This is a genomic window from Streptomyces sp. NPDC043996, from assembly GCF_056435225.1.
The window spans coordinates 172,359-230,029 of record NZ_JBWKEY010000002.1 but is presented as its reverse complement, the minus strand read 5'-3'; the positions used below and the strand labels follow the sequence as shown (position 1 = coordinate 230,029).

43 protein-coding genes (2 of these 43 cut by a window edge) are annotated in these 57,671 nt (G+C 74.5%); 21 read left to right on the top strand and 22 right to left on the bottom strand.

Annotated features, from left to right (window positions below):
* The 3 genes from AC07A4_RS05605 to AC07A4_RS05595 form a co-directional block, all read right to left on the bottom strand.
* A protein-coding gene (locus tag AC07A4_RS05605) for an AraC family transcriptional regulator (protein WP_478593388.1) crosses the window boundary here: on the bottom strand, positions 1–249 show its 5' portion. The gene continues 618 nt to the left of window position 1, outside the view; only the first 249 of its 867 coding nucleotides appear in the window; it begins with the start codon at positions 247–249; its stop codon lies beyond the left edge, outside the window.
* 118 nt (positions 250–367) lie between these two features.
* The gene (locus AC07A4_RS05600) at positions 368–1,285 is read right to left on the bottom strand and encodes a glutaminase (protein ID WP_478593386.1); all 918 of its coding nucleotides are present in this window, start codon (positions 1,283–1,285) and stop codon (positions 368–370) included.
* Between the two features lie 214 nt (positions 1,286–1,499).
* Positions 1,500–1,958, bottom strand: a complete 459-nt coding sequence (locus AC07A4_RS05595; RefSeq protein ID WP_478593384.1) for a hypothetical protein — start codon at positions 1,956–1,958, stop codon at positions 1,500–1,502.
* Between the two features lie 336 nt (positions 1,959–2,294).
* Here AC07A4_RS05595 and AC07A4_RS05590 point away from each other — a divergent pair, with 336 nt between their 5' ends.
* On the top strand, positions 2,295–2,561 hold the full coding sequence (locus AC07A4_RS05590) for a DUF4235 domain-containing protein (RefSeq protein WP_478593380.1): 267 nt from the start codon (positions 2,295–2,297) through the stop codon (positions 2,559–2,561).
* Between the two features lie 60 nt (positions 2,562–2,621).
* Here the strand turns inward: AC07A4_RS05590 and sph are convergent, their stop codons facing one another.
* From sph to AC07A4_RS05575, 3 genes are all read right to left on the bottom strand, one after another.
* Complete coding sequence (sph, locus tag AC07A4_RS05585) at positions 2,622–3,554, bottom strand: sphingomyelin phosphodiesterase (protein ID WP_478594352.1); 933 nt, start codon at positions 3,552–3,554, stop codon at positions 2,622–2,624.
* Between the two features lie 393 nt (positions 3,555–3,947).
* Entirely contained in the window at positions 3,948–6,794 is a 2,847-nt protein-coding gene (locus tag AC07A4_RS05580) for an ATP-binding protein (RefSeq protein ID WP_478593377.1), read from the bottom strand.
* A 29-nt stretch (positions 6,795–6,823) separates the two neighbouring features.
* Positions 6,824–7,249: a hypothetical protein gene (locus AC07A4_RS05575; protein WP_478593374.1), complete on the bottom strand. Its 426-nt coding sequence runs from the start codon at positions 7,247–7,249 to the stop codon at positions 6,824–6,826.
* Positions 7,250–7,508: 259 nt separating this feature from the next.
* On the opposite strand from AC07A4_RS05575, the gene AC07A4_RS05570 reads away from it, so the two are divergent.
* Positions 7,509–7,967, top strand: coding sequence for a hypothetical protein (locus tag AC07A4_RS05570; RefSeq protein WP_478593371.1), 459 nt, complete (start codon positions 7,509–7,511; stop codon positions 7,965–7,967).
* A gap of 17 nt (positions 7,968–7,984) precedes the next feature.
* Here AC07A4_RS05570 and AC07A4_RS05565 read toward each other — a convergent pair whose 3' ends face one another.
* Positions 7,985–8,392: a RidA family protein gene (locus AC07A4_RS05565; RefSeq protein ID WP_478593368.1), complete on the bottom strand. Its 408-nt coding sequence runs from the start codon at positions 8,390–8,392 to the stop codon at positions 7,985–7,987.
* A gap of 273 nt (positions 8,393–8,665) precedes the next feature.
* Positions 8,666–10,882: a catalase/peroxidase HPI gene (katG, locus tag AC07A4_RS05560; protein ID WP_478593365.1), complete on the bottom strand. Its 2,217-nt coding sequence runs from the start codon at positions 10,880–10,882 to the stop codon at positions 8,666–8,668.
* A 469-nt stretch (positions 10,883–11,351) separates the two neighbouring features.
* On the opposite strand from katG, the gene AC07A4_RS05555 reads away from it, so the two are divergent.
* Positions 11,352–11,762 (top strand): Fur family transcriptional regulator, encoded by a 411-nt coding sequence (locus AC07A4_RS05555; protein ID WP_478593363.1) that lies wholly within the window; start codon positions 11,352–11,354, stop codon positions 11,760–11,762.
* Between the two features lie 33 nt (positions 11,763–11,795).
* Here the strand turns inward: AC07A4_RS05555 and AC07A4_RS05550 are convergent, their stop codons facing one another.
* Positions 11,796–12,833 carry a metallophosphoesterase family protein gene (locus tag AC07A4_RS05550; protein WP_478593361.1) on the bottom strand — a complete coding sequence of 346 codons (1,038 nt, stop codon included), beginning with the start codon at positions 12,831–12,833 and terminating at the stop codon, positions 11,796–11,798.
* A 277-nt stretch (positions 12,834–13,110) separates the two neighbouring features.
* On the opposite strand from AC07A4_RS05550, the gene AC07A4_RS05545 reads away from it, so the two are divergent.
* From AC07A4_RS05545 to AC07A4_RS05530, 4 genes are all read left to right on the top strand, one after another.
* The gene (locus tag AC07A4_RS05545) at positions 13,111–14,289 is read left to right on the top strand and encodes an abortive phage infection protein (protein WP_478593358.1); all 1,179 of its coding nucleotides are present in this window, start codon (positions 13,111–13,113) and stop codon (positions 14,287–14,289) included.
* A gap of 85 nt (positions 14,290–14,374) precedes the next feature.
* Positions 14,375–14,629: an EF-hand domain-containing protein gene (locus AC07A4_RS05540; RefSeq protein WP_478593355.1), complete on the top strand. Its 255-nt coding sequence runs from the start codon at positions 14,375–14,377 to the stop codon at positions 14,627–14,629.
* A 264-nt stretch (positions 14,630–14,893) separates the two neighbouring features.
* On the top strand, positions 14,894–16,285 hold the full coding sequence (locus AC07A4_RS05535; RefSeq protein ID WP_478593352.1) for an NADP-dependent succinic semialdehyde dehydrogenase: 1,392 nt from the start codon (positions 14,894–14,896) through the stop codon (positions 16,283–16,285).
* Positions 16,286–16,337: 52 nt separating this feature from the next.
* Complete coding sequence (locus AC07A4_RS05530; RefSeq protein ID WP_478593349.1) at positions 16,338–17,396, top strand: PHP domain-containing protein; 1,059 nt, start codon at positions 16,338–16,340, stop codon at positions 17,394–17,396.
* Positions 17,397–17,425: 29 nt separating this feature from the next.
* Here the strand turns inward: AC07A4_RS05530 and AC07A4_RS05525 are convergent, their stop codons facing one another.
* Positions 17,426–17,812 carry a hypothetical protein gene (locus AC07A4_RS05525; protein WP_478593347.1) on the bottom strand — a complete coding sequence of 129 codons (387 nt, stop codon included), beginning with the start codon at positions 17,810–17,812 and terminating at the stop codon, positions 17,426–17,428.
* A 77-nt stretch (positions 17,813–17,889) separates the two neighbouring features.
* Positions 17,890–18,636, bottom strand: coding sequence for a helix-turn-helix domain-containing protein (locus AC07A4_RS05520; RefSeq protein WP_478593346.1), 747 nt, complete (start codon positions 18,634–18,636; stop codon positions 17,890–17,892).
* A gap of 187 nt (positions 18,637–18,823) precedes the next feature.
* Here AC07A4_RS05520 and AC07A4_RS05515 point away from each other — a divergent pair, with 187 nt between their 5' ends.
* Positions 18,824–19,723 carry an aminoglycoside phosphotransferase family protein gene (locus AC07A4_RS05515; RefSeq protein WP_478593344.1) on the top strand — a complete coding sequence of 300 codons (900 nt, stop codon included), beginning with the start codon at positions 18,824–18,826 and terminating at the stop codon, positions 19,721–19,723.
* A gap of 89 nt (positions 19,724–19,812) precedes the next feature.
* On the opposite strand, the gene AC07A4_RS05510 is transcribed toward AC07A4_RS05515, so the two are convergent.
* The 3 genes from AC07A4_RS05510 to AC07A4_RS05500 are packed head-to-tail and all read right to left on the bottom strand — an operon-like array spanning position 19,813 to position 23,719.
* A complete protein-coding gene (locus AC07A4_RS05510) occupies positions 19,813–21,402 on the bottom strand; it encodes a S41 family peptidase (RefSeq protein ID WP_478593341.1) in 1,590 nt (529 codons plus the stop codon).
* Positions 21,399–22,952, bottom strand: coding sequence for an amidohydrolase family protein (locus AC07A4_RS05505; RefSeq protein WP_478593339.1), 1,554 nt, complete (start codon positions 22,950–22,952; stop codon positions 21,399–21,401). The genes AC07A4_RS05510 and AC07A4_RS05505 overlap by 4 nt, the downstream gene beginning before the upstream one ends.
* A complete protein-coding gene (locus AC07A4_RS05500) occupies positions 22,952–23,719 on the bottom strand; it encodes a uracil-DNA glycosylase family protein (protein WP_478593337.1) in 768 nt (255 codons plus the stop codon). Before AC07A4_RS05500 ends, AC07A4_RS05505 begins: the two co-directional genes overlap by 1 nt.
* 430 nt (positions 23,720–24,149) lie before the next feature.
* Here AC07A4_RS05500 and AC07A4_RS05495 point away from each other — a divergent pair, with 430 nt between their 5' ends.
* From AC07A4_RS05495 to AC07A4_RS05465, 7 genes are all read left to right on the top strand, one after another.
* On the top strand, positions 24,150–24,302 hold the full coding sequence (locus AC07A4_RS05495; protein ID WP_478593335.1) for a hypothetical protein: 153 nt from the start codon (positions 24,150–24,152) through the stop codon (positions 24,300–24,302).
* 98 nt (positions 24,303–24,400) lie between these two features.
* The gene (locus tag AC07A4_RS05490; protein ID WP_478593332.1) at positions 24,401–25,651 is read left to right on the top strand and encodes a hypothetical protein; all 1,251 of its coding nucleotides are present in this window, start codon (positions 24,401–24,403) and stop codon (positions 25,649–25,651) included.
* Between the two features lie 33 nt (positions 25,652–25,684).
* A complete protein-coding gene (locus AC07A4_RS05485) occupies positions 25,685–26,215 on the top strand; it encodes a glycine-rich domain-containing protein (RefSeq protein WP_478593330.1) in 531 nt (176 codons plus the stop codon).
* Complete coding sequence (locus AC07A4_RS05480; RefSeq protein ID WP_478593327.1) at positions 26,212–27,582, top strand: MFS transporter; 1,371 nt, start codon at positions 26,212–26,214, stop codon at positions 27,580–27,582. The genes AC07A4_RS05485 and AC07A4_RS05480 overlap by 4 nt, the downstream gene beginning before the upstream one ends.
* 5 nt (positions 27,583–27,587) lie before the next feature.
* The gene (locus AC07A4_RS05475) at positions 27,588–28,055 is read left to right on the top strand and encodes a hypothetical protein (RefSeq protein ID WP_478593324.1); all 468 of its coding nucleotides are present in this window, start codon (positions 27,588–27,590) and stop codon (positions 28,053–28,055) included.
* Positions 28,056–28,118: 63 nt separating this feature from the next.
* Positions 28,119–28,721 (top strand): carbonic anhydrase, encoded by a 603-nt coding sequence (locus AC07A4_RS05470; RefSeq protein WP_478593321.1) that lies wholly within the window; start codon positions 28,119–28,121, stop codon positions 28,719–28,721.
* Between the two features lie 49 nt (positions 28,722–28,770).
* Positions 28,771–30,309, top strand: coding sequence for a SulP family inorganic anion transporter (locus AC07A4_RS05465; RefSeq protein WP_478593318.1), 1,539 nt, complete (start codon positions 28,771–28,773; stop codon positions 30,307–30,309).
* A gap of 61 nt (positions 30,310–30,370) precedes the next feature.
* Here AC07A4_RS05465 and AC07A4_RS05460 read toward each other — a convergent pair whose 3' ends face one another.
* The gene (locus AC07A4_RS05460; RefSeq protein ID WP_478594350.1) at positions 30,371–30,913 is read right to left on the bottom strand and encodes a MarR family winged helix-turn-helix transcriptional regulator; all 543 of its coding nucleotides are present in this window, start codon (positions 30,911–30,913) and stop codon (positions 30,371–30,373) included.
* Positions 30,914–31,044: 131 nt separating this feature from the next.
* On the opposite strand from AC07A4_RS05460, the gene AC07A4_RS05455 reads away from it, so the two are divergent.
* Both AC07A4_RS05455 and AC07A4_RS05450 read left to right on the top strand, forming a co-directional pair.
* Complete coding sequence (locus AC07A4_RS05455) at positions 31,045–31,764, top strand: SDR family NAD(P)-dependent oxidoreductase (RefSeq protein ID WP_478593316.1); 720 nt, start codon at positions 31,045–31,047, stop codon at positions 31,762–31,764.
* Positions 31,765–31,828: 64 nt separating this feature from the next.
* Complete coding sequence (locus AC07A4_RS05450) at positions 31,829–33,340, top strand: hypothetical protein (RefSeq protein WP_478593313.1); 1,512 nt, start codon at positions 31,829–31,831, stop codon at positions 33,338–33,340.
* On the opposite strand, the gene AC07A4_RS05445 is transcribed toward AC07A4_RS05450, so the two are convergent.
* The 7 genes from AC07A4_RS05445 to AC07A4_RS05415 form a co-directional block, all read right to left on the bottom strand.
* Positions 33,337–34,086, bottom strand: a complete 750-nt coding sequence (locus tag AC07A4_RS05445) for a hypothetical protein (RefSeq protein WP_478593311.1) — start codon at positions 34,084–34,086, stop codon at positions 33,337–33,339. The genes AC07A4_RS05450 and AC07A4_RS05445 overlap by 4 nt on opposite strands.
* Positions 34,083–34,322, bottom strand: coding sequence for a hypothetical protein (locus AC07A4_RS05440; protein WP_478593308.1), 240 nt, complete (start codon positions 34,320–34,322; stop codon positions 34,083–34,085). The genes AC07A4_RS05445 and AC07A4_RS05440 overlap by 4 nt, the downstream gene beginning before the upstream one ends.
* A gap of 166 nt (positions 34,323–34,488) precedes the next feature.
* Entirely contained in the window at positions 34,489–35,838 is a 1,350-nt protein-coding gene (dctA, locus tag AC07A4_RS05435; RefSeq protein ID WP_478593305.1) for a C4-dicarboxylate transporter DctA, read from the bottom strand.
* A 123-nt stretch (positions 35,839–35,961) separates the two neighbouring features.
* Positions 35,962–37,020 (bottom strand): tartrate dehydrogenase, encoded by a 1,059-nt coding sequence (locus tag AC07A4_RS05430; RefSeq protein ID WP_478593302.1) that lies wholly within the window; start codon positions 37,018–37,020, stop codon positions 35,962–35,964.
* A 73-nt stretch (positions 37,021–37,093) separates the two neighbouring features.
* A complete protein-coding gene (locus AC07A4_RS05425; protein ID WP_478593300.1) occupies positions 37,094–37,978 on the bottom strand; it encodes a LysR family transcriptional regulator in 885 nt (294 codons plus the stop codon).
* A gap of 48 nt (positions 37,979–38,026) precedes the next feature.
* Positions 38,027–38,710, bottom strand: coding sequence for a ribonuclease H family protein (locus tag AC07A4_RS05420; RefSeq protein WP_478593297.1), 684 nt, complete (start codon positions 38,708–38,710; stop codon positions 38,027–38,029).
* A gap of 35 nt (positions 38,711–38,745) precedes the next feature.
* The gene (locus tag AC07A4_RS05415; protein WP_478593295.1) at positions 38,746–40,575 is read right to left on the bottom strand and encodes an alpha/beta hydrolase; all 1,830 of its coding nucleotides are present in this window, start codon (positions 40,573–40,575) and stop codon (positions 38,746–38,748) included.
* Positions 40,576–40,729: 154 nt separating this feature from the next.
* On the opposite strand from AC07A4_RS05415, the gene AC07A4_RS05410 reads away from it, so the two are divergent.
* The 4 genes from AC07A4_RS05410 to AC07A4_RS05395 form a co-directional block, all read left to right on the top strand.
* Positions 40,730–41,860, top strand: coding sequence for a sensor histidine kinase (locus tag AC07A4_RS05410; RefSeq protein WP_478593292.1), 1,131 nt, complete (start codon positions 40,730–40,732; stop codon positions 41,858–41,860).
* Between the two features lie 5 nt (positions 41,861–41,865).
* Positions 41,866–42,567 carry a response regulator gene (locus AC07A4_RS05405; RefSeq protein WP_478593290.1) on the top strand — a complete coding sequence of 234 codons (702 nt, stop codon included), beginning with the start codon at positions 41,866–41,868 and terminating at the stop codon, positions 42,565–42,567.
* 314 nt (positions 42,568–42,881) lie between these two features.
* Complete coding sequence (locus tag AC07A4_RS05400) at positions 42,882–56,609, top strand: non-ribosomal peptide synthetase (RefSeq protein WP_478593288.1); 13,728 nt, start codon at positions 42,882–42,884, stop codon at positions 56,607–56,609.
* A protein-coding gene (locus AC07A4_RS05395) for an amino acid adenylation domain-containing protein (protein ID WP_478593285.1) crosses the window boundary here: on the top strand, positions 56,606–57,671 show its 5' end (the start). It continues 6,158 nt past the right edge of the window; 1,066 of the gene's 7,224 nt are visible here — the first part of the coding sequence; it begins with the start codon at positions 56,606–56,608; its stop codon lies off the right edge, out of view. The genes AC07A4_RS05400 and AC07A4_RS05395 overlap by 4 nt, the downstream gene beginning before the upstream one ends.

The window sequence follows — 57,671 nt, the reverse complement described above, 5'->3', positions numbered from 1 at the left end:
GCCCGAGCCGTAGCCGTAGCGCACCGCGATCTCCAGGAGCGACGGGCTCCCGCCGAGCACCTCGGCCCCCGCAACGGTCAGCCGCCTGCGCCGGACGTACTCCGACAGCGGCATGCCCGCGAGCGCCGAGAACATCCGGCGCAGGTGGTACTCCGACGTCGCCGCGCGGCGCGCGAGCTCCGCCACGTCGACCGGCTGATCGAGGTGGCGCTCGATGTGCTCCATGGTCTGGTTGAGCCGTTCCAGCACGCCCGGTTCCCTTCCTTCGTTGCGCTCACCACGCTAGGGAGCGGGCCACCCGCGGGACCCGACCATCGGTGCCCGATCGGGTCGGGTGGGCGCGGCCGCCGCGGCAGAGCGTCGCGACTCAGAACACCGAGAGCCCCGTCAGCGTGGTGAAGCGGTCCAGGGCGGCGACGCCCGCCACCGAGTTGCCGCGCTGGTCGAGCCCGGGGCTCCACACGCACAGGGTGCAGCGGCCGGGGACGACGGCGATGATGCCGCCGCCGACGCCGCTCTTGCCGGGCAGCCCCACGCGGTGGGCGAAGTCGCCGGCGGCGTCATAGGTGCCGCAGGTCAGCATGACCGCGTTGACCTGCTTGGCCTGGCTGCGGGTGAGCAGGCTGGAGCCGTCGGCCCTTATGCCGTGGCGGGCGAGGAACCCCGCGGCAAGGGCGAGGTCACCGCAGGAGGCCTCGACGGAGCACTGGCGGAAGTACTGGTGGAGCAGGTCGGGCACGGGGTTGGCGATGTTGCCGTACGACGCCATGAAGTGGCCGAGGGCGGCGTTGCGGTCGCCGTGCGCGGTCTCGGAGTCGGCGACGTTCACGTCGAAGTCGAGGGCGGCGTTGCCGGACTCGGCGCGCAGGAAGGCCAGCAGCGTTCCGGCCGCGTCCCCGGTCAGGGTGTGGAGGCGGTCGGTGACGACGAGGGCACCGGCGTTGATGAAGGGATTGCGGGGAATCCCGTGCTCGTACTCCAGCTGCACCAGCGAGTTGAACGGGTTGCCGGACGGCTCGCGCCCCACGTGCTCCCACAAGAGCTCGCCCTCCAGGGAGAGGTCGAGGGCGAGCGTGAAGACCTTGGTGATCGACTGGGTGGAGAAGGGCCGCTGCCAGTCCCCGACGCCGTACACCGTGCCGTCGAGCTCGGCGACGGCCATCCCGAAGCGCCGGGGGTCGGCCGAGGCCAGGGCCGGGATGTAGTCGGCGGGACGGCCCCGCCCTGGCAGGGCCTGGATCTCGTCGGCGATGCGGTCCAGGACCGGCTGGAGGGACGGGGCCACGTGGACTTGCTCCGGATTCGTGCGGTATTGCGGGTGGACGACCGCAGTACTTTACGACAGAACCCCAGGCGACAGGCCCTTCCGCCCGGGTGCCCCGGCCCGCGTGACCAAGGGGGCCGGGCCCTCGCGGGCCCGGCCCTTCGTGCGGTGTGCCGTCGTGCGGTGTGCCCTCGTGCGGTGCGTCAGTGACGTCGCCGCGCCGTGGCGCCGGGCGTCAGTGGTTGGTGCCGGACGCCCACACGGCGCGGCTGCCGTCGTAGATCACGACGTTGCCGTCGTCCTGGACGACGAGGCGGGAGCCGGGGTGACCGGCGGTGTTCGAGGCCCAGACCGCGCGCCCGTTGCGGGTGTAGACGACGAGGTTGCCGTCTTCCTGGAAGCGGGTGGTCCAGCCCTGGCCCACGGTGCGCGAGGCCCACCGGGCCCTGTTGAACTCGTCGTAGATGACGAGGTTGCCGTCGGACTGCATCACGAGTCTGGCCGTGTTGGAGCTCACGGACTCGTTGTGGCTGAGGGTGAAGGGGGCGTGGCGCACCTGGTCGGACGCGGCCCCCGGCTTCGCCGCGGCCGAGGTGGCGCCGGTGTGCTCGGCGGGGGCCGCGCTGGCCTGGCCGATCAGGGTGACGGAGACGAGTGCGACAGATGAGAGAAGCGTGCAGACTTTCTTCCCCACGAAAGAACTCCTCGTGTCAGGCAGTTCATCCACGGGCGCCCTGTTGGGCGCCGCACCCGGACTCTGGCATCGGCCGGATATCGGAAGGGTTCATTCCGTTCGAGGTGGCAGTATGAAGACCATTCTTGACCGGAACATATGGATGGCAGTCGCACGCATGCGGAGGGCGGGCGGGTGATGGATCGGGGCGCCAGTGGGGTAGCAGACCGGCATGCCAGCAAGGCGAAGAGATCCACAGGCCCGCACGGCGACCAGAGGAGAGCTCCCCATGACCCGACCCGCACAGCCGTCAACACCCGCCCCTGATGGGCCTTACCCGCACCTCGGGCAGGGGCGATGAACAAGACGAAGCTCGCCTACAAGCCGGTGGGCTTCGCGCTCGGCGTCGTCGGCGGCATGCTCGCGACCGCCGCGTTCAACCGGGCGTGGCAGGCCCTCGGCCACGAAGGGGAGGCCCCCGAGGCCACCGACGAACACCGCACCTGGCCGGAGGTGCTCACCGCCGCCGTGCTCCAGGGGGCGATCTTCGCCGGGGTCAAGGCCGCGGTCGACCGCGGCGGCGCCGCGGCCACGCGCCGCATCACCGGCGTCTGGCCGCGCTGAGAGCGAGCCCCCGCCGCCGTCCGGCGGCAGGGGCTCGCGAGCGTGCGCCCCGCGGGCTCGTTAACCGCCGACCACCGGGTAGTGGTCCGACAGGTTGGTGTACGTGTACTCCTTGCCCCAACTGGACACCGTCCACGGGCTGCTCTGCTCCTTGACCACGTCGTTCTTCCAGTCCGCGGGCCGGGCGTGGCCCTTGCGGTGCAGGACGTAGTCGAGGTCCTCGCGGGGGTCGTCGGGGTAGCGCTCGGCGGCGATCGAGTTGTCCCTCGTGTCGAAGGAGTACGGGTGCCCCGTGCGCGCGTCCGCCGGGGCGAGGCCCGCGTCGTCGAGCATCGAGGCGTACTCGGAGCTGTGCGAGTCCACGTTGAAGTCGCCCGCCACCAGGACCTGTTCGCCCGCCGGTATGCGCTTGGCGGCCAGGAACGCGTCCAGCTCCTTGAACTGCTTGGCGCGCGTGGCGGCCGCCTCGCCCGCCGCGCAGCCGGGGTCCGTGGACTGGGCGTGCGTGCCGACGACGTGCGTCCGGGCGCCGTTGACGTCGAGGACGGCGTAGACGAAGCCCTTGTTGGAGTAGGAGTCCGCGCCGCAGGCGTCCTTGTAGACGTACTGCTCCTTGCGCACGATCGGCCACTTGCTGAGGACCGTCACCCCGCCGTCCTCGGGCGTGAGCGCGGAGTAGGCGCCACCGGTGGCGTCCCAGCCGGACTTGCTGCGGCCCATCACCGGCGTCTGGTGCGGATACTGGGCCTTCGCGTTGCCCTGCAGAGCCGCGGAGGCCGAGTTGTCGAACGCCTCCTGCAGGACGACGACGTCGTTGCCCCGGAAGAAGCCGGCCGTGGGGATCTCCTTGGCGCGGTGGTCCTGCCCCCAGTTCGGGTACAGCGTCTTGCTGAAGAGGAAGGCGTTGTACGTGAGCACCTTCAGACGGGGCGTCTCCGCGGCCGTCGCGGCCGGGGCCGTCGCGGTGATGGCCGCCGTCGTGGCGAGCGTCATGGCGACGACACCGCCCAGGTACGTACGCGGCGTGGGGTGGGGCACGGGGTCTCTCCCTGTGGGCCTGTGGGGGTGGGGACGGGGCCGGTCGTTCGCGCCGGCGCCGCCGTCATCCAAAGCGCCGTTGGTTACGAAAGGCTGACGCGTAGGTGAGGGCGAGACGAAGTGACTCACGAGTAGGGCGACGCGGCCACGCGGCGCGCCGCACGCGGTCCCACCGCGCGCCCGCCATCCCCGGCTCACGTCCCTTCGGCCCCCGCGCCGGGGGCGGGCGCGGGAGCCCACCGGTCGCCAAGGGGGGCGGACGACCGGCTCCCCCAGGCTAGGTCCAATCCGGCGCCACGGACCCCCACTGGTCCACACCAATTTTCGGAACCCGCGGACCGCGCCGCCTCAGTCGGCGGCCCCTGTCTGACGGCCGGACCCGCCGTCGCCGTCGCCGCCTTCCAAGACGCGCAGGCGCGCGGCCGCGGGGGCGGCCTCGGCGACGCCGATGCGCTGGTAGACGGCCAGGGCCTGCCGTAACTCGCCGAGGGCGAGGCCGTGTTCGGCGGGCAGGGCGCGACAGCGGGACATCCCCTCCAGCGCGCGGGCCTCGCCCAGCGGGAAGTGGATCTCCCGGGCGAGGGCGAGGGCCTCGGTGTGGGCCGCGAGGGACTCCCGGGGCCCCGCGGACGCCAGGAACAGGGCTCCCTTGTTGTTCCAGGCGTCCACCTGCCCCTCCCGGTCGCCGATCTCCGCATAGAGGTCCAGGGCGCGCCCGATCAGTTCCGCCGCCCGCTCGTATCCATGGGTCAGGTGCTCCAGGCGGCCCGAGTTATTGAGGGCGTTGGCCTGGCCGAGCCGGTCCCCGAAGCGCTCGTACAGGTCGAGTGCCCGCTTCAGGAGCGTGGCCGCCTCGTCGTACTCCTGGGTCGCGGTCCGCACGATGCCCAGGAGCAGCAGGGCGTTGGCCTGCCCCGGGAGGTTGTCGAGTTCCTGGGCCAGAGTGAGGGAGCGCTGCTCGAGGCGGACCGCCGTCGCGTAGTCCCCGGTCAGATAGCGGATGTAGCCGAGGATCATGAGGGACATGGCTTGTCCCGGCCGGTCGCCGAGGCCTTCGGAGAGGGCGAGGGCCCGCTGGTGGAGCTCACCCGCCCGCTCGTAGTCGCCGACGGCCTGGCGGGTGCGGCCCATGTTGTTGAGGGTGTTGGCCTGTCCCTGGCGGCTGCCGAGGTCCTCGTACAGGGCCAGGGCGCGTTCCTGGGACGCGGCGGCTTCGTCGTAGTCCCCGGTCAGGAGGAGCACGTTGCCGAGCGAGTGGAGCGTGTTGGCCTGTCCGTGGCGGCTGCCGAGGTCCTCGTACAGGGCGAGGGCGCGCCGCTGGTAGGCGGCGGCTTCCTCATAGTCACCGGTCAGGCCCCGTACGTTGCCGAGCGAGTTGAGGGCGTTGGCCTGGCCGAGCCGGTCGCCGACGGCTTCGAAGGCGGCCAGGGCGCGCAGGTCGACGCTTCTGGCCTCCTCGTAGTCGCCTCCGGCCTCCAGCATGTTGCCGAGCGCGCTGAGGGCGTGGGCCCGCCCGAGGCCGTTGCCGAGGTCCTCATAGAGGGCGAGCGAGCGGTGCTGGACGCGTTTCGCCTTCTCGTAGTCGCCGTGGAGCAGCAGGGTGGGGGCGAGGTCGCACAGGGCGTTGGCCTGGCCGAGCCGGTCACCTAGGTCCTCGTACAGGGTCAGGGCGCGCTGCTGTGCCTCCCGCGCCGCCGCGATGTCTCCGATGACCCCCCAGGCCAGCCCCAGGGCGTTGAGAGCGGCGGCCTGTCCCAAGCGGTCGCCGAGGCGCTCGGCGGCCGCCGCGGCCCGCTCGTGCAGCGGGGGAGCCTGCTGCCAGGGCCCGTCGTGGCGCAGGAACGCCGCGAGGGCCGCGGTCAGCGCGACCACGCGGGGCGCCCGCTCGCCCGCCGCCTGGACACAGGCCAGCAGGTTGAGGTGCTCGGCGCGCAGCCACTCCAGGGCCTCGGCCCGGCCGGGCAGCGCGGGCAGGGCCAGGCCGGGCGGCGCGGACGGCGGGGTGGCCGGGCGGGGGATGCGGTTCAGATGGCGGTCGGCGCGCTCGGCGGCGTACAGGTAGTAGTCCAAGAGCCGGTCGAGGGCCCGCTCGCGCTCGTGCGGCGGGTCCTCGTCGACGGCCAGGGCGTGGGCGAACTGGCGGAGCAGGTCGTGGGGCTGGTAGCGGCCCGGCACGGGCTCGTCCAGGAGGTGGCCGGTGTACAGGACGTCCAGGTCGTGGCGGGCGGCCGTCAGGGAGGTGTCGTCCAGGGCGGCCGCGGCGTGGACGTCGAGGGCCGTGCCGGGGTGCAGGCTGACGCGGCGGAAGAGGCGCCGCTGGCTGGGCGTCAGATCGCGGTAGGACAGGGCGAAGGCGGCACGGACCGCGCGGTCGCCCGCGGCGAGTTCGTCGAGGCGGTCCTTGGCGGCGGCGAAGTCGGCGGCGAACCGCGCGAGGGACCAGGCGTCCTTGTGGCGCAGCCGCCCGGCGAGCAGGACGATCGCCAGCGGCAGGTACCCGCACAGGCGTACCGTCTCGGCGACGGCCTCCCGCTCGTCGGCGACGGGCGTGCGCCGGGCGAGTCGCAGGAACAGCCGTACGGCCTCCTCGGGTTCCAGCGGCCGGAGGGCCAGCGGGTCCGCGTTGTCCAGGGCCCGCAGCCGGTCCCTGCTGGTGATGAGCGTCAGACAGCCGCTGGAGCCCGGAAGGAGCGGGTGGATCTGGGCGGGGTCGTGCGCGTCGTCCAGGACCAGCAGCACGCGCTTGCCGCTGAGCCGGTCCCGCCACAGGGCGGAGCGCCCCTCCAGGGTGGGCGGCACATTGCTCGGGTCGATGCCCAGGCCGGTCAGGAGCATGCCCAGGACCTCGGCGGGCGGCGCGGGCGGCCGGCCCGGCGTGTGGGCGTACAGGTCGACGAAGTACTGACCGTCGGGGTACCGCTCGGTGAGCAGGTGCGCGGCGCGCGTGACCAGGGCGGTCTTGCCCACCCCCGGCATGCCGTCGACGGTGTGCACGGCCACCACGCGGCCGGGCGCGGCGGCGTCGAGCAACCGCTGGAGCTCCGTGCCGCGGCCGGTGAACTCCGCGACGTCCTGCCGCAGTCCATGCGTCACCACCGGACGCGCCGGTGGCGGCGGCGCTTGCGTGGTGGACACGTTGACGTTCTCCCCCGCCAGGACGGCCGTCCCGCCGTACAGCGTGACCTCCTGGTCCACGCGCGCCGTGGCCGGCCCGGCGGGGGAGGTCAGGCTTTTGGGGGCGGCGTCTGCCCGTGCCAGTCGCGTCCGACCTGGACGTTGGTGCCGCCGTGGACGGTGGCGTGCTGGACGACCGAGTACGCCTGGGCGCGCTCGGCCGGGGGCAGCAGGGGCGCCAGGCGCTCGTCGAGGAGGCGCCGCAGTTCGGCGGCGGCCTCGGGGGACGAGCGCACCAGCGCGTCCAACTGGAGCCCCCACACCCCTTCCAGCGCCTGTTCGACCCCGGAGGCGTCGGACTGGCGGGCGTCGAGGACCTGGCTGTGCAGCGCCTCCAGCTCCTGGCCGACCGTCCGGGCCCGCTCGGGGCGCAGCCGCTTCCAGAGGTCCACCACGCCGTCGCGGGCCTTCTCCCACCCGTCCGTGGCCATCGCCCCTATCAGCGCCGTCGCCACCGCCATCGATATCGGGTCCATCCCCGCCCCCCCGGGCCAGTCACGTCGTGGACTGACCAGGGTCGCCCCGCCGAACTCCGCACGCCATAGGCCGAAAGGCATCGAACACGGCCCGAACGGCTCCCGTGCCGTTCGGCGGGAAAAGGACGGTTCTCGGACATCGCCGGATCGGGCCGTTGCTCCGCCCGCACCCCCGTGTGAAGGTCGGCTGGCACCTACGGCCGCATACGGCCCAACGGCACGAGAACTCACGAGAATTCACGAGAACAAGGGGGCAAGAATGAGGAAGACGCAGCGCACCCGCCTGATTCCGGCGGTGGCGGTCCTGGTCGTCGGAGGTCTGTTCGGCACCGCGGCCATCGGCACGGCCCACGCCGTGGAGTCCGGCGCGACGGCTCAGGGCGCCGTGCCCGGCACCCTGCCCCCGGAGGAGCAGGAGCAGTTGCGGCAGATCGCCGCCGCCATCTGGCCCGACCAGGCCGCGGGCTGGGACATGAACACCGACGTCGCCGACGTCCTTTCCCAGGCGACCGGCGAGATCCTGCGCTGCTCCGAGGCGTTCGCCCTTGTGCCCAGACCCCCGGCGTTCCTTCCGGGGCTGAGCTATCTGCGCAACTACTGGAAGCAGCTCCGCGACTATTTCCTGGTCGTCAAGGAGAACCGCACCTACAAGATCTGCGTGGTGAACGTGGCGCGGAACTACCGCACCGCCATGGAGATGGCCTCGATGGGCATCTGACGTAACGTCAGCTGGCCTCAGGCGGGGCGCACCGCGACCGCGTCGACCTCGAAGAGCATCCCGGGCAGGGCGAGGGCGGCGACACCGCTCAGCGTCTGGGCCGGAAGGCGGTCCCCGAAGCGGGCGTGGATCGCCTTGCCCAGGGCCACCAGCTTGTCGTGGTCGTGGTCGACGATGTACGAGCCGAGCCGGACGACGTGTTCGAAGCCGAGGCCCACGCCCTCCAGGGCCAACCGCAGCCGGTCGAAGGAGAGTTCCACCTGTGCGGCGAAGTCGCCGGGGACCGGGGATCCTTCGGCGTCCGAGGCGTACTGGCCCCCGATGAAGACGAGTTCCCCGGGCGCCGAGGCGGCGTGGCTGTAGCCGAACGGCGTCGGGTCGTGGAGCGTGGCCGGGTTGGTGATCGTGCGCTGGTCGCGCGTCATGCCGCGAGCCTTTCCAGGAGTGGGGCCGCCGCGCCGCAGGGCGGGACGACACCGGGAGCGGGAGCCCGATCGGGCCCCTCACCCGTCTCCAACACCCCTTGCGGCGCTTCCATTCCGCAGGTCGGGGCGCGTGCGGCGAAGATCAGGGCGCCGGGCACGACCTCCGGAACGACGTCTGGGCCGACCGACGGTGGTCGGTCGGCCCGGACGGGAGGGCACCTCAGTGCGTCTCAGTCACCGCGGAGCGCCTCGCGGTACGTCACGGCATCGCGGTCACGCGACGTCGAACCGGTCCAGGTCCATCACCTTGGCCCACGCCGCGACGAAGTCGCGCACGAACTTGTCCTTCGCGTCGTCGCTCGCGTACACCTCGGCCAGCGCCCGCAGCTCGGAGTTCGAGCCGAAGACCAGGTCGGCACGGGTGCCGGTCCACTTGACCGCGCCGCTCGCGTCGCGGGCCTCGAACGCGTCCTGCGCCTCGGACGTCGACTTCCACGTCGTGTCCAGGTCGAGCAGGTTGACGAAGAAGTCGTTCGTCAGCGTGCCCGGCCGGTCGGTGAGGACACCGTGCTTGGACTGGCCGTGGTTGGCGCCGAGGACGCGCAGACCGCCGACGAGGACCGTCAGCTCGGGCGCGCTCAGGGTGAGCAGGTTCGCCTTGTCGAGCAGCAGGTACTCGGCGGGCAGCCGGTTGCCCTTGCCGACGTAGTTGCGGAAGCCGTCGGCGGTGGGCTCCAGGGCGGCGAACGACTCGACGTCCGTCTGCTCCTGCGTGGCGTCGACGCGGCCCGGCGTGAACGGCACCTGGACGTCGTGACCGGCGTCCTTGGCCGCCTTCTCGACGGCCGCGCCGCCCGCGAGCACGATCAGGTCGGCCAGCGAGACCTGCTTGCCGCCCGCGGAGTTGAAGGACTCCTGGACGCCCTCGAGCGTCCGAAGCACCTGCGCGAGCTCGTCCGGGTTGTTGACCTCCCAGTTGCGCTGCGGCTCCAGGCGGACGCGGGCGCCGTTGGCGCCGCCGCGCTTGTCGCTGCCGCGGAAGGAGGACGCCGAGGCCCAGGCGGCGGACACGAGCTGGGAGACCGTGAGGCCCGAGGCCAGCACCCGCTCCTTGAGCGCGGCGACGTCCGCGGCGTCGAGCGCCTCGCCGGTGCGCTCCGGCAGCGGGTCCTGCCACAGCAGCACCTCGGAGGGGACCTCCGGGCCGAGGTAGCGGACGACCGGGCCCATGTCGCGGTGCGTCAGCTTGTACCAGGCGCGGGCGAACGCGTCCGCGAATTCCTGGGGGTTCTCGTAGAAGCGGCGCGCGATCGGCTCGTAGATGGGGTCGAAGCGCAGCGAGAGGTCCGTGGTGAGCATCGTCGGGCGGTGCTTCTTGGCGGAGTCGAAGGCGTCCGGGATGATCTCCGGGGCGTCCTTCGCCACCCACTGGTGGGCGCCCGCCGGGCTCTGCGTGAGCTCGTACTCGTACCCGAAGAGGTTCGTGAAGAACCCGTTGCCCCACTGGGTGGGCGTGGTGGTCCAGGTGACCTCCAGGCCGCTGGTGATCGCGTCCTTGCCGACACCCGTGTTGTACGAGCTCTTCCAGCCGAGGCCCAGCTGCTCCATGGGGGCGGCCTCGGGGTCGTTGGCGACGTGGTCCGCGGGGCCCGCGCCGTGGGTCTTGCCGAAGGTGTGGCCACCGGCGATGAGGGCGACCGTCTCCTCGTCGTTCATCGCCATGCGGCGGAACGTCTCGCGGATGTCACGGGCCGCGGCGATCGGGTCCGGGTTGCCGTTGGGGCCCTCGGGGTTGACGTAGATGAGGCCCATCTGGACGGCGCCGAGCGGGTTCTCCAGCTCGCGGTCGCCGGTGTAGCGCTCGTCGTCGAGCCAGGTGGTCTCGGGACCCCAGTAGACGTCCTCCTCCGGCTCCCACACGTCCTCGCGGCCACCGGCGAAGCCGAAGGTCTCGAAGCCCATCGTCTCCAGGGCGACGTTGCCGGTCAGGACCATGAGGTCGGCCCAGGAGATGTTCTTGCCGTACTTCTTCTTGACCGGCCACAGCAGTCGGCGCGCCTTGTCGAGGCTCGCGTTGTCCGGCCAGCTGTTGAGCGGCGCGAAGCGCTGCTGACCGGCACCGGCGCCGCCGCGGCCGTCGCTGATGCGGTAGGTGCCCGCGCTGTGCCAGGCCATGCGGATCATCAGCGGGCCGTAGTTGCCGAAGTCGGCGGGCCACCAGTCCTGCGACGTGGTCAGGACCTCGGCGATGTCACGTTTCACGGCCGGCAGGTCGAGGGAGTTGAACGCCTCGGCGTAGTCGAACTCCTCGCCCATCGGGTTCGCCACGGCGGGGTTCTTCGCGAGGATCTTCAGGTTCAGCCGGTCCGGCCACCACTGGCGGTTGCCGCCGCCCTGGGTGGGGTGCGGGGCACGCCCGTGCGCGACGGGGCAGCCGCCCGTCTCCTCCGTCTTGGGGTCGGTGACGATTGCGTCGGGGTTCTCAGCCATGGGAATCCTCTCGGACTAACTCGGACTCAGCGGATCGTGGTGCTCGGAGAACTGCTGCTGGTGTGACGGGCGGAGCGCCGCCCCCGGCGCGCGGGGGACAGGGCGTGGTGGTGATTGTCCCCGCCGCACCCCTCGAACTGCGGGAGGCCGAGGGTCGGTTCGGCGCGGCGGGCGCGTCGCGGGGGCGGCCGCCTCGGCGCCGGCCCGGCCGGGGGCGCGCGGTGACCGGGAGTGCGAGGCGGGCGGCCGTCATCCGGGGGCCCGCACCGCGCGGCACGCCCGCGGTGGTCCCGTCATGTCTCAGTCTCCTGCCGTACCGGACTTCCCGCTCCCTTGGTCCTCGTCGGGAACCGATCCTACGATGGACACAGTCCAGGTCAAGAAGCTCACCTGATCGATATCGAATCGGACCCCGTACAGCCACCGGTAAACTCCGCGTACAACACCGAGCCGGAATAGGTGAACCGATATGAGTGACCTGCTGGAGCGACTGCGAGGCCGGGGCTGGCGGGTGACGTCCCAGCGGCGTGTCGTCGCCGAGGTCCTCGACGGCGACCACGTGCACCTCACCGCCGACGAGGTGCACGCCCGCGCGGCCGAGCGGCTGCCCGAGATCTCCCGTGCGACGGTCTACAACACCCTGGGCGAGATGGTGACCCTCGGGGAGGTCATGGAGGTCTCCACCGACGGCCGCGCCAAGCGCTACGACCCGAACGCCCACCGCCCCCACCAGCACCTGATCTGCTCCCGCTGCGGCGCGATCCGCGACGTCCACCCGACCGGCAACCCGCTGGCCGACCTGCCGCAGGAGCAGCGCTTCGGGTTCACGGTGTCCGAGGCCGAGGTGACATACCGGGGCGTGTGCCCGTCCTGCGCCTAGGGTCCGCCCGTGCGGCACGGGCGGACCCGTGCCTCAGCGGGCCAGCGGCACCGTGATCTCCTTCAGCCAGGCGCGGCGGGCGAAGTCCCGGGCCTTGATGACGACGGCGTCGTGGCGCACCTCGACCTGGAGCCCCTGGTTGAAGGCGCCGCCGACGGCGACCTCGCCGCCCTTGCCGTCGTCGCGGTAGCCGGTCTGCACGGCTCCGGTGTTGACCACCGTGAAGCCGCTGAGGTTGCCGGTGCCGGGGACGACGCGCCGCACCACCCAGTCGGAGAGGTCCAGGTCCCAGTGGGTGTGGCCGGAGAAGAGGAAGACGTCGGGGTGGCGGCCGAGCAGGCCGAGGAGGCGGTCGGCCTGGAGGTAGTCGCTCGCGTAGAGCTTGTTGCGGGTGCCTGAGACGGTGTTCGGCAGCGGGTGGTGGGTCACGACCATGACCGGCCTGCGCCGCCGCGACCAGTGCCAGAGCCGCTCCTCCAGCCACGCGAACTGCGCGTCGCTGAGCCAGACCTCGTCCCAGAGCTTGGGGTCGTGGAAGTGAGAGTACCGCTCGGTGCCGAGGGTGAGCACCGGAATCCCGCCGAACGAGGTCTCGGCCTGGACGGTGCTCCGCTTGGCGAAGCGGTAGAAGCTGCGGAAGAGGGAGTCCTCGGTGGTGCCGTTGGGCCAGGTGTCCTGGGCCAGCGTGTCGGGATCGCGCCACTTCGGGACGTAGAACTCGTGGTTCCCGATCGCCCAGGCCACGTTCCGCGCGGGGGAGTGGCGGCGCATCTCGGCGGCGACCTGCGCGTACTCGAAGTCGTAGCCGCGCGGTGTGATGTCGCCCGCGACGGCGAGGCCCGCGCTGCGCGGGTTGACCGCCGCCATGTCGTCCAGGGCCTGGCCGAAGTCGCGCAGGTCGCCCTGGATGTCGCTGATGACGTTGAACCGTACGACGCCCCGGCCGTGGCCCCGGGCCCGGCCCTCGGCCCGGGCGGCGTCGGCCTCGGCCCCGGCGGCGTGGGCCTGCGGTGCGACGGCGGCGGTCGCCAGGGCGGCGCCGCTCGCGCCGAGGAGAGTTCTGCGGTCCATGGTGGCTCCGTTGTCCGTGAGGTGGGTGTGGTCCGGTGTGCGACGGTGACCCTCATGGGGCCGGGTGCCCTCAGGCGCACCGGCACCGGGCGGATACGTGTATGGCGCATGAACATCTCGGGGAGCGGAGCGCGGCGGGCCCGGCGCGGCGGGCCATCGACCTCCGGCGCGCGCGGCGTCGACTTTCGATACGGCCGCGGGGACCAAAGGCCGAAGAGCCGCACGCTGCCGAGGGCCGAGGCTGAGGGCGATCCGAAGACGACGGCGGGAGCACACGATGACCAACGCGGGCATGACCAGGAGCGGCTTCCTCAGCGGGGCGGCGGCGGTGGGCGCCGCCGCGGTGGTGGGCACGGCCCTGTCCGGGGGCCCTGCGGCGGCTCTGTCCGGGGGACCGGCGGCCGCGACGCCCCCGGCGGCAGACCGGGCGGGCACCCGGCGCGGCCTCACCTACCGGGGCGTGATGTACGAGTGCGAGGACGGCGAGTTCCCGCACACCGGCTGGGACCGCACCCGGATGCGCGCCGACGTCCGCACCATCCGGCGCGCCCTGCACGCGAACTCGATGGTCGCCTACGGCACCGGCGTCGAGCGTCTTACCGCTACCGCCGAGGAGGCGGCCGGGCACGGGATGCACGTGTGGCTCCAGCCGCGCCTGGCCGACGTACCCGAGCGCGACATCCTGGACCACTTGGCCGAGACCGGGCGGCGGGCCGAGCGCCTTCGCCGCCAAGGGGCGCGCGTGTGCCTGAGCGTGGGCTGCGAGTTCGTGCTGTTCGTGCCCGGCATCGTGCCCGGAGACAACGCGCTCGAACGGGTCGAGAACATGCTCAAGGGCAACTGGGACCCGGCGGCGGCCCAGCGCAAGCTCGACCGGCTGATCCCGCTGGCCGCCCGGACCGCCCGGCGGGTCTTCCAGGGCCCGGTGACCTATGGCGCGGCACACGGCGACGAGGTCGACTGGCGCCTGTTCGACGTCGTCAGCGTCAACTACTACTCGTCCTTCGCCGACCCGCGCGGCTACGCCAAGGAGCTCAGGCCCTACCGGCGGTGGGGCAAGCCCGTGGCGATCACCGAGTCCGGCGCCTGCACCTTCAGGGGGGCCTCGGGGGAGGGCGGCATGGGCTGGAACATCGTCGACTACAGCAAGCCCAAGCCGGAGATCCGCCCGGGCTACGTGCGCAGCGAGCGCGCGCAGGCCCGGTATCTGACCCAGGTCCTGCACGTGTTCGAACAGCTCGACCTGTACGCGGCCATGGTGTACGAGTTCGTCACCCCCGACGCGCCGCACCGCCGCGAGCGCCGCTATGACCTGGACATGGCCAGCTACAGCCTCACCAAGGCCCTCTGGAAGACCGAGGACGCCCCCACCGCGCGCTGGCACTGGGAGCCGAAGGAGTCCTTCCACGCCGTGGCCCGGCACTTCGCCCGGGCGGGAACCGGCGCGGTGCGCTAGGCGTTGTCGTTCGTGACCACGGCGGGCCCGCCCGCCGACCACCGGCGCGGACCCGCCCGCCGGCCACAGACATGGGGGAAACACGATGAGTGAGAAGGCCCGAAAACTGTTCGAGGCGCTCGACCTCGACAGGAACGGCACCTTGACCCGCGAGGAGGTGATCACGGCCCTGCGCACCAAGGGCCCGTCCCTCGCCGCGTCCGGGGACCTGCCGTTCTGGGGCCTGGGCGACGCCGACGCCTCCTCGGCGCTGTTCGACGCCGCCGACCAGAACGGGGACGCGGTGCTGACCCTGGAGGAGTTCTCGGCGGTCGTGGACCGGCGCTTCGGCTGGCGCTGAGGACGGCCCACGGGTCAGGGAAGCACAGGGCGGCAGGGGCGGGGCCACCGGAGGGGTTCAAGGCGCCGGAAGGGCTCGTGGAACCGGACGTCCCGTGGCTGACCACGGCCGACATCACCGGCGTACCGACCCGTACGTACGCCCGGTGGGCCCGCGACCACGCCGCCGACTTCCGCTGAGTCCGGTGTCCGCGTTGCGCCCCGGCCGGGGAGCGGGCAGGGTCGAGAAAGGCGCACGACATCGATGCGCAAGGAGGCCAGAGGGATGCCCATCGCGACGGTGAACCCGGCGACCGGCGAGACCGAGCGGACCTTCGCGCCGCTCGGCGCCGACGAGATCGAGGAGCGCATCGGCCGCGCCGCGGCCGCCTTCGAGCGCCATCGCACCACCCCCTTCGGCGACCGCGCTCAGGCGCTGCGGCGCGCGGCCGACCTCCTCGACCGGGACGCGCCCGACGTCGCGCGCACCCTCACCACCGAGATGGGCAAGCCGGTGGCGGCCGCCCGCGCGGAAGCCGCCAAGTGCGCCAAGACCATGCGCTGGTACGCCGACCACGCCGAGGGCCTGCTCGCCGACGAGCACCCCGACGACGCCGACGTGCGTGACTCCGGAGGCGTGCGGGCCTTCGTCCGCTACCGCCCGCTCGGCGTGGTCCTCGCCGTGATGCCGTGGAACTTCCCGCTCTGGCAGGTGGTGCGGTTCGCCGCGCCCGCGCTGATGGCGGGCAACGTCGGGCTCCTGAAGCACGCGTCCAACGTGCCGCAGACCGCCCTGTATCTGGAGGACCTGTTCCAGCGCGCGGGGTTCGACGCGGGCTGCTTCCAGACCCTGCTCGTCGGCTCGGACGCCGTGGCGGACATCCTGCGCGACCCGAGGGTCGCCGCCGCCACGCTCACCGGCAGCGAGGGCGCGGGCCGCTCGGTCGCCGCCGTCGCGGGCGACGAGATCAAGAAGACCGTCCTCGAACTCGGCGGCAGCGACCCGTTCGTGGTGATGCCGTCGGCCGACGTGGACGCGGCGGCCCGCACCGCCGTGACGGCACGCGCGCAGAACGCCGGGCAGTCCTGCATCGCCGCCAAGCGCTTCCTCGCGCACACCGACGTGTACGACGCGTTCCTGGAGCGGTTCGCGGCGGGCATGCGGGAGCTCACCGTCGGCGACCCCCTGGCGGAGGGCACCGACGTGGGCCCGCTCGCCAGCGAACAGGGCCGTGCGGACCTGGAGGAACTCGTCGAGGACGCCGTGCGCCAGGGCGCCACAGCCGTCTGCGGCGGCCAGCGGCCCAAAGGACTGGAACGAGGGTTCTACTACGAGCCGACGGTCCTGACCGGCGTCACGCCCCGGATGCGGGTCCACCGGGAGGAGACCTTCGGGCCGGTCGCCACCGTGTACCGGGTGGCGGACGTGGACGAGGCCGTCGCCCTGGCCAACGACACCTCGTTCGGACTGAGTTCCAACGTATGGACCACGGACCCGGCCGAACAGGAGCGCTTCGTACGCGATCTGGAGGCGGGCGGTGTCTTCTTCAACGGCATGACCGCCTCGCACCCGGCGTTCCCCTTCGGCGGCGTCAAGCGCTCCGGATACGGCAGGGAGCTGTCGGGCCACGGCATCAAGGAGTTCTGCAACACCACCACCGTGTGGCACGGCGCCTGAGCACGTCCTCGAACGGAAGCCTGACCGCGTCCCGGAACGGAAGGCGGCACGGATGGAGCCCGTCGCGGCGCTGAACCGCATCGCCTTCCTGCTGGAGCGCTCCCAGGCCCCCGCCTACCGCGTGCGCGCCTTCCGCGCCGCCTCCGCCGTGATCGCCGCCCTGCCGCCCGAGGAACTCGCCGAGCGGGCCCGGGCGGGCACCCTGGAGGCGCTGAAGGGCATCGGCCCCACGACGGGCCAGGTGGTGCGCGAGGCGCTGGAGGGCCACGTCCCGGCGTACCTGGCCCAGTTGGAGGAGGCGACACAGCCGCCCCCGGTGTCCGGCGGTGAGCGGCTGCGCGCCCTGCTGCGCGGCGACTGCCATCTGCACTCCGACTGGTCCGACGGCAGCAGCACCATCGAGGAGATGGGCCGCGCCGCCCGCGCCCTCGGCCACGAGTGGGCGGTCCTCACCGATCACTCGCCGCGCCTCACCGTCGCCCGGGGCCTGTCGCCGGACCGGCTGCGGGAGCAGCTGCGCGTGGTGGCCCGGCTCAACGAGACCTGGGCCCCCTTCAGGCTGCTCACCGGCATCGAGTGCGACATCCTCGACGACGGCGGCCTCGACCAGGAGCCGGACCTGCTCGCCGCGCTCGACGTCGTGGTCGTCTCCGTGCACTCCAAGCTGCGCATGGACGCGGCCGCCATGACCCGCCGCATGGTCGCCGCCGTGCGCCATCCGCACGCGGACGTCCTCGGCCACTGCACCGGCCGCCTCGTCACCGGACGGGGCAGGCCCGAGTCCGCCTTCGACGCCGACGCCGTGTTCACCGCCTGCGCCGAGTCCGGCACCTCCGTGGAGATCAACAGCAGGCCCGAGCGCCTGGACCCGCCGCGGCGGCTGCTGCGGCGGGCCGTCGACGCGGGCGTCCTGTTCGCCATCGACACCGACGCCCACGCGCCCGGCCAGCTCGACTGGAGTCACGTCGGCTGCGCCCGCGCCGAGGAGTGCGGGGTGCCCGCCGAACGCGTCGTCACCACCTGGAGCGCCGAGGACGTGCTCGCGTGGACGGGCCGGTCGGGAGCCGCCCCTGGCGCGCGTGCGCCCCGCCGCCCTCGGACGGAGGGCTGACGGGGCGCACCGGCGCGGTGGGCGGTCGGTCAGTTCGTGATCGTGACGCAGGGCAGGCCCACGCTGGCGCCGCCGCGGAAGCCCTCCGCGCACAGCCGGGTGCCCGCGGGGAAGTGCCGCTGCGGGTAGGCCTGGTCGCGGTAGGTGCGGAACGCGGCGACGTCCTCCACCTTGGTGCGGGCGCTCCAGCCGTTCGTGGTCCACACGCGTGCGCTGATGCGGTGCGGCTGGTTGGTGTTGGTGACGGAGACCTCGACCCGGCCCAGGTACGTCCCCGAGTCATAGGTCTCGATGCAGACCGAGTGGTTGCACCACTTGCCGTCGGCGACCGCCGATGGCCCGGTGGCGACGACGCAGCCGAGCGCCGCGGCCGCCACCGCGATCCCCGCGGCGAGCTTCTTGGTGATGTCGAGCATGGTGGGCCGCCCTCATATGTTCCTCAGGCCCGTGACCAGGCGTCACGGGCGTCCGGGCGGACCAACGCCGGGCAAGATCATTGGTTACGCGGCGCGCGCCGCATTCGCGTGCCCAGCATCCGCGCGCTGCGCTGGGCGGCCTCGAGGGTGGCGGAAAGGCGCCCGGTGTCGACGACGGCCACGCCGACGGCCGCGACGACCGCGCCGGACGGGGCGCGCACGGGCACCGCGAGACAGGACCGCTCGCCGCCCCACTCGTACTGGTGGACGTCGGCGCCGCGCTCCCGTGCCGCGCGCAGCCTGCGGCCCCACTGGGCGGCCGAGTGGCCGTCGGGCGGGTCCGCCTCGCGCCCGGACGCGGCGAAGACGACGTCGGCCGCGCTGTCGGGCGGCAGGAACTGCCCCGGCAGGTGCGGGAAGACGTCGCTGGCCGCCGCGGCCACCCCGCTGACGACCGTCATGCGGCCGCCGGACGGCAGCACCACGCAGACGGTCGCCCCCGTCGCCGCGACCAGCTGCCGCAGCGGCACGGCGGCGGTCCGCTCCAGCGCGCGGTACGTCGACCACGACCGGCCCAGGCGGGCCACGGTCGCTCCGATGCGATAGCGCCCGGCGTGGCGTTCCACCGCGCCGAGGGCGAGGAGCTGGTCGAGGAGCCGGTGCGCGGTCGACTTCGGCAGCCCCGTGCCGCGGGCGAGCTCGGTGACTCCGGCCTCGCCCACGCGGGCCAGCTCTTCCAGGAGCAGGAACGCCCCTTCCAGTACGGCCCTGCCCGCAGGAGGGCCCGCCCCGCCGTCCGCGGCCGGCGCCTTCCCGATGTCCATGGTGTCTCCCCCTCGCCCCGGACCCTCGTGGGCCCCGGACCGCCCGGTGTGCGAAACCGGACCACGATAGGCACGGCGAGGGACGGCGGTGGAGGGCCGGACCGGCCGAATGGGGCGGGCGCGGACACCTCGCGTACGGCGGAAAAGTGATGGACGCGCGGCCGTATCCGCAGGTCGGATGGCGCCCATGAGCACAGGGCAGATGCATCCGGGGGAGCACCCCCTCGACGACGGCCTCGTACGGCGCCTGGTGGCCCGGCAGTTCCCGGCCTGGGCGGGGCTGCCGGTGCGGCGGTTCCCGTCGGGCGGCACGGTCAACGCCATGTACCGCCTCGGCGAGGACATGGTCGTACGCCTTCCGCTGGTCGCGGGCGGCGCCTCGGACGTGGCCCTGGAGCGGGAGTGGCTGCCGCGCCTCGGCCCGCTGCTGCCCGTCGCCGTCCCCGAGGTGCTCGGGGCGGGGGAGCCCGCCGAGGGGTATCCGTGGCCGTGGTCGGTGTACCGCTGGCAGGAGGGCGCGAATCCCGAGGCGGGGGCGCTGGCCGAGCCCGGGCTCCTGGCCGGGGACCTGGCCGCGTTCGTGGCGCGGATGCGGGCCGTGACCCTGCCGGGCGGCCCCCTCGCCCACCGCGGCGGCCCCCTGTCCGCGCAGGACGCGGAGACCCGGAAGGCCATCGAGGAGCTGCGCGGCATCCCCGAGGAGGGCGTCGACTGCGACGCCGTGGCCGCCGCCTGGCAGGACGCGCTGGACACGCCCGCCTGGGCGGGGCCGCCGGTGTGGCTGCACGCCGACCTGATGCCGGGCAACCTCCTGGTGGCGGGCGGCAGGCTGACCGCCGTCATCGACTTCGGCTGTACGGGCGTGGGCGACCCGGCCTGCGACCTGTTCCCGGCGTGGAACCTGCTGCCGCCGGGCGCCCGGCGGACCTTCCGCGCGGCGCTCGACGTCGACGAGGCGACCTGGCGGCGCGGCCGGGGGCGGGCACTGTCGCAGGCGGTGATCGCGCTGCCGTACTACCGCGAGACGAACCCGGCGATGGCGGCCAACGCGCGCCAGGTGATCCGGGCCGTGCTCGACGAGGCCTGAGCCACCCTGACGGTGCGTCAAAGGCGGCGTGCCGGTGCGCTGAAGACGACCGGAAGGCGTCCGGCGCGGGGCGCCCTCGCGGGGGCGCCTCAGCCGAGCAGCGCGGCGGCGGCCGCCAGCAGGTCCCGGTTGTGCGCGGTGACGTCGCGCTCGGTGAGGCGGTGCAGCTCGTCGGCCTGCACGCCGAGGTCCTCAAGCGGCACGCCGACGCTGTCGCGGGCCCGCGTGGCCCGGCGCAGGGCCACCCGGAACCCGGCGCCGCGCGGCAGCTCGCCGAGCAGCTCGGGCAGCCACACGCGCAGCAGTTCGTGCGTCCACACGTTGGCGCCGCCCGCGCCGGTGCGCCGCGCGGTCCCGAGGACGGGGCCGAGGCCGTTGTCCTGGAAGCCCGCGGCGAAGATGTCGGCGGCGGAGTAGGACAGCGCGTCGGTGATCAGGACCTTCGGACCGGTGTGGCGCGGAAGCCCGGCGGCGATCGCCTCGGGGTCGGTGAGCGGGAAGGCCTGCGAGTACGCCTCGCCGGTCTCCAGGGCGGCGCGGATCGAGCTCGCCCAGGTGCGGAAGGCCGGGTTGGCCCGGGTCAGGGCGAGCGCGGCGGACGCGGTGGACAGCGAGAAGCTCACCGGAGTGACCGGGTGGTCGCTCAGGACCTGCAGCGCCGACTCCGCGGCCGGGACGAGCCCGCCCGGATTGCCGCGGACGTCGACGATGAGCCCGGCCGCCGGGGCGCCCGCCGCGATCCGCGCCAGCCGCTCGGCGAAGGGGCGCGCGCCCGCCACGTTGAACGAGAACACCCGCACGTACCCGTACGAGCGGCCGCGGATGCGCAGCGTGCGGTGGTCGACGGCGCTGCGCAGGGCCCGGGCGGCCGAGCGCCGGGCCCGGGGCGGCGCGAACAGCGACCGCTTGACCTGGCGCACGGCCTCGCCGCCGAGGTCGATGCCGAGGCCCGTGGCCAGCGTGGGGACGGGGTCCTGCGCCCGCCCCGCGCGCTGCTCGACGGCCCGCACCCGCCACGGCACCCGGGTCTCGCGGCGGCGTCCGGTCCTGGTGCGGTACGTCAGGAGCACCCGGTGCTCGTCGGGCGGGGGAGTGGTCCGCAGCGGGCGCAGCGTCAGGGACTCCAGGCCGCGCGCGAGGCGGGCGTCGGCGTGGGAGCCCGCCTGCGCGGCGGCGTGGCGCTCGACGGCCCGCTCGATGGGAACGCCGTTCCAGGCCTCGAGCTCGGCGCCGACGTCGAGGCCCGCGTGCACGAGCGAGGGGTCGATCTTGGAGACGATGTGGTGCGGGGTGCCGTCCGGGTCGCTGTAGCGCTCCACGAGGAAGCCCAGCGTGGCCACGTGGCCGCGGTAGGGGTCGGGCAGCTGGTAGCCGGTGTGCAGATCGCGCAGGGACCGGAAGACGTCCGTGAGCTCGGCGTGGAACTGCAGCTCGCTCAGGGGCGCGAGGCGGCGTTCGAGCAGGCGAAGGCGCTGTACGGGGTCGGTGGCGTGCATCGCCCGCTTGAGCGGCAGGTGCACGTACAGCTCTTCGAGGAGCACGCGGGCGGCGGCCACGAGGCGGTGGCGGTCGGCGAGCGGCAGCGGGTCGGCCTCGACGGACGCGAGGAACTCCGCGAGCCCGACGGAGTCCGGCAGCGCGCGCGACGGCTCCGCGACCGTGGTGCTCGTGGCTCTCATGGGTAGTAGTCCGCGAGGTGCTGGAGCTGGGGGACCCGGCTGCGGGCCACGGCGGCGAAGTAGGCGGCGTCGTGGGCGAGCGGGTCCAGGCGCGGCACGACCAGGTCGAGGGGGATCTCGCCCGCGGCGGCGAACGCCCCGAGGTCGCCTTCCGGCATGTCGCCGAACAGGGCGAGCGGCGCCTCGGGGTCGTCGAGCGGCCCGCCCCAGTCGGCGAGCGCGTCCTGCGCGGCGCGCCAGGCGGCCACCGGGTCCTCGCGCACCTTCTCCAGGGCCCGTTTGACGCCGGGCCAGTCGAGCAGCGCGTCGGGCCTGCCGGCCTGGCGCACCGCCACGCGGCGCTTGTGGCCCGCCACGGTGAGGACGTTGGTGTCGGTTGCCCCGGCGGCCGTCATCAGCGCCTGCGTGCCGTAGTAGGGCCGCCCGCGCACCAGGACCAGGCGTATGTGCCGTTCGGTGGCGTCGATGAGGTTGCGGTAGGGGTCGGCGGCCGGGGCGTGGCGTTCGAGGACGAGCAGGTCCGCGGCGCCGCCCCGCTGTATGCGCCCCACCTGCGGCCCCCAGGCGGTCGCGAGGGCGTCGCCCGGGTTGGCGGTGACCATGTCGCACAGCTCCCGGTCGGTGAAGCGGCCGCCGAGTTCATGGCGGTTGACGGCGTCGGCGACCTTGAGTTCGCCCAGGACGTTCTTGGTGCCCGAGGGCGACCAGTCGGAGCCGAGGGCTATCCGCAGCCCCTTCTTGTCGGCCTCGACCACGTCCGTCGTCTCGTGGTACAGCCAGTAGTTGGAGAACGGCGACCACACCACGGTCGGCTTCTCCTCGGCGTTGACGGCCGCCACCGCATCGCGCCACTTCTTGAAGTCGGCCGCGGTCAGGGCGGTGGCGTGGACACCGATCAAGCCCGGCTTCAGACACGGTTCGAGGTCGTCGAACTCGCGGTGGACGATCGATCCGGCCCGGCCCTCCGCGACGTGGTAGATCAGTACCCGGGTGCCGTCCAGCTTCGGCGCCCGGTCCTCGCGCAGCTCCTCGGCGTCCAGTTGGAGCGCCGCGGTCATCACCATGTCCCTGCCCGCGGGCAGCTTCTCGGTGTCGATGATCCGCAGCAGCCAGCCGTTGACGGGACGCGTCGATGGGGGTGCGCCCTGGATGGCCGTGACCCCGCCGACCAGCGCTTTGACCTCGACGTATTTGAGCAGTGCCTCGGGGGCGGCCTGCCCGAGCACCCGCGCGGGCCAGCTGACCGACGTCGAGTAGTCGGGCGGGTCCTTCTCCTTGACCCAGATGTCGTGGTGTTCATAGGGGACGCCGACGGCCTCCCACAGCGGCAGCGTGTTGTACAGCAGGTGGTTGTGCAGGTCGATGAGGCCGGGCAGGATCAGCGCGCCCGTGTCGATCCGCGGGGCGCCGGAGAAGCCCGCGGGCGGCGCCTGTCCGGCCTCCCGCACCGCGGCGACGCGGCCGTCGTCGCCGACGTAGACGGCGCCGGGGTCGAGGACGCGGTGCTCGTCGTCGCAGGTGACCACCGTGCCGAGCAGGACGAGGGCCATCAGGTGGGCGCCTTCCAGATCAGGGTGTGCTTGTCGTCCGGGGACGGCCGGGTGACGGAGTTGCGCGGGCCGCCGCCCTGGGCGCGCACCCAGGCGTCGTCGCCGAGGAAGTGCGGCACGCCGAAGGGCAGGTCGCGGTGGGGGATCGCGCCGTAGTCGGACTCCAGGAACTCGGTGCCGTAGGTGGGCCCTGTGTTGTCGCCGTCGTCGTCCGGCGTCACGACCGCGCGCAGCTCGGCGATCGCGTCGCGCCAGGCGTCCAGGAGCGCCACCGGGTCGGGGCTTGAGGGGTGCGGGACCTCGACGAGCGTGGACGGCGGCCGCGTGGTCCACTGCCGCACCGCCTCCTGCGCCATGAACCCCATGGCGACGACGGCCTCCAGCGTCGTGTCGGTGGCCCGGTCGTAGACGGCGTTGCGCCAGGCCGCCTGCTCGGGGTCGGCGAGCCGGTCCTTCATGGCGAAGGACCGGCTGGGGTGGACGGCGTACGCCCACGCGTTGAGGCATACGTAACTGCGGGTCAGGCCGAGTTTGCTGAGGAAGCCCTGCACGCGCTGGCCCGCGTTGCCGACGAGGCTGCGCCCGGCGATCCGCTCGGTCGGCCCGGGGTCGGAGGCCACGATGAGCACCCGGGCCGAGCCGTCGAGACGGCCGCGGTAGAAGATCGGGCCCCAGTCGAACCAGAACGCCTCTTTGACGGGCGGATCCGGCACTTGGGACAACAACGCGGCGAACTGGGCCGTGGGCCCGCGGTCGAACTCCGGCATGGGACAACGCCTCCTCACCGGTCGGACCTCGCGGGGCCCGGCGCGGTCGCGGGCCGTCGGAGCGCGGGCCACGGGGCGTGGCCTGGGCTCTGTGGCCGAAACCGGTGTCCGCTTCAGTGGAGCACTCCCCTCAGGCCCCCGCAAACGCTGGTGCCTCTCGGACACGGGGAGCGCTGACCAACACCGCGGACACCACCGCGAAGCCCCCGCGCTTTCCCGTGCGCCTCTGATGGCGTAATGGTGAAGAAAAGGAGAACAGCACGCTGCGGGCAGCGAAGGATCAAGCCAAAGTGCACGTGTCAGGCGGCTTTTGAGTCATTACGGCATTGCCTGGCTTTGACTTTCACTTGGGCTCGCTTTTACCTTCAATTGCGGCGGTGAACGCGTCCGCGTCCCACCGCGCACCCTCACTCTTCCCAGGAGGTACGACGTGGAAAAGCTGATCGCGAAGATGGCCCAGGACGACGTCTGGAACCAGTGGACCGCCCTGAACTCGCCGAAGGCATCCGGCAAGGACGGCTGCATCAGCGCCGACAAGGCGGGGTGCGTCAGCGCGTCGGCGAAGTCCGGCTGTATTTCCTGAGTATCCGTTAGTTGCCCTTGCTACGGCTGGCCCGGCGCGCCCCCACGGCGTGCCGGGCCAGCCGCCCCCCCACGTACCGAAAGACCCGAAGGGTGGTCATGAGCGGTCAGCCCAGCGCCGATGTCGTCGACCAGGTCAAGGACATTCCGATCTACCGGCCGTCCGTCGAACGCGGCCACTTCCCCATCCTGGAGAAGCCGGAGATCGCCCGGGGCTTTCCTGACAACTGGATGACACCCACCCTCGCCGCGGCCCTGGAAGCCGGTGAGGCGGAGTTCGTGCTCTCCACAGGCACCAACCACGCCCGCATGCAGATCATCCGGCCCCCCTACTTCCTGCTCAACTCCTACTACCGGCTGTGGAGCGAGCACCCCGACATCGCCGGCACCTGGCACCAGGGCTGCCCGCGGATCTCCCTCACCACGGTCCTCGCCACCGAGCACGTCGCCCGGGTCAACGCCCGCAAGCACGGCGGACCCGACGCCGAACCGGACCCGCTGCCCGACCTGGAGCAACGGCGCCTGGACGAGCGGACGTGCTACGTCAACCTCCGCCGCGACCCGGCCCTGTGGGACCGCGACGACGTGGTCCGCATGATCGACGAGATCCGCGCCGCGGCGGCCGCCCACCCGCGCGGCCGCTACCACCTGGACTGCTCGGGACCCCACCTCGCGCACCTGGTGCGCAAGGCGGTCGACTGGGGTCTGTGGAGCTCCTTCCCCCGGCCCGCGAGCATCGTGCACGCCTACGAGTACACGCCGCTCAACGTGCGGCGCTACCTCCAGCACCACTTCACCTGCCCGGTCGTCGACCTGTTCGGCAGCACCGAGCTCGGCTACCTCTTCTACAGCGACCGCACCGGCCGCTACCACCCCTACCTGGACCGGATGAGCGTCGAGCTGATCCCCGTCGAGCCCGGCAACGACCGCGTCCACGCGCTGATCGTGACCAGCGTGCGCAACCCGCACATGCCCCTGGTGCGCTACCGCTCGGGCGACTGCGTCCGCACCGACGACGGCTCGCCCGACCCGGCCCGCATCACCCGCTTCTGCGGCCGCGAGAAGGAACTCCTCAAGACCCCGCGCGGCCTCGTGGCGCAGGGCGACCTCGACGACGTGGTCGCCGCCGCCTCGCCCCGCGTCTTCGTCCACCAGCTCGACGCCCGCGGCACCGGCCGCGCCCTGCTGCGCTACACGACCTTCGACGGCGCCCCGCTCGCCCCCGCCGAAGCCGACGCCCTGCGCGACGGCGTGGCGCGCCTGACCGCCCGGGACAGCGCGCTCGAGCACCGCGAGCACCTCGCCATCGGCGCGTCCGGCAAGTACGCCTGGCTCGTCAAGGACGCCTGAACCCCCCCTCGCCCACGCCTTCCAGGGAGCACCATGACCCCGCAGCCGACCGTGTCCGCCGACGACCTCACGTCCCTCCTCGGCGACGCCCTGCACGCGGAGGTGGTGGCCCACTTCACGGCGGCCACCGGCGCGCCGCGGGAGTACGTCGAGCGCCAGGTCACCGAGTGTCTGCGCTACCTCTACCTCGTCTCCCGCCACCCCGAGCGGCTCAGCGGCCTCTTCCTGCCCGTCGAGCAGGAGATCGACGAGATCTGGCACTACCTGATCCTCCAGACCCGCGAGTACCGCGCCCTGTGCGAACAGCGCCTGCCCGGCGGGTTCTTCGTCGAGCACCGCAGCATCGCCTACGAGGACTACCAGCGCGAGCCCGGCCGGGAACAGGCCATCGACGAGGCGCTGCGCTGGATCCCCCTGTACGTGCGGGAGTTCGGGCCCTTCGACGACGGCGCCCTGCCGCACTGGACGATCGTGCGCTTCCTGCACGAGCAGCTCGACATGTCACTGCGGGAGATCAGCACGCTGCCCCCGGCGGCCATTCCCCAAGGAGCGGGCGGCAGTTGAACGGGCGCGCACACCACGACACGGCCCCCGGGCCGCACCCCACCGCATCCCCCCTCAAAGGCGGCCCCGCCGCGCGGGTCAGCGCCGACCCGCCCGAACAGCGCCGCGTCCTGGCCGTCCTGGTCCTGTCCCAGGTGCTCAGCGGAGCCGGGCTCGCCGCGGGCATCACCGTGGGCGCCCTGCTCGCCGAGGAGATGCTCGGCTCGACGACCCTGGCGGGGCTGCCCGCCGCCCTGTTCACCGGCGGTGCCGCGCTCGGCGCGGTCACCGTCGGCCGCCTCTGCCAGCGCTGGGGCCGCCGCCCCGGGCTCACCACCGGCTACGCCGTGGGCGCGCTCGGCAGCGTCGGCGTCGTCGGTGCCGCCGCCGCGGACAGCGCCCCGCTGCTCTTCGCCGCCCTCGTCGTCTACGGCGCGGGCACCTCGACCAACCTCCTCGCCCGGTACGCGGGCGCCGACCTCGCGGCCCCTGGGCGCCGCGGCCGCGCCATCAGCACCGTCCTGCTCGCCACCACCCTCGGAGCCGTCGCCGGTCCGAACCTGGTGACCCTGTCCGGATCGGTGGCGCACGCCTGGGGCCTGCCCCGGCTCAGCGGCCCGTTCCTGCTCGCCGCCGCGGCCTTCGCCGCGGCCGCCGCGGTCCTCGGCTGCCTGCTGCGCCCGGACCCGCTGCTCCTGGCCCGCGCCCGGGCGGCCGCCGAGCCGGGCGGCGGCCCGGCCGACGCGCGGGAGTGCCCCGCCGCCGACGCCCGCCCGGCCGCCGAGGTCCCCCCGGCCACCGACGGGCGGGGCCTGGTCACCGGCACCACCGTCATGGTCCTCACCCAGCTCGTGATGATCGCCGTGATGACCATGACGCCGGTCCACATGCGGGCCCACGGCCACGACACGCAGCTCGCCGGACTCGTCATCGCCCTGCACGTGGGCGCCATGTTCCTGCCCTCGCCGCTGTCCGGGCACCTCGTCGACCGGCTGGGGCCGCACCCCGTCGCAGCGGCCTCCGGAGTCGTCCTCCTCGCGGCCGGAGTCCTCGCCGCCGCCGCGCCCCCGCACTCTGTGCCCGCCCTCGCCGCCGCCCTCGTCCTGCTCGGCGTCGGCTGGAACCTCGGGCTGCTCAGCGGCACGGCCCTGGTCACCGCCGCCGTGCCGGCGCGGACCCGCGCCGCGACGCAGGGCCTGGTCGACGTCGGGATCGCCGTCGCCGGTGCCACCGGCGGCATGGCGTCCGGCGTGGTCACCGCCTCCGGCGGGTTCCCCGTCCTCGCGGCGGGCGGGGGAGTCCTCGCCCTCGCCGTCCTGCCCGTGGTCCTCGTGGCCCGCCGCCCCCCGACCCGCCCGCCGAACCACCCCGCACCAGAAGCGCGCTGAGACCCATGAATCCCCCCACCGCCGACCGCCCGTACCCGTACGCGTACCCGTGGCCGGGCCCGCCGCCGACGGCGCGCCGCACCCGGCCGCGCCTGTCCGCCCGCGTCCGCCACCGGGCCCTGACCGTCCTGATCGTGCTGCTCACCCTGGTGTGCGGCGCGGCTCCGGCCGCCGCCGCGGCGCCGGGCACGTCCGCCCCGCCGTCCCTCGCCGTGCCCGAACCCCACCTCGTGGAGGCGGAAGAGCGCACGGCCGGGGACGGCAAGGCCCCCGAACCGCCGCACCACGCGCTCCGCGCCCGCGCACACGCCACCGCGGCAGGCGGCCGCGCCCTGACCCGGCCGTGCTCCGTGTCGGCTCCGCTGCCCGAACCGGCGGCCTCACGCCGACCGGCCGGTCCGCGCGAGGCCGCGGGCGAACCCGTCAGACCGGGTGCCGAACTGCTCGTCCTGCACTGCGTGGCGCGCTCCTGAGAAGCGGCGGAGCCCCACCCGCGCAGTTCACCCCACACCGACACCACAGGAGGCGTCTTCACCATGGAGACCTTCATCACGCATGCCCGCGGCCTCAACGCCCGCATCGCCGAACGGCAGGAGGAGCGGGAGACGTTCGGGCGGCTCGCCGCCGGACAGTCGCCGCTCGCCCTGTTCATCACCTGCTCCGACTCCCGGGTCGTCCCCTCCCTGATCACCGGCGCGCGCCCCGGCGACCTCTTCGAACTGCGCACCGCGGGCAACGCCGTGCCGCCGTACACGAGCGAGGGCCCCGCCGGGGCCGAGGCCGCCACCATCGAGTACGCCCTGTGCGTGCTCGGCGTCGCCGACATCGTGGTCTGCGGCCACTCGCACTGCGGAGCCGTCGGCGCGAAGGCCCGCGGCGAGGACCTCGCCGGCGTGCCCGCCGTCCGGGACTGGCTGGACCGCCAGCTCTCCAGCGAACTGCCCGCCGACGACGGTCCCGCGGTCGCGGGCGCCGTGCAGCGCCATGTGCGCGAACAGCTGGAGCGGCTGCGCGGCTACCCCTGTGTCCGCGACCGCGTCGACTCCGGGGATGTGCGCCTGCACGGCTGGTACTACGAGGTCCACACCGGCCTGGTCGCGGCGCACCACCCGGAGACCGACCTGTTCCTGCCCCTGTGAACGCCCCTCCGTGCACGCTCCTCCCTCTGTGAAAGCAGACGAACCGACCATGAAAAAACCCTCAGTGCGTGAACTCTCCACACTGCGCGCGGACTTCACCGCGTCGATCGTGGTCTTCCTCGTCGCCGTCCCCCTGTGCGTGGGGGTGGCCGTCGCCTCCGGTGTACCGGCCGAGCTCGGTCTGGTCACCGGCATCGTCGGCGGGTTGCTCACCGGACTGCTGCCCGGCAGCAGCCTCCAGGTCAGCGGCCCGGCCGCCGGTCTCACCGTCCTGGTCTACGAGGCCGTGCAGGAGTACGGCCTCAAGGCGCTCGGCGCGCTCGTCCTGATCTCCGGGCTCCTCCAGCTGGCCATGGGCGCCCTCAAGCTGGGCCGCTGGTTCCGGGCGATCTCCGTGGCGGTGGTCCAGGGCATGCTCGCGGGCATCGGCCTGGTCCTCATCGCCGGTCAGCTGTACACGCTCGTCGACGCCGAGGCGCCTGCCTCGGGTCTCGCCAAACTGGGCGAGCTGCCGCGGCTCGTCGCGGACACGGCGCGTTCGGGCGACGCGCTCGCCGCCTTCGCCGTCGGTGCCGGCACCATCGCCGTCCTGGTGCTGTGGCCGCGGTGGCGGCGGGGGGCCCGGGCGCTGCCCGCCCCGCTCGCGGCGGTCGCCCTGGGCACGCTCGCGGTCTTCGCCTTCGACCTGCCGGTGGCGAAGGTCGAGGTGCACGGGCTGCTCGACGCCGTCCAGCCGCCCGGCGGCGACGCCTTCTCCGCCCTGGTGGCGGGCGGCGCCCTCGCGGGCGCCGTCGGCACCGTCCTCGCCTTCACGCTGATCGCGTCCGCCGAGTCGCTGTTCAGCGCCGCCGCCGTGGACCGGATGCACGATGGGCCGCGCACCGACTACGACAAGGAGCTGATGGCGCAGGGCGCGGGCAACGCGGTCTGCGGGGCGCTCGGCGCGCTGCCCATGACCGCGGTGATCGTGCGCAGCGCCGCCAACGTGCAGGCGGGCGCGAAGACCAAGGCGTCCCGGGTGCTGCACGGCGTGTGGCTGCTCGCGTTCGCCGCGGCGTTCCCGGCGGCGCTCGGCGTCATACCGGTGGCCGCGCTCGCCGGGGTCCTGGTGCACGCGGGCTGGAAGCTGATCCCCGTCAAGGCGTTCGTGCCGCTGTGGCGCGAACACCGGGGCGAGGCGCTCGTCCTCGCCGCCACCGCGCTGGCGATCGTGGCCACCAACATGTTCGAGGGCGTCCTCATCGGCATGGCGCTCGCGATCGTCAAGACGGCCTGGGACACCTCCCACGTCCACCTGGAGGTCGAAGGAGTGGAAGGCACCGGCACCGTACGCGTACGCGTGGTCGGCAACGCCACCTTCCTTCGGCTGCCCAAGCTCCTGGACCAGCTGGAGGCCCTGCCGCACGACCGCCGTACGGAACTGGACCTGACGGGCCTGCGCCATCTCGACCACGCGTGCGGCATGGCCCTGAGCACCTGGGCCGAACGGCACGGGACGAAGGTGACCGCGGCCGACGACGCGGCGCCGCCCGCGGACGGCGACACGCCAGCCGCCGAGCGGAAGGAGACCGCAGGAGCGCGGCTCTGACAGCGCGTGCGCGGCCCGGACGTGGGGTGTCCCCGTCCGGGCCGCACCCGTGTGCGCGGGGTCAGAGCTGCCCCACCTGTGTGACGCCCTGGTCGCCGAGGCGGCCCTGGACGTCCTCGAGCAGCACCCGCAGCAGCCCCGCCAGCTGCTCCCGCTGCTCGGGGGTGAGCGATCCGATCAACTCGGCCTCGCGGTACAGGACCTGATCGACCGTCGCCTCGACGAGGTCGTGCCCGGCCGGGGTGAGGGTCACCAGGACCGTGCGGGAGCGGTCAGGGGCGGACGCGCGAGTGACCAGGCCCTCGCGTTCGGCACGGGCGACGCGCTGCGAGACGGCGCCCGCCGTCACCAGGCAGCGCTGCCCGATCTCACGGGTGGTGAGGGTGTACGGAGGGCCGCCGCGGCGCAGCACGCTGAGCAGGTCCAGGGTGGCGGCGTCCACGCCCGCGCGGGCCAGGACCCGGCGCCGGTCGTCGCCGAAGAGCTTCGCCAGCTGCCACAGCGGGGTGACGATGCCGATCGAGGAGACGGGGGTGCCGGGGCGCTCGCGCTGCCAGGCGTCGGCGATGGACTCGGCGACGGAGCGGTGCGCGGCGGCGTTCACCGCGTGCGTGGCGTCGGCCCCGGGGCGGCCGGTGCCGCGCTCCGGTGGTGGATCTCCTGTCACAGGTGCCTCCCGCGTGCTACGTTTAGCTCTAAATTTAGGCCTATACGAACTGGATCGGAGCTCAGCATATGGCACGCGACATCCTGGTCACCGGCGGCGGTACGGGCATCGGCAAGGCCGTGGCGCGGCACTTCGCGCGCCAGGGCGACCGCGTCACGGTCACAGGGCGCCGCCCCGGGCCGCTCAAGGAGGCGGCCGACGCCATCGGCGCCCGCGCCCTCGTCTGCGACCACACCGCACCCGACCGGCTGACCCGGCTGCTCGACGAGCTGACCGGGTCCGTCGACGTCCTGGTCAACAACGCGGGCGGGAACGTCGTCTTCGACGCCGACGGCAAGACGGACCTCGCCTCCTACGCCCGGGACTTCCGCGCCAACCTCGACGCCAACCTGGTCTCCGCCGCCCTCACCACCAAGGCCCTGGAGGAGCGCATCGCCGAGGGCGGCGCCGTCGTGCACATCGGCTCCATCGCCGCCGACCAGGGCGCCGGTTCCTACGGCGCGGCCAAGGCCGGGCTCGCCACCTGGAACATCGGCCTGGCCCGCGACCTCGGGGCGCGCGGCATCACGGCGAACGTGGTCGCGCCGGGGTACATCGCCGACACCGAGTTCTTCCGGGACCAGCTCACCGGCGAGCGGCGCGGCCAGCTCGTGGCCGCCACCGCCACGGGCCGCACGGGCCTGCCCGACGACGTCGCCGCCGCCGTCGCCTTCCTCGCCTCGCCCGCGGCCCGGCACATCACCGGGCAGGTCCTGCACGTCAACGGGGGCGCGCACAGCACGCGTTGAGGCACTGGTGTGTGGACCGCCCCGGCGGGGGCACTCGCGCCCCCGACCTGGCAGGGGGAGACACATGCGGGACACACCGGACCGGACCGAGGGAGCGCTGCCGTGGTGGCGGGTCGCCTTCGACGCCTACGGCGACGCCCTGGACGAGCGGCGGCGCGACCAGATGGCCCGCGACGTCCGCGCGGCCGGACTGCGGCATCTGATCGTCCTCGCGCACTGCGCGCAAGACAACGCGCACCGGGCCGACCAGGTCGACGCGCGCTGCCGCGCCCTGATCGAGAGCGTCGGCCACACGGACGGCGTCGGGGTGATGGGCGTGCGCTGGCCGAGCCTGTGCCTGGACGCGGCAAGCCTGTGCCTGGACGCGGAAGACGGAGCATCCACGGAGGCGGCAGGGGAGGGGACCGGCGGAGAGCGGCCGCCGGGGGTCACCGACGCCGAACTCGACGCGCTGCGCCGCGTGTTCCCGGACAGCGAGGACGCCCTCACCCGCGTACGCGACCTCCTGCGGGAGCGGCCCGGACGGGACGGCGCCCTCGACGACCTGGGCATCGCCCTTCGCCGCCTCGCCGAACAGCCCCTGCACGCGCCCCTGCACGCCTACGCCGCCGACCTCGGTGCCGACGCGCTGCCCCAGACCGACCCCGCCATGCTCATCGACAGCACCGCCCAGGTGTGCCAGGGCTTCGCCGAGGCCCTGGACCTGGCACGAAGGGAGCATGGCGCGGACCGGCACGACGAGGCGCCCACGGACACCCCGGCGCCCTCGGCGTCCCACCACGGCACGCTCAGCGAGTCCGACCCGGTCGGGCCGCGCGCCGCCGACGACCCCACCGCGCGCCTGACCCGGCCCGAGTCGCTCGCGCCGAGCGAACGCCCCTGGCGGGCCGAGGAGGCCGCGCCCACGCCCGGCCGGGTGTGGGACGGCGCGCGCCAACTCCTGTGCCAGGTCGTGTCGTACGCGACGAGGAGGCACGCCGGGCTCATCGGCGAGCGCGGCCTCGCACCGCTCCTGCGGGACCTGGGCGAGGAGTCGCCCGAGACGCGCGTCCACCTCGTGGGGCACGGCACGGGCGCGCGCCTGGTGGCCTTCGCCGCCCGCGGGCTCGGCCCCAAGGGACCCGGCGCCGCCTCGTTGTGCCTGTTCCAGGCGGCCCTCTCGCACTTCGTGTTCGCCGAGCACCTGCCGCAGCTGAGCGGCGGGGGAGCCCTTGCCGGGCTGAGCGCGCGCGTGGCGGGGCCCGTGGTGTGCTCCTACTCGCGCCACGACCTGGAACTCGGCGTGTTCTTCCCCCTCGCCACCCGCAGGATCGGCGACGGGGCCCTGCTCACGGGCGCGGGACGGCTGTGGGGCGCGCTCGGCCACGACGGGATCCAGGGCCTGGACGGCTGCGCCACCCTCACGCTCGCCGAGGCGCTGGAGGAGGGCGCGCTGCCCTCCTCCGGGTACGTCGGCGTCGACGTCTCACAGCGCGTCCGCGAGGGCGGACCGCCGCGGGGCGCGCACCACGACGTCTTCCACGAGGACCTCGCACGCCTCATCTGCGCGGCGGGCCGCCTGGCGGAAGGGCCCTAACCGGTCACGTCCGTGTACATGTAGCGCTGTCCCTGGAGCCAGCCCGCGCTGCGTCCGGGGTCCGTCACCAGGAGGTGCTGGTACTGGGGCGCGGCGATGAGGTTCTGGGTCAGCGAGGGGCACAGCGTCGCGCAGCTCGCGGCCGACTGGGTGCCGAGGTACCAGCCGTCGCCGTTGAAAAAGGCGTACTCCACGTCGGCGGGCGCCCGTGAGGTGTCGACGGTCACCGAGGCCGGGACGGACAGGCGAAGGCGGAACAGGACCCCGCCGACCCCGGCGGCGCGCAGGTGCCGGGCGCCGATGCCGAGGGTGTGCCAGCGCGGCTGCGGGGCATGCACGTCGACCAGCGCGACGCGCAGGGAGTCGACGCCGGGGCCGCGCAGCACCGCCCGGGGCGCGCCGTCGAGGCGCGCGGTGGCGCCGGAGTCGTCAGGACCGGCGTCCCCGTCGTCGTCCTTCGGGGGAGTCGGTGAGGGGGTGCGGGTCGGGGAGGGCTCCTTCGGCGTGGGCGTCGCGGACGACGGTGACGCCGACGGCGAGGCCGCCGACGAGGACGGCGTGCCCGGCGGTGACGGCACGATGAGCGGGCCGTTGACGCACTGGTTGTTCTGGCCCATGCAGGCGAAGTTGTCGCCCTTGTCGTTGCTCTGGCCCTGCGAGGAGCCGTCGCTGCCGCAGGCGGCCGCCGGGACGAGCAGGCACAGCAGCGCGACCGGGGGAACGGCGCGCCGGAGGGAGCGCCTCATTCGCCGGAGCTCCCCCGCGGTGACGAAGGCCGGGACGCGGGCACGGTCGTGGTGGCCCGGTCGCCGCAGACGTTGTGGTCGCCGACGCACGCGTGGTTGTCGCCCTCCCGGTTGGTCTGGTTGATGGACCCCGGCCCCGATCCAGGCCCGCCGCTCTCGCCGCCCACCGTGATCAGTGCCGCCACGATCACCCCGACCGCGCCGATCACCGCGGCCACGATGGCTCCGACCGCCATGCCCCTGCCCCCCATCGCGCCCCCTCGCCCGGCGTGCACCGCGCGAGTGCCGGTGCGCCGGGAAGCCAGGGTAGGTGCGCGAGCGCCGGTGCCGGAGGGCGTGGCGGTCCGGCTACGCCAGACGGCCGGGCACGGCCCCCGCGCGCGGCCGTGGCCGGACTACGCGTCAGGCCTTGGTGGGCAGTTCGGCGGGCGTTTCGGCGTCCTCGGGCGCGTCCTCGGGCGGGCGCGCGCCCGCGCGCAGGGCCGCGTTGACCCGGGCCACGTCGAGGTCGCCCTCCCAGCGGGCGACGACGAGCGTGGCCACGCTGTTGCCCGCGAGGTTGGTCAGGGCCCGGCACTCGGACATGAACTTGTCGACGCCGAAGACGAGCATGATGCCCGCGGCGGGCACGGTGCCGACCGTGGAGAGCGTGGCGGCGAGGGCGATGAAACCGGCGCCGGTGATGCCGCCGGAGCCCTTCGACGTGAGGATCATGACGGCGAGCAGGCCGAGTTGCTGGCCGAGGCTCAGCGGCGTGTCCGTGGCCTGCGCGATGTAGACGGCGGCGAGCGACAGGTACAGGGAGCTGCCGTCGAGGTTGAAGGAGTAGCCGGTGGGGACGGTCAGGCCCACGATGTCCCGCCGGATGCCGAGCCCTTGGAGCTTCTGCATCAGGCGGGGCAGGGCGCTCTCGGAGGACGAGGTGCCAAGGACGAGGACGAACTCCTCGCGCAGATGGCGCAGCAGCCGGAAGATGTTGATCCGCAGGGCGGCCGTGACCCCGCCGAGGACGACGACCACGAAGAACGCGGACGCCCCGTAGAACAGGCCGATGAGCTCGCCGAGGCTGGTGAGGGTGGAGACGCCGTACTCGCCGACGGTGTAGGCCATGGCGCCGAAGGCTCCGACGGGGGCGGCCAGCATGACATAGTGCAGGACCTTGAAGACGACGGCGCTCAGGCGCTGGACGCCGTCGACGAGCGGCTCGCCGACGGGGCCGACGGCCTTGAGCGCGACGCCGAACAGGACGGAGACGAAGATGACCTGGAGGATGTCGCCCTCGGCGAAGGCGCCGACGGCGCTGCTCGGGACGACGTCGGTGAGGAAGTGCCACCAGTCCTGGTCCTGCCCGTCCTTCACGTAGTCGCCCGCGTCTCCTTCGAGGCGCAGGTCGCCGGGGTCGGCGTGGACACCGGCGCCGGGCTGGAAGACGTTGACGGCGACGAGGCCCACCAGGAGCGCGGCGAGCGTACCGGCCTGGAAGTACAGCAGGGACTTCCACCCGACGCGGCCGACCCGGCCGAGGCTGTCGACGCCGCCGATGCCCGCCACGATGGTCAGGAAGACGATGGGGCCGATGAGCATCTTGATGGCGGACACGAAGGTGGTGCCCACCGGCTCCATGCCGCTGCCGAAGGCGGGCCACAGCCAGCCGGTGAGGACGCCGCCGACGATCGCGGTGAGGACCCAGAAGTACAGCTGCCGGTACCAGGGCCGCTTGGCCGCCGGTGCGGGTGACACGGGTGCTGCCATGGCGGGACTCCTCGAGGGCGCGGGCGCGGGTGAGCGGGGGTCGCGGGAGCGGACGTCAGGGGCGTCAGGGGCCGTCAGCGGCTCTCAGCGCCCTCAGAAGTCGTCAGAAGCCGTCAGAAGCCGTCAGAGAACGCCGAGGAGCTGGTCGGTGAACTCGGCGGTCGTGGCCGAGCCGCCCAGGTCCGGGGTGCGGACGTCGCTCTTGGCGAGGACGGCGGCGATGGCGTCGGTGATGTCCCGGGCCGCCGCCGGGTGGCCCAGGTGGTCGAGCATCAGGGCCGCCGACCAGATCGCGCCCAGCGGGTTGGCCACGCCCCTGCCCGCGATGTCGGGGGCGGAGCCGTGCACCGGCTCGAACATCGAGGGGAAATCCCGCTCGGGGTTGAGGTTGGCCGCGGGGGCGATGCCGATGGACCCGGCGACCGCGGCCGCCAGGTCGCTGAGGATGTCGCCGAACAGGTTGGAGGCGACGACGACGTCGAACCGGGCAGGGTCCAGGACGAACTTCGCCGCGAGGGCGTCGATGTGCTCCTGGTCCCAGCGGACGCCCGGGAAGCGGCCGCCGTGCTCGGCGACGAGCTCGTCCCAGAAGGGCATGGTGTGCACGATGCCGTTGGACTTCGTGGCCGACGTCAGACGGCCGCCGCGCCGGGACGCCAGCGTGAAGGCGTAGTCCAGCACGCGGCTGACGCCCGCCCGGGTGAACACGGCCTCCTGCACCGCGAGTTCCTCCGGGAAGCCGCGGTGGAGACGGCCGCCGACCTCGCTGTACTCGCCCTCGACGTTCTCGCGGACGACGACGAAGTCCACGTCCCCGTGCCGGGCGCCGCGCACCGGGCTCTCGACGCCCTCGAAGACGCGGATCGGCCTGAGGTTGACGTATTGGCGAAAGCCGCGCCGGATCGGGATCAGCAGCCCCCACAGCGACACGTGGTCGGGCACCCCGGGCCAGCCCACCGCGCCGAGCAGGATGGCGTCCTTGTCGCGGAGCCGGTCGAGGCCGTCCTCGGGCATCATCGCGCCCTCGCGCAGATACCGCGCGCACGACCAGTCGTCGTACGAGGTGTAGGACAGGGTGAAGCCGTGGCGGCGGCCGAGCACGTCGAGGACCTGCCGGGCGGGGGGCAGCACTTCGGCGCCGATGCCGTCGCCGGGGATCAGGGCGACACGGTGGTGGGTCATGCCGTCGATTGCAGCAACGGGGCCGTGCGGGCGTCCAAGACGCAGACCGGATCTGCCTGATAAGTGCGGCCTATCAGGCGTCGGCGGCGGGCGCGGCGAGGTCGAGGAACGCGGTGGCGGCGGGGGACAGGAGGCCCCGGCGGGCGACCAGGGCGACGGTCAGCGCCGTCTCCGGTTCGATGTCGAGGACCCGCGCCCCGGCCTGCCGGGCGAAGTCCCGCCAGGACTCCGTGACGACCGCGAGGCCGACCCCGGCGCGCACCAGCGGAAGCAGCGCAACGCGGTGCTCCGTCTCGGCCGCCACCGCGAAGTCGACGCCCCGCTCGCGCAGCGCGTCGACGTAGGCGCGCATGCCCGTACCGGGCTGCCCCACGATCAGGCGCCGCCCCGCGAGCTCCTCGCACCCGACCGAGGTCCGCCCCGCGAACGGCCCCTCGGGCGGGACCACGAGGACGAAGCGCTGGCGCCCCAGCGTGCGCGCGTGGACCTCGCTGTCCGCCACCGGACCGGCCGTGGCGAGCAGCCCGAGCTCCACGGCTCCCGTGCGCACCGCGTCGGTCACGTCCTGGGAGGTGAAGACGGCTTTGACGGCCACGGTCACGCCCGGGTGGCGGGCGCTGAAGGTCCGGATGAGCGAGGTGAGCGGTTCGACGGCCTGCGAGGGCATCGACGCCACGTCGAGGCGCCCCTCGCGCAGCGCGTGCACGGCGTCCACGCTCGCCCGCGCGGTCTCCAGGCTGCGCACGGCCGCGCGGGCCGGTTCGATCAGCGCCCGGCCCGCCTCGGTGAGCAGCGCGCGCCGCCCGATCCGGTGGAACAGCTCGGTGCCCAGGTCGCGCTCCAGGGCCCGCACGGTCTGGGAGAGCGACGGCTGGGAGACGTAGAGCGCCGCGGCGGCCCGGTGGAAGCCACCCTGGTCGACGATCGCGAGGAAGTACCGCAGCTGCCGGACGTCCATCAGCTCTCCCGCCGTCCGCCGTCCGCGCGGCTCACCGGCGCGCGGCCCTCACGCGGAGGCGCATTCGGGGTGGCCCCAGCCGCGCGTGCCCTTGGCGATCTTCTCGCCCGCCGCGTAGGCGCGGCCGCAGCCGCAGGTCCCCTTGAACTTCGCGGCGATGGTGCGGGCCCCGGAGCGGGCGCGCCGCGCGGTGGCGGGCCGGGCCTTGGGGGCGCCGCGCCCGGCGCCCGGGGCGACGGCGGGTACCTCGGGGACCGTGCTCGCGCCGTGCGCCGTGCCGTCCGGGCGCTGGGTCAGCGCGGCCTCGCTCGCGGCGTGGTCCGCGATCGCGTTCAGCGGGTCACCGTCGACCTGGTGCGCGGGCACGTGGACGAAGTCCACGCTGCGGCCCGCCAGTTGGGTGTCGATGCGCTCGACGAGGTCCTGGTTGGCCACCGGCTTGCCGCTCGCGGTCTTCCAGCCCTTCTTCTTCCAGCCGGGCAGCCAGACGGTGACCGCCTTCATCGCGTACTGCGAGTCCATGCGCACCTCGATCGGCACGTCGGCGGGCACGGCGTCCAGGAGGCGGGACAGCGCGGTCAGCTCGGCGACGTTGTTGGTCGCCTCGCCGAGCGGGCCCGCCTCCCACTGGACGGGGGTGCCGTCGGCGTCGGCCACGACCCAGGCCCAGGCCGCCGGGCCCGGATTACCCTTGGACGCCCCGTCACATGCCGCGATCAGCTGTTTCGTCATGCTCTGATCATGCCAGGCCGCGGGGGTGCGGCCGGTCAGGCCCCGGGGGGCGTGCTGCCCTTGATCACGGTGTGGGGCGCGGGCACGCGCAGGCCCGTGAGGTAGTCGGTGATCGTCTTCCGCTCGGCGCCGCCGTTGAAGACCTTCGCGCCGTGGCCCCAGCCGTCGATCTCCACGAGCGCGGCCCGGTCCCCGAGCCGCCGCGCGACGGAGCGGGCCCAGTCGACGGGCGTGGCGTTGTCGTGGCGGGCGTTGATCAGGAGCAGCGGGGTCTTCACGCGCGTCTCGTGCGGGGCGGCGGGCGCGGTGGGCTCGGGCAGGCCCAGGCACAGGTGGGCGTAGCCGAGCGCGTTGGGCGAGAAGCCGAAGGCGGGCGCCGCCGCGCGCTCCGCCGCGCGGTCGGCGAGGTAGGCGCGGGCGTTCGGGGCGCGCAGGTTCAGATCGCGGCAGACCGTCTGGTCGGCGACGGGCAGCAGCTTCTCGGCGGGCCGCTCCTCCGCGGCGTCCTCCCGCCAGGGCGCACCGCTGTCCAGGGCCTGGAGGTACTCGCCGACCACCGGCCACGACGGGGTGAGGAGCATCTGGTCGAGGGTGCCGTTGAGGGCGCCGAGCGAGATCTTCTGGCCGTCGTTGCGCAGGCGGCCGTCGGCGGCCTTCTTGGCCACGCGCTCGTACACCGCGCGCGGGTCCTTCTCGCCGAGCGCGCACGCGGAGTTCCCGTCGCACCACCGGGCGAACTGGCCGTACGCCCGCTCCAGGGCGCGGGCGCTGGTGGCGCCGAAGGCGCGGCGGCCCACCGACGTGTCCATCACGCCGTCGAGCACGGCGGCCCGCACCCGCTCGCCGTACATCTGCGCGTACCGCTGGCCGTGGACCGTGCCGTAGGAGTGCCCGTACAGCGAGACGCGGTCCTCGCCGAGCGCGGTGCGCAGGGTCTCGATGTCGTTGCTGACGCTGGTCGCGTCGGTGGTGCGGACGACGGGTCCTGAGGCGCGGGCGCAGTCCCCGGCGAAGGTGCGCGCGCGGTCGCGCAGGCGCGTGAACTCCGCCGCCGTGGCGGCGGGCTCCTTGTCGAGCATCAGGTCCACGTACGGCGTGGCGGGGCAGCGCACCGGGCTGCTGGCGCCGACCCCGCGCGGGTCCAGGCTGACGATGTCGAAGCGGCGCTCGAGGCCGCCCCACTCCTTGGTGCCGCGCACCGTGTCGACGCCGGAGTTGCCGGGGCCGCCGGGCAGGAAGACGAGGGTGCCCACGCGCCGCCCGGGCTCGGTGGCCGCGCGCCGGGCGACGGCGATGTCGATCTTCTTGCCGTCGGGCTCGTCCCAGTCGACGGGCACGCGCACGCTGCCGCACCCGGCGCCCTTGGGCACGCCCTCCTCGGCCGGGCACGGCTTCCACGTCACGCGCTGGGCGGGAATCCGCGCCGCGGCCACGCCCCGCGCCCCGCTGGCCGCGTCCTTGTCCTGCCAGGCGTACAGGGCGCCGCCGACGCGCGCCCCCGACCAGGTCCCGCAGTTCGTCCCGGCCTTCGCGGCCACGCCGGACGGGAACCAGTCGGCCTTCAGCCGCGGCTTTCCCTGTGGCTTTCCGGGAACGCAGGCAGCGGGGAACCTCCCGTTCGGCGTCGTGAATTTCACGATGCGGTCCGCGCCCGTCGTCGACATCGCGTACGAGATGTCCCTGGCGTCGTCCGGCAGCCACCGCGGCACGGACTTCCGGTCCTTCTTCGCCTCGGCTCCCGTCGCGTACGAGGACTTCTCCTGATGGTCGTCGAAGGGGTTGTACGAGCCGCCGCACGCCGTCAGGGAAACGGCGAGCGCGGCCACACCGAGGACACAGGCCGATGTGCGCGGAATTCGGGGCATGGGCGTCGCTCTCTTCGGAAGTCCGGGAATTGCTGTTCCTGCCACGTTCGCTTTCCGGTGCCGGTCCCCGCCTCCACCATTCGATGGATCGGGCGCGGCGCGGTCCGGCTTTCGGTTGAGCCCCCGAATACGACCCGGTCCGTACATTCGCTGTGTGGCCCCGCACCGAATCACGCTCCTCGCCCTGCCGCCCGCGCTGCTGCTCTGGCTCGGCGACCTCGCGTCGAACCTGCCCTCCGGGTCCCGGCTGCCCCTGGTGTCCGGGCCGCTGGCCCTTACGGCGCTGTGCGCGCGGCGCCGCGTCCCCGTAGAGGCCCTCGCGGCGGGCGCGGCCCTCGCGTCCGGGGCGCTGACCCTCGTGATGCTGCGGTTCGACACCGCGGGCGGCAGCTGGGGCGTCCTTGAGTCGGCGGCCCTGCTCGCGCTGCTCACGGCGACCGCGCGGACGGCCCGCATCCCGGCGGCGTACGCGGTGTGCCCGCTGCTCGCCGCCGCGATCGTGGCCGCGCCGGTCCGCGCGGGCTTCCCCTCGGACGCCGAGACCTTCGCGTTCCTGCTGACCCTCGCGGCGGGCGGCGCCCTCGCGCTCGGCGGCTATCTGCGCTCCCTGGACCGCCACCGGGCCGAGGCCGTGACCGCCGTGCAGGAGGCGGAGCGCCTGGCCCTCGCCCGTGACCTGCACGACTTCGTCGCCCACCACGTCACCGGCATCGTCGTGCAGGCCCAGGCCGCCCGCACCATCCGCCAGACCGCGCCCGAGCGGCTCGACCCGCTCCTGGCGGGCATCGAGCGCGCGGGCACCGAGACGCTCGCCTCCATGCGACGCCTCGTGCACGTGCTGCGCGCCGAGCCCGACGCGACGACCCGGCCCGCGGAGCTGCTCACCGAGCTCGCCGCCCTGGTGGCCGCGCACGGCGACGGCGGCGGCGCCGCGGCCGTCCTCGACGTGTCCGCCGAGGCCCGGGCGCTGCCCCTGGCGCCGGAGGTCGAGACGACCGCGCACCGCGTGGCACAGGAGGCCCTCACCAACGTCCGGCGGCACGCGCCCGGGGCCGGGAACGTCCGCGTCCGGCTGAGCGCCGCGCACGGGCGGCTGCGCGTGGAGGTCACCAACGGGCCCGCGCCCGCGGGGCGGCGGCCGCCGCCGGGCGGGCGCGGCGGGCTCGGCCTCGTCGGCCTGCGCGAACGGGTCACCGCGGTCGGCGGGCACCTCGACGCGGGCCCCGCCCCCGACGGCGGCTGGCGGGTCCGCGCCGAGCTTCCCGCGGCCCACCTGCCACACTGATCACGATGAGCGCTATGAGCCCCGAGAGCGGCGGCGCGCCGCTGCGCGTCCTGATCGCCGACGACCAGGAGATGGTGCGCACCGGCTTCCGTCTGATCCTCACCGCGCAGCCCGGCGTCGAGGTCGTCGGCGAGGCCGCGGACGGCGCCGCGTGCGTGGAGCTCGCCCGGCGCCTGCGCCCCGACGTCTGCCTGGTCGATGTGCGCATGCCGAAGCTCAACGGCCTGGAGGTGACCCGGATCCTCGCGGGCCCCGACGCCGTGGACCCGCTGCACGTGGTCGTGGTGACCACCTTCGACCAGGACGACTACCTGGACGAGGCGCTGCGCTCCGGCGCCGTCGGCTTCCTGCTCAAGGACGCCGGGCCCGGCCTGCTCGTGGAGGCGGTGCGCGCGGCGGCCCGCGGCGACGCCCTGGTGTCGCCCGCCGTCACGCTGCGGCTGCTGCGCCGCATGGCCGACGGGCACGGCCCGCGCTGCGGCGCCGCCGCCACCGGGGCCGCGCCGCACGATCTTTCCGCCCGGGAGCTGGACGTGGCGCGCCTCGTGGCCCGCGGCCGCACCAATCAGGAGATCGCCGCGGAACTGTTCATCTCGGTGGCCACCGTGAAGACCCACCTCGTCAACATCCAGGCCAAGCTGGCCGTCCGGAATCGCGTCGAGATCGCGGCCTGGGCGTGGGAATCGGGACAGATGGGCCGCGACTGACGCGAGCGCCGCCCCTTTTCCCTGGGTCAAATAGCCAGTGAATGAAGGGGAATTCACCCTATAGCGGGTCATGTTCCGCTGTCATGTCACCGGGACGGCCCGCATTGCACGGGGACGAGATCTGGCCGTGGTCGCCGGGCAGGGTCAGCCGGGGCCGGGCGCGGGTAGTGGAAAACACTCACCGTACGCGCCGCGCTTTCACCTCAAGGCAGGATGGAAATGGCTGCACGCTGTCGGCACTTCACGCACGGGCATGAGGGTGGATCAGGCCAAGGCGATCCGTTCCGGCCCGCGACGAACGGGAGCGGACCCCGGTGATTGCCTTACCTTCGGCGCGACGTGGGGCGTGGTTCATCCAGGACCCGACGGACATCACCACGACGCGCGCACACACGCTCGTCCTGCGCCTCAGCGGCGAACTGGACGCGGACGCGCTCGCGTCGGCGGTACGGGACGTCGGCGGCGCCGCGGCCGGAGCCGACGGCGCGGTGGTGCGGCCCGGCGCCGAGGGCCACACGGTGCGGATCGCCGTGCGCGGCGACCGGTCGCCCGCGTCGCTGGTGCGGGATCTGGAAGCGGCGTACGACGAGCGTCGGCGGGGCGGTGCGACCGGGCGTCCGGACGCGAGCGTGCCGGACGTTCCCCCGCCCGCCCCCGCCATGGTGGAGGTGAACCTCGACCGCGCCCTGCGCCGCGCGGTCCAGGACCTGGCCCGTGACCAGGGCGTCCCGGTCCCGCTGGTCCTTCGCGCGGCGTTCGCGCTGCTGCTGAGGCGGCTCGGCGGCGGCGAGGGCCTCGCCCTCGGCCTTCCCGTCGCCGGGTGCGAGGGGGAGCCGGGGACGGTGCGCCTGTTCACCGACGGCTCGGCGGCCCCCGCGGACCTCTGGTCCGGTGATCCGCCGTTCGCCGAGCTGACGCGCCGCCTGCGCGAGTGGACCAGGGGGCTGCCCTTCGCGCTGTTCCACCCCGTGGCGCGCCCACCGGACGGGCACGTCGGCGGCGACACGGTCGGCGTGCTCCAGTACCCAGCCGACCGGTACGACCGCCGCGCGGCGCAGTCGCTCGCCGGGCGGTTCGCACACGTCGTACGGCAGGTCGTGGCCGCGCCCGAGCGGCGGGCCGCGGAGGTGGCGGTGTCCCTGGTGCCGCTGGACCCGCGCGCCCTCACGGCGTGGGAGCGGCGGTATCCGGGCCTGGCGGAGCTCTGGCCGCTGACGCCCCTCCAAGCGGGGCTGCTCTTCCACGCGCTGGCCGACGACGGCTCCACGCGCGCCGCCTACCGGACGCAGTGCGTAGTGAGCCTGCGCGGCCCTGTGGACGGCGACCGCCTGCACCGGGCCGCCCAGCGGCTGCTCGACCGGAACCCCAACCTCCGCGTGGCGTTCGGGGCGGGCGACGACGGCGACCTGGTCCAGGCGGTCGTGGACGGAGTGGCACTGCCCTGGCGGTCGGCCGACGTACCGGAAGGGTCCGCGCCGGAGCAGGCCGCACACGTCCTGGAGCGGCTCCTCGCGGAGGAGCGGAACGCTCCGTTCGACGTGGCCGTGCCACCGCTCCTGCGGATGGCCCTGGTACGGACGGCACCGGACAGGCACGAACTGGTCCTGACGGCCCACCACGTCCTCTTCGACGGGCACGCGCTGCGCCTCCTCGTACGCGAAACGCAGTCGCTGTACGCCGCGGACGGCGACACCGCGGGCGGGCGCCGCACGCCGGAGTACCGGGACTACCTGCTGTGGCTGGCCGCCCAGGACCGGCGAGCGGAGGCCCGGTCGTGGGCGGACGCCCTGGCGGGAGTGACGGAGCCCACGCTGCTGGCTCCCGTGCTGGAGACGGGCGTTGAGGGGCGCGGCCCGTGGGGGGAGGCCGCTGACCCGGGGGCGGGCCCGGACGCCGAAGGGTTCGGACAGGTCGGGGTGGACGTTCCCCTGGACGTGGCCCGTGCCCTGGCGCTGCGGGCCGTCGCCTGGGGCGTCCCCCTGGACAGTGTGGTGCACGGCGCCTGGGCCGTGCTGCTCGGCGCCCTGACCGGGCGGCGGGACGTGCTCTTCGGCACCACCGTGCCCGGGCGCCAGGACACGGTGCCCGGCGCGGACGCCATGGCCGGACTGTTCGTCAACACGCTGCCCCTCAGGGTGCGGCTCGCGCCCGGCGACACCGTCGCGGACGTGACGCGCGCCATACGGGCGCAACAGCGGGCCCCGCACGGCCGCTCCTGCGGCCTCGCCGACATCCAGCGGGCCACCGGCATGAGCGGGCTCTTCGACACCCTGGTGACGTCCGAGTCGTACGCCGTCGACCACGGCGACGAGCCGGGCGCGGGCTTCTCCGTCACCGGCGTCCGCGCCGTCACCCGCACCCACTACCCCCTGACGGTGACCGTCACCACCGCGCCGCGCCTCCACGTGGCGCTCCACTACCGGCACCCCCTCGTCCCCGAGGCGGGCGCCGACGACGTGGCCGGGCGGCTCGCGCACGTCCTGCGGCGGATCGCCGCCGACCCCGGCGCCACCGTCGGCCGCCTCGACGTCCTCACGCCCGCCGAACGCGCGGACCTCATCGCCCCGCCCCCCAGCGCCACCGCCCCGGCCAGGGCCGACACCCTGCCCGGCATGGTCGAGCGGCGGGCCGCCGCGGCACCCGGCACAGTCACGCTCACGCACGGCGACACGTCCCTGACGTACGCCGAACTGGACGCGCGCGCCAACCGCCTCGCGCGCGGGCTGCTCCGGCGCGGAGTGACCACGGAGACGGTGGTCGCCGTGTCGCTGCCGCGCTCGCCCGGCCTCGTGGTGACCCTGCTCGCCGTGATGAAGGCGGGCGGCACCTATCTGCCGGTCGACGCCGCCTACCCCGCGGAGCGCGTCGCCTACCTCCTCGCGGACTCCGGCGCCCCGCTGCTCGTGGCCGACGCCACGACCGCGGCGCGGCTGCCGGACGTGGCCGTGCCCGTGCTCCGCCTCGACGACCCGGAGGTCACCGGGGAGCTCGCCCGCCTGGACGGGGCCCCGGTCACCGACGCGGAGCGGGGCGCCGCGCTGTCCGTCGCGCACACCGCGTACGTCATCTACACCTCGGGCTCGACGGGGCGGCCGAAGGGCGTGGCCGTCACCCACCGCGGCCTGGCCGCCCTCGTCGCGACCCAGCGCGCCCGGCTCCGCCCGACGGCCGAGAGCCGCGTCCTGCAGTTCGCCTCGCCGAGCTTCGACGTGTCCCTCTACGAGGTGTGCCTGGCGCTGCTCACCGACGCCACGCTCGTCCTCGCCGACCAGGACGACCTCGCCCCGGGCCGCCCGCTGACCGACACGATCGCCGCGCGCCGGATCACCCACGTCTTCCTGCCGCCCGCGGTCCTCGGCGCGCTGGAGCCCGGCTCCCTGCCGACGGTGACCTCCCTCGCCGTCGGCGGCGACGCGGCCACCCCCGAGGTGGTGACCGCGTGGTGCGAAGGACACGGCCTCGTCAACGCCTACGGCCCCACCGAGACCACCGCGATCGTGACGTTCAGCGACCCGCTGACCGCCGAAGGCCGCACCCCGCCCATCGGCCGCCCCGTCGCCCGCACCCGCCTCTACGTCCTCGACGACGCGCTGCGCCCGGTGCCGCCGGGCGTGGCGGGCGAGCTGTACGTGGCCGGGGACGCCCTCGCCCGCGGCTACCTCGGCCGCCCCGCGCTGACCGCCCACCGCTTCGTGGCCTGCCCGTACGGCCCGCCCGGCGACCGCATGTACCGCACCGGAGACGTCGTGACCCGGCGCCGCGACGGCCAGCTCGTCTGCCACGGCCGCACCGACGACCAGGTCAAGATCCGCGGCTTCCGCGTCGAACCCGGCGAAGTGCAGGCCGCGTTGAGCGCGCACCCCGGCGTGGCGCGGGCGGTCGTCGTCGGCGACCGGCACGGCGGCGAACTGCGCCTGGTGGGCTATGTGGTGCCCCCGGCGGGCGCCGCCGCGCCGGACGCCGCGCGGCTGCGCGCCTTCGTCGCCGAGCGGCTGCCCGCGTTCATGGTGCCGTCGGCGGTCGTCCCCCTCGCCGAGCTGCCGCTGAACGCGAACGGCAAGCTCGACCGGCGTGCCCTGCCCGCGCCGGGGCGCGCCGCCACGACGGCGCCGCGGGCGCCGCGCACCGCACGCGAAGAGGTCATCCGCGCGCTGTTCGCCGAGGTCCTCGGAGCCGACGGCATCGGAGCCGACGGCATCGGGGTCGACGACGACTTCTTCGACCTCGGCGGCCACTCGCTCCTCGCCACCCGCCTGGTGAACCGGGTGCGGGCGGTCCTCGGCAGGGAACTGCCGGTCCGGGCCGTGTTCGACGCCGGGACGGTGGCGCGGCTCGCGCGGGAACTGGGCCCCGCGGCCCTCTCCGCCCGCCCGGCACCACGGCGGACCGGCGCGCGGCCCGAGCGGGTGCCGCTGTCCTTCGCCCAGCGCCGACTGTGGTTCCTGCACCGCTACGAGGGCCCTTCGACCACGTACAACCTGGCGTACGTCCTGCCCCTGGACGGCGAGCTGGACGTGGCCGCCCTCGCGGCGGCCGTCCGGGACGTCGTGGTGCGGCACGAGAGCCTGCGCACGCTGTTCGTCGCGGACGAGCGGGGCATCGGCGCTCAGGTCGTCGTGCCGGCCGACGACGTCGTGGTGGACGTCCCCGTGCGCGAGGTGGCCCCGGAGGCGGCGGACGCCGCCGTGGCGGAGGAGACCGCCCACCGCTTCGACCTGGAGAAGCAACTCCCGCTGCGGGCACGCCTGCTGCGCCACGGCCCGCACCGGCACCTGCTGGTCCTGCTGCTGCACCACATCGCGGCCGACGGCGAGTCGATGGGGCCGCTGGCCCGCGACCTGGCCACCGCCTACGCGGCACGGCGACGTGGTGAGGCACCGGCCTGGGAGCCGCTGGCGGTCCAGTACGCGGACTACACGCTGTGGCAGCGCGAGCTGCTGGGTGATGCGGGTGACCCGGGGAGTGCGCTGGCGGTGCAGTTGGCGTACTGGCGGGACGAACTCGCCGGTGTGCCGCAGCCGTTGCGGCTTCCGCTCGACCGGCCCCGGCCGCCAGTGGCCAGTCATCGCGGGGACAGTGTCACCTTCACTCTCGGCCCGGATGTGCGGGCGGCGGTGGAGGAGACGGCGCGGGCGCACGGCGCGACCGTGCCGATGGTGCTCCAGTCGGCGCTTGCGGTGCTGCTGCACCTGATGGGCGGCGGAGACGACGTCACCCTGGGGGTGCCGATCGCCGGGCGCACCGACGACGCGCTCACCGCGCTCGTGGGGTTCTTCGTCAACACCTGGGTGCTGCGCGCCGACCTGTCGGGGAACCCGGCCTTCGAGGACGTGCTCCGCCAGGTGCGGGACAAGGCGGTGCGCGCCTACGACCACCAGGACGTGCCCTTCGAGCGGCTCGTGGAGGAGCTGAACCCCGAGCGCTCCACCGCCCACCATCCGCTGTTCCAGGTGATGTTCGGCTGGCGCACCACGGACCGCGACGCCTTCGACGCGCCGGGCCTGCGCTCCGCCTTCGGTCTTGTCCCGGCCGCCGCCGCCAAGTTCGACCTCGTCTTCGCCCTGGCCGACACGCACGGGCGCGGCATCGAAGGCACCGTCGAGTACGCCACCGACCTGTTCGACCGCGCCACGGCCGAAGCCCTCGCCGCCCGCTTCGCCCGCCTCGTACGGCAGGTGACCGCGGAGCCGCTGACCCCCCTGGCCGCCATCGACGTCACGGAGCCCGGCGAACGCCACCGGCTGCTGCACGCGTTCAACGACACGGACGTCACCACGCCGGACCTGACGATTCCCGCGCTCTTCGCCCGGCGGGCCGCTGCCGCGCCGGACGCCGTCGCGGTCGTGGACGGCGCGGAGGCGCTGACCTACGGCGAACTGCACGCGCGCGCCGACCGGCTCGCCGCCGTCCTCGCGCGGCGCGGGGCGGGGCCCGAGACCCCGGTCGCGGTGGCGCTGCCGCGCTCGGCCGCCCTGGTCGTCGCGCTCCTCGGCGTCCTGAAGGCGGGCGCGGCCTATGTGCCCGTCGACCCCCGCTATCCCAGCGCGCGCCTCGGCCTCGTCCTCGCGGACGCGGACCCCCGGCTCATCGTCACCGACACCGCGACCCGGGACGTGCTCCCCGGGGACACCCGCGCGGGCCTGGTGCTCCTGGACCACCTCGACCTCGCCACCGACTCCGCCACCGACGCCGCGGCCACCACCCCGCCGACCCCGCCGACCCCGCAGAACCTCGCCTACGTGATGCACACCTCCGGCTCCACCGGCACCCCCAAGGGCGTCGGCGTCACCCACCGCGGGGTGGTGCGCCTCGCGCTGGACCGCGTGTTCGCGGGCCCCGGCCACGAGCGGGTCCTGCTGCACGCGACGCAGGCCTTCGACGCCTCGACCTACGAGCTGTGGGTGCCGCTCCTGCGCGGCGGCACCCTCGTGGTGGCCCCGCCCGGCTCCCTGGACCTCGACTCCCTCGCGGAGGTGATCGCCGCGCGGCGGGTGACCGCGCTCCTGGTGACGGCGGGCCTGTTCCGGGTGGTCGCGGAGGAACGCCCGGAGGTGTTCCGCGGCGTGCGCGAGGTGTGGGCGGGCGGCGACGTGGTGCCACCGGCCGCCGTCGAGCGCGTCCTGGCCGCCTGCCCGGGCGTCACGGTCGTCGACGCCTACGGTCCGACGGAGGCGACCGTCGCCGCGTCCGTGCACCCCATGCGCGACGCGGGCGCCATCGGCGCCGTCGTGCCGATCGGGCGGCCCCTCGACCAGACCCGCCTGTACGTCCTGGACGCGGCGCTGCGGCCGGTTCCGGCGGGGGTGCCCGGCGAGCTGTACATCGCCGGTGACCGTCTTGCCCGCGGCTACCTGGGCCGCCCCGCGCTAACCGCCGAACGCTTCGTGGCCTGCCCGTTCGGCCGGGCCGGGGAGCGCATGTACCGCACCGGCGACCTCGTGACGTGGACGCGCGAAGGACGCCTGGTCTACCGGGGCCGCACCGACGAACAGGTGAAGATCCGCGGTTTCCGGATCGAGCCCGGCGAGGTCGAGGCCGCGCTGACCGCGCACCCCGGCGTGGCCCAGGCGGTCGTGGCCGCCCAGGAGGGCGCGGGCGGGGACCGCGGCCTCGTGGCGTACGTCGTCCCCGTCGGCGAGGGCGGCATCGCGGGCACCGGCGACATCGACGTCCACGCCGGCGTGTCCGCCGGGGAGCTGCGCCGGTTCGCGGCGGCCCGGCTGCCGGAGTTCATGGTGCCGACGGCGTATGTGCCGCTCGACCGGCTGCCGCTGACGCCGCACGGCAAGCTGGACCGCGCGGCGCTGCCCAGGACCGACGCCGACGGCGGCGGCTACCGGCCGCCGCGCACCCGCGAGGAACGCGTCCTCGCGGACGTCTACGCCGACGTCCTCGGCCGGGACCGGATCGGCGTCGACGACGACTTCTTCGCCCGCGGCGGCGACAGCATCCGCTCCATCCAAGTGGTCTCCCGCGCCCGCGCCCGGGGCGTGGAGATCAGCCCCCGCCAGGTCTTCCAGCACCGGACGGTCGCCGAACTCGCCCGTCTCGCCCGCGCCGACGCACCCGGCGGCGCGCGGGCGCCGCTGCTCGCGGAGCTCGACGGCGGTGGCACGGGCCTGCTGCCTCTGCCGCCCATCGCCCGGTACGTCCGCACCCGCGGGCCCGGCATCGACCGGTTCGCGATGACCGTGCTCCTGGAACTGCCCGCGGACATCGACCGGGCCGGGCTGCTCGCCACCCTGGACGCGGTCGTGGACCGGCACGACGCGCTGCGCTCGCGCCTGGTGGCCGACGGCGACGCGGGCGGGCTGCTCGTGGGGGCCCCGGGCTCGGTGGACACCGGCGCGCTGCTGCGCCGCGTGCCCGGCGCGGGCGAGGACGGCCCCGACGGCTGCCCGGACCGCGAGGAGTGGCGCCGCCTGGTCGAGGCCGAACGGGACGCCGCGGCGCGCTGTCTCGACCCGGCGGCCGGAGTGATGGCGCGGTTCGTCTGGTTCGACCCGGGCGCGGCACCAGGCGCCGGACGGCTCCTCGTGGTGCTGCACCACCTGGTGGTGGACGGCGTTTCGTGGCGCGTCCTGCTGCCGGACCTCGCCGCCGCCTGGGCCGCCGTGCGGGCGGGGCGGACACCGGAGCTGCCCGGCGTCGGCACGTCGTACCGGCGCTGGGCGTACGCGCTGGCGGCCGAGGCGCACAGCGCGCGCCGGGAGGCCGAACTCCCCTGGTGGCTCTCGGTCGTGGAAGGACCCGACCCGGCCGTCGGCGCCCGCCGGTTCGACCCGGTCGTGGACGTCCGCGCCACCGTGGACACCGTGCGCCTGCGGCTGTCCGCGCCCGTCACCGAAGCGCTCCTCACGGCGGTGCCCGCGGCCTTCCGCTGCGGCGTCCACGACGGCCTGCTCACCGGCCTCGCCCTCGCCGTCGCCCGCCTGCGCCGCGACCGAGGAGACGACGCGTCCTCGCTCCTGCTCGCCCTGGAAGGTCACGGACGCGAGGAGGCCGCGGTCCCGGGCGCCGATCTGACGCGCACGGTGGGCTGGTTCACGAGCGTGTACCCCGTCCGCCTCGACGTGCGCGGCCACGACCTCGACGACGCCTTCGCCGGGGGAGCCGCGGCGGGCGGCGCGGTCAAGGCCGTCAAGGAACAGCTCCGCGCCGTGCCCGACGGCGGCCTCGGCTACGGGCTCCTTCGCGAGCTGAACCCGGTGACCGCCGCCGCGCTGCGCCCGCACTCCACCGGGCAGCTCGGCTTCAACTACCTGGGCCGGTTCGCCGCCACCGACATGCCGGACCACCTGCGCGGCCTCGGCTTCGCACCGGCCGCCGAACAGGGCGGGCCCGCCGCCCTCGCGGACGCCGCGATGCCCGCGCTCGCGGCCCTCCAGATCAACTCGATGGTCGTCGACACGCCGCGCGGCCCCTGCCTGGAGGCGGAGTTCGAGTGCGCCACGGGCGCGGTGTCCCGCGCCGACGCCCGCGCGCTCGCGGACCTGTGGGCCGCCGCCCTCGACGGCATCGCACGCCACGGCACGCGGCCGGGCGCGGGCGGCCTCACCCCCTCGGACGTGCCGCTGGTGGCGGTGGGCCAAGGCGACATCGAGACGTGGGAGCGCCGCTACCCGGGGCTCGCGGAGGTCTGGCCCCTCACCCCGCTCCAGTCGGGGCTGCTGTTCCACGCCCGGTACGCCGACGGGGCGCCGGACGCGTACCTCGTGCAGTTCGCCCTGCACCTGCGCGGGCCCGCGGACGGCGCCCGGATGCGGGCGGCGGGGCAGGCGCTCCTCGACCGGCACGCGAGCCTGCGGGCCGCGTTCGCCGAGACCGCCGACGGGGGCTTCGCCCAGGTCGTGGCGGACGGCGTGGCGCTGCCGTGGCGGGAACTCGACCTGACGGGGCCGGAGGGCGGGGGCGCGGCCTCTGAGACCTCCGCGGCCTTCGAAGCCTTCCTCACCGAGGACGCGCTGACCCCCTTCGACGTGGCGAGTCCACCGCTGCTGCGGATGGCGTGGCTGAGGCGCGGCCCCGACTACCACGAACTCGTCCTGACGGCCCATCACCTCCTGTTCGACGGCTGGTCGTTGCCGCTCCTGGTGCGGGATCTGCTGAGCCTGTACGGAGCGGGCGGCGACGCCTCCGCGCTGCCCCGGGCGCCTCAGTTCCGTGACTTCCTGACCTGGCTGGCCCGGCAGGACAGGACCGCGGCGGACGAGGCGTGGGCCGGGGAGCTCGCCGGGGTCACAGGACCGACCCTGCTGGCCCCGGGCGGGACGGCGGAGCCCGCCGCCGACGGCTACGGCGAGGTCGAGGTGGAGCTCTCCCCGGACCTCGCCCGCCGCGTCGCGGCACGGGCCGCCGGGGCGGGCGTCACCGTGAACACCGTGGTGCAAGGAGCGTGGGCGCTGCTGCTCGGCGCCCTCACCGGGCAGGACGACGTGGTGTTCGGCGCGACGGTGTCCGGCCGCCCGGCCGAAGTGCCCGACGTCACCGCCATGGTCGGCCTGTTCGTCAACACCCTGCCGGTACGGGTGCCGTGCCCGCCCGGCGCCCGCGTCACCGACGTCCTCACCGCCCTCCAGGACCGGCAGGCCGCGCTCCTCGACCATCACCACCACGGCCTCACCGAGATCCACCAGGCCATCGGCGCGAGCGTGCTGTTCGACACCCTCGTCGCCTTCGAGTCCTACCCCGTGGACCGCGTCGGCTTCGGAAAGGCGAGCGCGGCCGCGGGCCTCGACCTCACCGGCATCCGCGCGCTGTCCGGCGCGCACTACCCGCTGACCGTGGTGGCCTCCGCCGACCCCCACCTGCGGCTGACCGTGCAGCATCGGCGCGCCGCACTCGACCGGGAGACCGCCGAGGACATCGCGGGGCGACTCCGGCGCGTCCTCGCCCAACTCACCGATGATCCGGACCTGTTGGTAGGGGATGTGGTGAGGGCGGGGGAGCCGCTGCCGCGGGTGCCGCGCGCCGCCGCCGCGCCGCCGATCGGCCCGCACGCCTGTGACCGCGCCGCCTACCGGGCGCCCGGCACGCCGATGGAGAAGACCCTGTGCGCCCTGTTCGCGGAGGTCCTCGGCGCCCGGGACGTCGGCGTCGACGACGACTTCTTCGCCCTCGGCGGTCACTCGCTGCTCGCCACCCGCCTCGCGATCCGGGCGCGCTCCGCCCTGGACGTGGACGTCCCGATCCGCGCGGTGTTCGAGTACGCGACGGTGGCGCGGCTCGCGCGGCGGCTGCGCGCCGGGCCGCGGTCGCCCCGCCCGGCCCTGCGTCGGGCCGCGCCACGCCCGCAGCGGGTGCCGCTGTCCTGCGCGCAGGACCGCCTGCGGTTCCTCGACGCCCTGGAGCCGCTGCCCACGTACCACCTGCCCCTCGTGGTCCGGCTGCGCGGGACCCTGGACGCGGCCGCGCTGGCAGCCGCGCTCCGGGACGTCGTGGCCCGCCACGAGGCGCTGCGCACGCTGCTCGTCACGGACGCCCACGGCGCGGCGTCCCAGGTCGTCGTCCCCGCGGAGGACATCACCCTGGACGTGCCCGTGCGGGACGTCGCACCCGCGGACGTGGCCGCCGAGGTGTCCCGGGAAGTGGGCCGCCGCTTCGACCTGTCGGCCGAACTCCCCCTGCGGGCGAGCGTCTTGCGCTGTCGTCCGGACGAGCAGGTTCTCGTGCTCCTGATGCACCACATCTCGGCCGACGGCGAGTCGATGGGGCCGCTGGCCCGCGACCTGACCACCGCCTACGCGGCACGGCGGCGCGGTGAGGCACCGGGCTGGGACCCCCTGCCGGTCCAGTACGCGGACTACACGCTGTGGCAGCGCGATCTGCTCGGCGACGCGGATGACCCGGGGAGTGTGCTGGCGGTGCAGTTGGCGTACTGGCGGGAGGAACTGGCCGGTGTGCCGCAGCCGTTGCGGCTTCCGCTCGACCGGCCCCGGCCGCCGGTGGCCAGTCATCGCGGGGACAGCGTCACCTTCACCCTCGGCCCTGACGTGCGGGCGGCGGTGGAGGAGACGGCGCGGGCGCACGGCGCGACCGTGCCGATGGTGCTCCAGTCGGCGCTTGCGGTACTGCTGCACCTGATGGGCGGCGGAGACGACGTCACCGTCGGATCCTCCCTCGCGGGCCGCACGGACGAGGCACTCGCGGACCTCGTCGGGTTCTTCGTCAACACCTGGGTGCTGCGCGCCGACCTGTCGGGGAACCCGGCCTTCGAGGACGTGCTCCGCCAGGTGCGGGACAAGGCCGTGACCGCGTACGACCACCAGGACGTGCCCTTCGAGCGGCTCGTGCAGGAGCTGGACCCCGAGCGGTCCACCGCCCACCACCCGCTGTTCCAGGTGGCGTTCTCCTGGCAAGGGGGCATCGGCGCCCTCGGCCTGCCGGGCCTGAGCGCCACCTGGGAACCCGTCGCGACCGGGACCGCGAAGTTCGACCTGCTCTTCCAGGTCGGCCCAGCCCACGAGGACGGCCAAGGCGGCCTGTCCGGGCTCGTCGAGTACGCCACCGACCTGTTCGACCGCGGCACCGCCGAGGCCCTCGCGGAGCGCTACGCCCGCCTCGTGCGGGACGTGGTGACCCACCCGCGCACCCGGCTCGACGCCGTCGACGCCCGGACCCCCGCCGAGCGGGCCCTGCTGCTCGCCCTCAACGACACCGCCGTGCCCACCCCGTCGCTCACCGTCCCTGCGCTCTTCGAGCGGCACGCCGCCGCGACCCCCGACGCCGTGGCCCTGGTCGACGGCGACGAGTCGCTGACGTACCGCGAACTCAACGGGCGCGCCAACCGGCTCGCCCGCGAACTCGTGCGACACGGCGTGCGTCCGGAGTCGGTCGTCGCCGTGGCCGTGCCCAGGTCGCGGTGTTACGTCGTGGCGGTCCTCGCCGTCCTGAAGGCGGGCGGCGCCTATCTGCCGCTGGCCCCCGACCATCCGCCGGAGCGCCTGGAGGCGACGCTGCGCGCCGCGCGCCCGGCGCTGCTCCTGACGCTCCACGCGGCCGCCCCCGACCTGCCCGGACGCACCTGCCCCCGCCTCGTCGCCGACGCCCCGGACACCGTCGCGGCGTGCTCGCGCGCCCCGGCCGACGACCTGCCGGACCCGGGGCGGCCGGACCGGCTCGCGTACGTCATCCCCACCTCGGGGTCCACCGGCGCGCCCAAGGGCGCCGCGGTCACCCACCGCGCCGTGGTGGACCTCGCGGCCGACCGCCGCTGGACCCACGGCGCCCACACGCGGGTGCTGATGCACTCGGTGCCCACCTTCGACATCTCCGGATACGAGATGTGGGTGCCGCTCCTCAACGGCGCCACCATCGTGATGGCACCCCCGGGCAGGCCGGACGTCGCGATGTTCGCCGAGGTCATCGCCGAGCGGAGGGTGAGCGCGCTGTGCCTGTCGGCGGGCCTGTTCGCCGTGATCGCCGACGAGCGTCCGGAGAGCTTCGCCGGGCTGCGCGAGGTGGTGACCGGCGGCGAACCGGTGCCCCCGGAGGCGGTGGCGCGCGTGCTGCGCGCCTGCCCGGGCGTCACCGTCGTCAACGCGTACGGGCCGACGGAGGCCACGGTGTTCGCCACCTGCCACCCCGTCACCGACGCCGAGGGCATCGGCGCGGCGGTCCCGGTGGGGCGGCCCCTGGACAACACCCGCGTCCACGTCCTCGACGACCGGCTGCGGCCCGTACCGCCGGGCGTGGAGGGCGAGCTGTACCTCGCGGGTCCCGGCCTGGCCCGCGGCTACCTCCACCGGCCGTGGCTCACCGCCGAGCGGTTCGTGGCCTGCCCGTCCGGGCCGCCCGGTGAGCGCATGTACCGCACCGGGGACGTGGTGGTGTGGACGCGGGAGGGGCGCCTGGTGTTCCGGGCCCGCGCCGACGACCAGGTGAAGATCCGCGGGCACCGGGTCGAGCCCGGCGAGGTCGAAGCCGTCCTCATGGCACATCCGGGCGTCGCCCTGGCGGCCGTCGTCGCGCGGCAGCGCCCGGGGAGCGCGGGCGGGCGGGAACTGGTCGCGCACGTCGTACTCGCCTCGGCGGAGCGGGCTGGTGGGGCGCCCGGCGCGGGGGAGCCGGACGGTCCACCTGGCGCGGGGGAGCCGGACGGCCCGCCCACCCCCGAGGACCTGCGCGCCCACCTGTCCCGGCTCCTGCCGCCGTACCTGCTGCCCGCAGCCTTCGCCGTGCGCGACCGGCTGCCGCTCACCAGCAACGGCAAGGTCGACCGGGGCGCGCTGCCCGCGGCGCCGGAGCCCGAGCCCCGGCCGGGCGCCCCGCTGGAGCGGCCGCGCACGGCCACCGAACGCGCGGTCGCCGCGATCTGGGCGGACCTGCTCGGGCGCGACCGGATCGGCGTGCGCGAGAAGTTCTTCGAGGCGGGCGGGACCTCCCTCTCGCTGCTCGCGCTGAGCAGCCGCCTGACCGCGCTCGGCCCGCGCAAGGTGCCGCTGAGCGCGCTCTTCGAGCACACCACGGTCGAGGCGATGGCCCGCCTGGTCGACGACCGGCACACCCGCGCAACCACTGCCGAAAAGGGGTATGAGTTATGACGCACCCGAGCCCATCCGGCCGGGAAGCCGTGGCGGTCATCGGGGTGGCCCTCGCCCTGCCCGACGCCGATGACCTGGACGCCCTGCACCACAACCTGCTCGCGGGCCGCACCAGCGTCCGCGCGCCCGCCGAGGAGCGGATGCACTACGCCGGGGCCCCCGCGCACCTCGCCTACCTGAAGCTCGCCTACCTGGACCGCATCGACCTGTTCGACCACCGGTTCTTCGACCTGTCGGCGCGCGAGGCGGAACTCATGGACCCGCACCAGCGCCTGCTCACCCAACTCGCCCACCAGGCCATCGAGAACGCCTGCTACGCGCCCGGCGAGCTCAAGGGCTCCACCACCGCGGTCGTCCTCAGCGCGCCCGAGCCGCACTACGCGAGCCTGTACCCGGACGACGACCCGCAGCAGCTCCTCGGCTCGCACCCGGCCGCGGTGGCCGCCCGGCTCGCGTACCTCTTCGACTTCGCCGGGCCCGCGCTCACCGTGGACACCGCGTGCAGCAGCAGCCTCACCGCGCTCGCCCTCGCCGTGAACCACCTGCGCCTCGGGCAGGCGGACCTGGCCCTCGCGGGCGGGCTCAGCCTCTTCCCCGTCCCGCTGCCCGCGCACGGCCACCAACCCATGCTCGGCCTGGAGTCGCCCGACGCGGTGTGCCGCCCCTTCGACGCCGCGGCGGACGGCTCCACCGGCGGCGAGGGCGGCGGGATCGTCGTCCTCAAGCGCCTCGACGACGCCCTCGCCGACGGCGACCACATCCACGCCGTGCTGCGCGGCATCGCCGTCAACCACAACGGCTTCCGCGCCACGGGCATGAGCGCGCCCAGCGCCCGCGGCCAGGCCGAAGTCATCGTCGACGCCTGGCGGCAGGCGGGCTCGGCCCCGCTGGACTACGTCGAGTGCCACGGCTCCGGCACCCGCCTCGGCGACGTCATCGAGGCCGAGGGGCTGCGGCAGGCCTTCGCCGAGGTGGGCCTCGACGACCCCTGCGGCATCAGCGGCGTCAAGGGCAACATCGGCCACCTCAACCACGCCGCGGGCGTCGCCGGGCTCCTCAAGG

Coding starts and splice junctions, on each gene's coding strand:
- AC07A4_RS05590 (WP_478593380.1), top strand. CDS start 2,295: ATGAACAAGACGAAGCTCGCCTACAAGCCGGTGGGCTTCGCGCTCGGC.
- AC07A4_RS05575 (WP_478593374.1), bottom strand. CDS start 7,249: ATGGACCCGATATCGATGGCGGTGGCGACGGCGCTGATAGGGGCGATG.
- AC07A4_RS05450 (WP_478593313.1), top strand. CDS start 31,829: ATGCGGGACACACCGGACCGGACCGAGGGAGCGCTGCCGTGGTGGCGG.
- AC07A4_RS05525 (WP_478593347.1), bottom strand. CDS start 17,812: ATGCTCGACATCACCAAGAAGCTCGCCGCGGGGATCGCGGTGGCGGCC.
- AC07A4_RS05465 (WP_478593318.1), top strand. CDS start 28,771: ATGAAAAAACCCTCAGTGCGTGAACTCTCCACACTGCGCGCGGACTTC.
- AC07A4_RS05425 (WP_478593300.1), bottom strand. CDS start 37,978: ATGGACGTCCGGCAGCTGCGGTACTTCCTCGCGATCGTCGACCAGGGT.
- AC07A4_RS05500 (WP_478593337.1), bottom strand. CDS start 23,719: ATGCCGGAGTTCGACCGCGGGCCCACGGCCCAGTTCGCCGCGTTGTTG.
- AC07A4_RS05505 (WP_478593339.1), bottom strand. CDS start 22,952: ATGGCCCTCGTCCTGCTCGGCACGGTGGTCACCTGCGACGACGAGCAC.
- AC07A4_RS05520 (WP_478593346.1), bottom strand. CDS start 18,636: ATGGACATCGGGAAGGCGCCGGCCGCGGACGGCGGGGCGGGCCCTCCT.
- AC07A4_RS05430 (WP_478593302.1), bottom strand. CDS start 37,020: ATGACCCACCACCGTGTCGCCCTGATCCCCGGCGACGGCATCGGCGCC.
- AC07A4_RS05570 (WP_478593371.1), top strand. CDS start 7,509: ATGAGGAAGACGCAGCGCACCCGCCTGATTCCGGCGGTGGCGGTCCTG.
- AC07A4_RS05485 (WP_478593330.1), top strand. CDS start 25,685: ATGACCCCGCAGCCGACCGTGTCCGCCGACGACCTCACGTCCCTCCTC.
- AC07A4_RS05550 (WP_478593361.1), bottom strand. CDS start 12,833: ATGGACCGCAGAACTCTCCTCGGCGCGAGCGGCGCCGCCCTGGCGACC.
- sph (WP_478594352.1), bottom strand. CDS start 3,554: ATGACGCTCGCCACGACGGCGGCCATCACCGCGACGGCCCCGGCCGCG.
- AC07A4_RS05565 (WP_478593368.1), bottom strand. CDS start 8,392: ATGACGCGCGACCAGCGCACGATCACCAACCCGGCCACGCTCCACGAC.
- AC07A4_RS05555 (WP_478593363.1), top strand. CDS start 11,352: ATGAGTGACCTGCTGGAGCGACTGCGAGGCCGGGGCTGGCGGGTGACG.
- AC07A4_RS05540 (WP_478593355.1), top strand. CDS start 14,375: ATGAGTGAGAAGGCCCGAAAACTGTTCGAGGCGCTCGACCTCGACAGG.
- AC07A4_RS05470 (WP_478593321.1), top strand. CDS start 28,119: ATGGAGACCTTCATCACGCATGCCCGCGGCCTCAACGCCCGCATCGCC.
- dctA (WP_478593305.1), bottom strand. CDS start 35,838: ATGGCAGCACCCGTGTCACCCGCACCGGCGGCCAAGCGGCCCTGGTAC.
- katG (WP_478593365.1), bottom strand. CDS start 10,882: ATGGCTGAGAACCCCGACGCAATCGTCACCGACCCCAAGACGGAGGAG.
- AC07A4_RS05415 (WP_478593295.1), bottom strand. CDS start 40,575: ATGCCCCGAATTCCGCGCACATCGGCCTGTGTCCTCGGTGTGGCCGCG.
- AC07A4_RS05490 (WP_478593332.1), top strand. CDS start 24,401: ATGAGCGGTCAGCCCAGCGCCGATGTCGTCGACCAGGTCAAGGACATT.
- AC07A4_RS05535 (WP_478593352.1), top strand. CDS start 14,894: ATGCCCATCGCGACGGTGAACCCGGCGACCGGCGAGACCGAGCGGACC.
- AC07A4_RS05530 (WP_478593349.1), top strand. CDS start 16,338: ATGGAGCCCGTCGCGGCGCTGAACCGCATCGCCTTCCTGCTGGAGCGC.
- AC07A4_RS05515 (WP_478593344.1), top strand. CDS start 18,824: ATGAGCACAGGGCAGATGCATCCGGGGGAGCACCCCCTCGACGACGGC.
- AC07A4_RS05475 (WP_478593324.1), top strand. CDS start 27,588: ATGAATCCCCCCACCGCCGACCGCCCGTACCCGTACGCGTACCCGTGG.
- AC07A4_RS05510 (WP_478593341.1), bottom strand. CDS start 21,402: ATGAGAGCCACGAGCACCACGGTCGCGGAGCCGTCGCGCGCGCTGCCG.
- AC07A4_RS05405 (WP_478593290.1), top strand. CDS start 41,866: ATGAGCGCTATGAGCCCCGAGAGCGGCGGCGCGCCGCTGCGCGTCCTG.
- AC07A4_RS05440 (WP_478593308.1), bottom strand. CDS start 34,322: ATGGCGGTCGGAGCCATCGTGGCCGCGGTGATCGGCGCGGTCGGGGTG.
- AC07A4_RS05445 (WP_478593311.1), bottom strand. CDS start 34,086: ATGAGGCGCTCCCTCCGGCGCGCCGTTCCCCCGGTCGCGCTGCTGTGC.
- AC07A4_RS05545 (WP_478593358.1), top strand. CDS start 13,111: ATGACCAACGCGGGCATGACCAGGAGCGGCTTCCTCAGCGGGGCGGCG.
- AC07A4_RS05420 (WP_478593297.1), bottom strand. CDS start 38,710: ATGACGAAACAGCTGATCGCGGCATGTGACGGGGCGTCCAAGGGTAAT.
- AC07A4_RS05455 (WP_478593316.1), top strand. CDS start 31,045: ATGGCACGCGACATCCTGGTCACCGGCGGCGGTACGGGCATCGGCAAG.